Origin of the sequence: Ewingella sp. AOP9-I1-14 (assembly GCF_052375995.1) — a bacterium.
Taxonomy (GTDB): Bacteria; Pseudomonadota; Gammaproteobacteria; order Enterobacterales; family Enterobacteriaceae; genus Ewingella; species Ewingella allii.
The window spans coordinates 1-57,671 of record NZ_JBQSVA010000006.1; the positions used below are offsets into that span (position 1 = coordinate 1).

A 57,671-nucleotide genomic window follows, 5' to 3' on the forward strand; every position below is an offset into this window, starting at 1 on the left:
GGATAAGAAAGTAGGACAAGAGGCTTTTTCTTTTGAGTTCCCCCCAATAACGGCAAGTCTCCCTGTCCTCTCATCCCAATAGAACAAAATTAGCTAAACATATTACTTAAAGCTGAAGATTTCTCACCTTGAACATACCTCACTCGACTTTAATAGTGAAAACCGCTATTGTCGGGCATCTAGAAGTCTAAACGTATATACGGATGCAGTGAGGAAGTTGCTATGCCAATTCGGGTTCCTGATGAGTTACCAGCAGTGAATTTTTTACGAAATGAGAACGTCTTTGTTATGACCTCATCTCGTGCAAAAACTCAGGAGATTCGACCGCTTAAGGTTTTGATCTTGAACCTAATGCCGAAGAAAATTGAGACTGAAAATCAATTTTTGCGCCTCCTTTCTAACTCACCCCTACAAATTGACGTTCAGCTTCTGCGCATTGATAGCCGCGAGTCCAAAAACACGCCTGCTGAGCATCTGAATAATTTCTACTGCGATTTTGAGGATATTCAGCACGAGAATTACGATGGTTTGATTGTCACTGGAGCACCACTTGGATTGGTGGATTTTTGCGATGTTGCCTATTGGCCACAGATTGAACGAGTGGTTCACTGGGCGAAAGAACATGTGACCTCCACGCTGTTCGTGTGCTGGGCGGTGCAGGCCGCTTTGAATGTGCTCTATGGCACGCCGAAAATGACGCGTGAAACCAAATTATCTGGCGTTTATCATCATCAAACCTTACAGCCGCTGGCTTTACTCACGCGCGGGTTTGATGAGAGCTTTTTAGCGCCGCATTCTCGCTATGCGGACTTCCCAACGCACGAGCTGCGCCAATACACCGATCTCGATATCCTAGCCGAATCCGAAGAGGCCGGTGCTTATCTCTTTGCGACCAAAGATAAGCGTATGGCTTTTGTGACTGGCCACCCTGAATACGATGCGGGCACGTTAGCCGGTGAATACCTGCGAGACAGAGATGCAGGTTTGTCTCCTGATATGCCATTTAACTACTTCCCGCAGGATAATCCTGCTTTATCGCCAAAGGCGACCTGGCGCAGCCATGGACATCTGTTATTCACCAACTGGCTAAATTATTACGTTTACCAGATCACTCCGTTTGATCTTCGCCAGATGAATCCTACCCTCGAATAGTCATAGGCTTTCATAGGCGAGCGTCTTGCTCGCCTCAATTATTAGTCTTCACTCCTCTTCCAGCTATCTCCATATTAAATTCCAATCCTCCTTTTTTGTGAAAGTTAATTCCTTTTTAGAGAAAATATTTTCTCTCGTAACCTAATGATTAAAAGAAATAAAAAATAAAAACAAAAATAAAATGGAAATCGTTTTTGATTTTATGGATTTCGTGATTACGCTTAGATCTTACTGAGGCTGCGTTTCGGTTGAGATTGTTGAGGTCAAATGATCCTGATGTCCGAGCCCTAGATCCTCTGAAATTAACCGGCCGGACCTTACTATTCCTGGCTGAAAGAGAAGAGATAAGTCAGGAGAATGCCAATGAATCAGCAGATAACTCATGCCCCTTTGCAATTTACCCGTAATTTAAGCAGTAACGACGCATTAATCCTGACAGACGAAGCGATCGATTTTCTGACAGAGCTGGTGACGCGCTTTAGCGCCTCCCGTCACCATCTTTTGCAGAGTCGGATTGAGCAGCAGCGCAAAATCGATCAGGGCCAGCTTCCGGATTTCATTTCGGAAACAAATTCCATTCGTGAAGGTATTTGGCAGATTAAAGGTATTCCCGTTGATTTGCAGGATAGAAGAGTGGAGATCACCGGGCCAGTTGAACGGAAAATGGTCATTAACGCCCTGAATGCTAATGTAAAAGTCTTCATGGCAGACTTTGAGGATTCGTTAGCTCCTGACTGGAATAAAGTGATCGAAGGTCAGATCAATTTGCGCGATGCCGTCAACGGGACCATCAGCTACACCAATGAAGCAGGAAAGATTTATCAGTTAAAACCCGATCCGGCGGTATTAGTATGCCGCGTACGCGGGTTGCATCTGCCAGAAAAACACATTCATTGGGAAGGAGAGCCAATCCCCGGTGGCTTGTTTGATTTCGCCATGTACTTTTTCCATAACTATCGCGCATTGCAGGCTAAAGGCAGCGGCCCGTACTTTTACCTGCCTAAAACCCAGTCTTATCAAGAAGCTGCTTGGTGGAGCGACATCTTTAGTTTTGCGGAAGATTACGTCGACTTGCCGCGCGGAACCATTAAGGCGACCGTGCTGATTGAGACACTGCCCGCGGTCTTCCAAATGGATGAAATCCTCTACCACTTGCGCAGTCATATTGTGGGGCTTAACTGCGGGCGCTGGGACTATATCTTTAGCTATATCAAAACATTGAAAAATTATCCGGATCGCGTTTTGCCCGATCGTCAGGCTGTCACCATGACTCAGCCATTCCTCAGCGCCTATTCACGGCTGTTGATCAAAACTTGTCATCGTCGCGGTGCCTTTGCTATGGGGGGCATGGCCGCCTTCATTCCAAGCAAAGATACCCAACGCAACGAGTGGGTGCTGAATAAAGTGAAGAGTGACAAAGAGTTAGAAGCCAAAAATGGTCATGACGGCACCTGGATTGCTCATCCGGGCCTGGCCGACACGGTCATGGCTATTTTTGACCGGGCACTGGGCGAACGCAAAAACCAGCTGGATATTTCCCGTGACCAAGATGCCCCGATCTCCGCCAGCGAGCTGTTAGAGCCTTGCGCGGGGGAGCGAACCGAAGAGGGGATGCGCGCCAATATTCGCGTTGCCGTGCAATACATTGAAGCTTGGATCTCGGGCAACGGCTGCGTGCCGATTTACGGGCTGATGGAAGATGCCGCGACTGCCGAGATCTCCCGCACCTCCATTTGGCAGTGGATACACCATGGCAAAACCTTGAGTGACGGGCAGCCAGTGACCAAGGCGCTGTTCCGCAAAATGCTTTGCGAAGAAATGCAGGTCATCCAGCAAGAGTTAGGTGAGCAGCGTTTCAGCGCCGGTCGATTTAGCGAGGCGGCGGCGCTGATGGAGCGCATCACCACTCAAGAAGAGCTGGTCGACTTCCTCACCTTGCCGGGCTATGCCCTGCTGGCTTAACGCACTTATCCCCTACAAACCCATAAAACAAAGAACAGGAAACTTGCCATGAAAAACTCACGTACTCAGCAAATTCAGCAGCTTGAAGAAAATTGGTCACAACCGCGTTGGGAGGGGATCACCCGCCCGTACAGTACTGCTGAAGTGATAAGCCTGCGTGGTTCGGTGAATCCAGAGTGCACGCTGGCGCAAAATGGCGCGAAACGCCTGTGGGGTTTATTGCACGGCGAGTCTCGTAAAGGCTATGTCAATTGCCTTGGGGCATTGACCGGCGGGCAGGCATTGCAACAAGCGAAAGCCGGTCTGGAAGCGATTTATCTTTCCGGTTGGCAGGTCGCGGCTGACGCCAATACCGCGTCGAGCATGTACCCGGACCAGTCGCTCTATCCGGTGAACTCTGTCCCTGAAGTGGTGAATCGCATTAACAATACTTTCCGCCGGGCTGATCAAATCCAGTGGGCGAATAATATTGAGCCAGGGCAGGCGGGCTACACCGATTACTTCTTACCTATTGTTGCCGATGCTGAGGCCGGTTTTGGCGGCGTGCTCAACGCGTTTGAGCTGATGAAAGCGATGATTGAGGCGGGTGCGGCGGCCGTTCACTTTGAAGACCAACTTGCTGCGGTGAAGAAATGCGGCCACATGGGCGGAAAAGTCTTGGTGCCGACTCAAGAAGCCGTGCAGAAACTGGTTTCCGCCCGTTTAGCGGCCGATGTCCTCGGCGTACCTACGCTGCTGGTTGCGCGAACCGACGCGGACGCGGCTGACTTATTAACCTCAGATTGCGACCCTTACGACAGCGAATTTATCACTGGTGAACGCACGCCTGAAGGCTTCTACCGCACCCACGCGGGGATTGAGCAGGCCATCAGCCGTGGTTTGGCCTATGCGCCTTATGCCGACATTGTTTGGTGTGAGACTTCCACCCCAGATTTGGAGCTGGCCCAGCGTTTTGCCGATGCTATCCACGCTCGTTTCCCCGGCAAGTTATTGGCCTACAACTGCTCGCCTTCTTTCAACTGGAAGAAGAATCTGGATGACAAAACCATCGCCAGCTTCCAGCAGCGGCTTGCTGATATGGGCTACCAGTACCAGTTCATCACGCTGGCGGGCATCCACAGCATGTGGTTCAACATGTTCGATTTAGCCCATGCCTACGCGCAGGGAGAGGGCATGAAACACTATGTGGAAAAAGTTCAGGAGCCAGAATTTGCTGCTGTGAATCGCGGTTACACCTTTGCCTCCCACCAGCAAGAGGTTGGCACCGGCTATTTCGACAAGGTGACCACCATCATTCAGGGCGGCCGCTCGTCAGTCACGGCGCTCACCGGCTCGACCGAAGAACAACAGTTCGGTACCTGATTTTATCGGCCCGGCTTGTCCGGGCCTGCTGACGTATGGCGGCAGGGGAGCAGATTATGCGGATAGAGTTGCTGATAGCACAGACGATATTGCAGGGTTTTGATGCTCAATATGGCCGATTTCTTGAGGTGACTGCTGGCGCCCAGCAGCGATTTGAACAGGCTGATTGGAAAGCCGTACAGGCGGCAATGAAGCAGCGTATTCATCTCTATGACCATCACGTTGGGCTGGTGGTGGCTCAGCTTAAATGCATCACCGGCGCTCATTTCTACGATGCCTCTTTCCTGAAAACCGTAAAGCAGTTTTATAGCCAGCTCTTACCGGAATACCCCCGCGCTGAGATCGCGGAGAGCTTCTTTAATTCAGTTTATTGCCGGATTTTCAAACACCGCGATTTAACCGAAGAAAGGCTGTTTGTGTTCACTGAGCAGCCTGATGCTCACCTGCGTAATGGTACTCGCCCGCTGTTTCGCCGCTATGAGTCGCAAAGCCATGTTCGCCAGATGCTGCTGTCGATACTGGCTGACTTACCCTTGCGTTTGGAATGGGAAGAGAGAGAGCGGGATGTCGATTATATCTTGGCAAGTTTGCAGAAAACCTATTCTCAACAGACATTCTCTACGGTTGTTATCGATGTCGCCACTGAGCTGTTCTATCGCAATAAAGCCGCATGGCTGATTGGCAAAATGCACATAGCCGGCCAGACTCTACCTTTTCTACTGCCGATTCACCGAAGTCTGAATGGCCAACTCTTTGTTGATACCTGCCTGACCAAAAATGACGATGCCAGTATAGTCTTTGGGTTCGCCCGCTCCTATTTCATGGTGTATGCCCCTCAGCCCGCTGCGCTGGTGGAATGGCTGCGTGAAATTTTACCCGGCAAAACCACCGCCGAGCTGTATAGCGCCATCGGCTGTCAGAAGCATGCCAAAACCGAATGCTATCGCGAACATTTGCGCTTCATGGCAAATACTCAGCAGCCGTTTATTATCGCGCCGGGCGTCAAAGGCATGGTGATGCTGGTCTTCACTTTGGCGGACAGTGACCGCGTTTTCAAAGTGATTAAAGATAATTTTGCTCCGCAAAAAGAGGTGACCGAGGCGCAGGTGAAAGCCTGTTATCAATTGGTCAAAGAGCATGATCGCGTCGGGCGTATGGCGGATACGCAGGAGTTTGAGCATTTCGCCTTAGCCAAGAAAGATATCAGTCCTGAACTGATGGATGAGCTATTGCGCGAGGTGCCGAGCAAAATCGAGGATCTTGGCGACAGCATTCTGATACGCCATTTGTATATTGAACGGCGCATGACGCCGCTGAATATCTACCTCGAAACTGCCACTGACCCGCAATTGCACGATGTAATTGAAGAGTATGGCAACGCCATTAAGCAGCTGGCCGCGGCGAATATCTTCCCTGGCGATATGCTGTTTAAAAACTTCGGCGTCACCCGGCACGGTCGGGTAGTGTTTTATGATTACGATGAAATCTGTTACATGACGGACGTTAATTTCCGCGCCATTCCCGCCGCGCGCTACCCCGAAGATGAGCTAGCCAGTGAACCTTGGTACAGCACCTCGCCGCAAGACGTGTTTCCCGAAGAATTCCGCCATTTCCTGTGCAGCGACAAAAGAATAAAGCCGCTGTTTGAGATGTTACATGGCGACCTTTTTGACGTGGAGTATTGGCAGAAAGTGCAGCAACGCATCCTTGCTGGCGAAGTTGACGACGTCTACGCCTATCGCCGCCAACAACGCTTTAGTCAACGCCGAGATGAAAAAGCCTTGGCTGAGATGCCGGCTATCACTTCCCTGCCATAGCCCGATAAGAATTAATGCTTCCCGCCGCCATAAGCCTGAGTGATCTCTTTGGCTGCGTGAATCACCAGCGCGCCCAGCTCCGTCACGCGGTCATCAGTAATACGCGATACCGGCCCTGAAATCGAAATAGCCGCATAGGCGTCGTTATGCTCGTCGTAAATGCAGGTCGCCACACAACGCAGCCCCAGCGCATGTTCTTCATCATCAAAGGCATAGCCTCGTTTACGGGTGTCCGCCAACTCCTGTTTTAAGTTGGCAGGAGAGGTGCGAGTCAGCGGCGTATAGCTGTGCAGTCCGATTTTATGCAGCAGCTTCACCAGCCTGTCTTCAGGCAAGGTGGAGAGGAAAGCTTTCCCCGCTCCCGAGGCGTGCATCGGCAGTTTGCCACCGATAGGCGCCGACATTCTCATCAGCGCGTTGCACTGCACCTGATCGATAATAATCGCCTGATAGTCGCTGTGATCCAGCACGGCCAGATTGACCGTCTCGCCCGATTCCTCCATTAATCGACGCAGCATTGGATGCACCATTGCCAGCAAATTACGGCTTTGCAGGAAGCTGCTGCCGACCACAAACGCGTGGGAGCCGATAGTCCACAGCCCTAAATCACCCACCTGACGAACAAAGCCCTGTTGTTGCATGGTGGTTAGCAACCGGTGGGTGGTGGAGTTCGGCAGACCGGCCTGCTGGGCTAAATCTGTGAGCGCCACGCTGCCCTGAGCTTCCGCGATATATTCTAATAATTTTAGGCCACGGGTTAATGACTGCACTTGTCCGGTGGCGGCGCTGCCCGAGGCGGCAGCGGCTTTGGTTTTTTTCACTCGTTTGGCCGAGGTGGTCACTGGCGTTGCCATGGGCCTTTTCCTTGTAAGATGCGCTAATTAGCGAGGAATAAAAGTTATTTTGGAATTCATTTTCGTTTTTACAGTATGGATCGCAACCTGCATTTCCGCTCATCCGATGTGTTGCATTCGCCCTGCGAGATGCATTCCTAAATTGAAAAAGTCTCACCAAGTCCTGAGCTTTGGCCCTTGGAAGGTATGCTAGGATGCTTTTCATGGTTTCCGGCGATTGCTAAGGGTTTGGCCGGTGGTGAACGACAGGTGATTGAGGTGAAAGTGACAAATCAAGTTGAGGCACTACGCAACCAGTTAGCGCAGCGCATTATGGTATTGGACGGCGGCATGGGGACGATGATCCAAAGTTATCGTCTGGAAGAAGCGGATTATCGCGGCGAGCGTTTTGCCAATTGGGAAAGCGATCTCAAAGGGAATAACGATCTTCTGGTGCTGACCAAACCAGAGGTGATCACCGCTATTCATTATGCCTATCTTGAGGCTGGCGCTGACATTCTCGAAACCAACACCTTCAACTCAACCACCATCGCCATGGCTGACTACCATATGGAGTCACTTTCAGCCGAAATTAACTACGAGGCCGCCCGCCTGGCGAGGATTTGTGCCGATGAATGGACGGCACGCACTCCTGAAAAGCCGCGTTACGTCGCGGGCGTGCTTGGCCCGACTAACCGCACTGCGTCAATTTCACCTGATGTTAACGATCCGGCATTCCGCAATGTCACCTTTGATCAGCTGGTGGCTGCCTACCGAGAGTCGACTCGCGCCCTGATCGAAGGCGGTGCGGATCTGATCATGATTGAAACCGTGTTCGATACCTTGAATGCCAAAGCCGCTACCTTCGCCGTGGAAACGGAGTTCGAAGCGATGGGCGTCATTCTTCCAGTTATGATCTCAGGCACCATCACCGATGCCTCGGGGCGCACGCTCTCCGGGCAAACCACCGAAGCTTTCTATAACTCTCTGCGCCACGTTAAACCGCTAACCTTTGGCCTGAACTGCGCCCTTGGCCCTGACGAGTTGCGCCAATACGTGGCCGAGCTGTCCCGGATTTCAGAATGTTATGTCACAGCTCACCCCAACGCCGGTTTGCCAAATGCTTTTGGTGAATACGATCTTGGCGCAAAAGAGATGGCGGAGCATATTGGCGAATGGGCGCGCTCTGGCTTCTTGAATATCGTCGGCGGTTGCTGTGGCACCACCCCTGAGCACATTGCGGCGATAGCTAAAGTGGTTGAAGGCGTGCCGCCACGCCAACTGCCGGAGATCCCGGTGGCTTGCCGTCTGGCTGGGCTGGAGCCGTTAACCATTGATGCTCAAACCCTGTTTGTGAACGTCGGGGAGAGGACTAACGTTACCGGCTCGGCGCGTTTTAAACGTCTTATTAAAGAAGAAAAATATAATGAAGCCCTGGAAGTGGCTCTCCAGCAGGTGGAAAGCGGCGCGCAGATCATTGATATCAATATGGACGAAGGCATGTTGGATGCCGAAGCCGCCATGGTGCGTTTTCTGAATCTGATTGCCGGTGAGCCTGACATTGCCCGCGTGCCTATCATGATTGACTCATCCAAGTGGGACGTCATCGAAAAGGGGCTGAAGTGTATTCAGGGCAAAGGCATCGTGAACTCCATTTCGATGAAAGAGGGCGAAGAAGCCTTCCTGAATCATGCGCGTAAAGTGCGCCGCTATGGTGCCGCGATGGTGGTGATGGCATTTGACGAAGTGGGGCAGGCTGATACTCGCGCGCGCAAAATCGAGATCTGTCGCCGCGCCTATAAACTGTTGACCGAAGAGGTGGGTTTCCCGCCGGAAGACATTATTTTCGACCCGAATATCTTCGCTGTGGCGACGGGTATTGAAGAGCATAACAACTACGCCGTGGACTTCATTGAGGCCTGCGCGGACATCAAAGAACAGCTGCCTCACGCGATGATCTCCGGCGGCGTGTCTAACGTCTCCTTCTCATTTCGTGGCAATGAGCCTGTGCGTGAAGCGATCCACGCCGTATTCCTGTATCACGCCATCCGCAACGGCATGGACATGGGGATCGTCAACGCCGGCCAGCTGGCGATCTACGATGATCTCTCCACCGAATTACGCGATGCCGTCGAAGATGTGATCCTTAACCGTCGTGATGACGGCACTGAACGCTTGTTGGATCTGGCAGAAAAATATCGTGGCAATAAAGACGATGGCGAAGCCAATAAACAGCAGGCTGAGTGGCGCAGCTGGGAAGTGCGTAAACGTCTGGAATATTCGCTGGTTAAAGGAATTACAGAATTTATCGAAGTCGATACCGAAGAGGCGCGACAGCTGTCGGCTCGCCCAATAGAGGTGATTGAAGGGCCGCTGATGGACGGCATGAACGTGGTCGGGGACCTGTTTGGCGAAGGCAAAATGTTCCTGCCACAAGTGGTGAAATCTGCCCGTGTCATGAAACAGGCGGTGGCCTATCTCGAGCCTTATATTGAGGCCAGCAAAGAGAAGGGCCAGACCAACGGAAAAATCCTGCTGGCGACGGTGAAGGGCGATGTCCATGACATTGGTAAAAATATCGTCGGCGTGGTTTTACAGTGTAATAACTATGAAATCATCGACTTGGGCGTGATGGTGCCGACCGATAAAATCCTCAAAACGGCGATTGAAGAGAATGTCGATATCATCGGGCTGTCAGGGCTAATCACCCCATCGCTGGATGAAATGGTTAACGTTGCCAAAGAGATGGAGCGCCGTGGCTTCACCATTCCTCTGCTGATTGGCGGTGCAACGACCTCGAAAGCCCATACCGCCGTGAAAATTGAGCAGAACTACAGCGGCCCGACGACTTATGTACAGAATGCCTCGCGCACGGTGGGGGTAGTCTCAGCGCTGCTTTCAAGCACCCAGCGCGATGATTTTGTTGCCCGTACTCGTAAAGAATACGAAACCGTGCGTATTCAGCACGGCCGCAAAAAGCCGCGTACGCCGCCAGTCAGTCTTGAAACCGCGCGCGACAACGCCACTGTGATCGATTGGGAAAGTTATACCCCACCGGTGGCCCATCGCCTTGGCGTGCAGAAGGTGGAAGCCAGCATAGAGACATTGAGAAACTACATCGACTGGACGCCTTTCTTTATGACCTGGGCGCTGGCGGGTAAATATCCGCGCATTCTGGAAGATGAAGTGGTGGGCGAAGAAGCCAAACGCTTATTCAAAGACGCCAATGACCTGCTCGATAAGCTCTCGAACGAGAAGTTACTGAATCCGCGTGGCGTGGTGGGGCTGTTCCCGGCTAACCGCGTAGGCGATGATATTGAAATTTATAGCGATGAGCGCCGCCAAGAGGTGCTGGTGGTCAGCCACCATCTGCGTCAGCAAACGGAGAAAACCGATTTTGCTAACTACTGTTTAGCCGACTTTGTGGCACCGAAATCCAGTGGCAAAAAAGACTATATGGGCGCCTTTGCGGTGACCGGCGGGCTGGAAGAAGATGCCTTGGCCGAGGCCTATGACAACCAGCACGACGACTACAACAAAATTATGGTCAAAGCTCTGGCAGACCGTCTGGCGGAGGCCTTTGCCGAATATCTGCATGAGCGCGTACGTACAGTCTATTGGGGGTTCGCGCCGAGCGAGAGCCTGAGCAACGAAGAGCTGATCCGTGAAAACTACCAAGGTATTCGCCCTGCGCCGGGCTATCCGGCTTGCCCTGAGCACACCGAGAAAGGTGAGATCTGGAAACTGCTGGACGTGGAAACTAACACCGGCATGCGGCTGACCGAATCCTTCGCCATGTGGCCTGGAGCGGCGGTATCAGGCTGGTACTTCAGCCACCCTGAAAGTAAGTATTTCGCCGTGGCCCAGATACAGCGCGATCAGGTGGAAGACTACGCGGCACGCAAAAATATGCCGATTGCCGAAGTCGAGCGTTGGCTGGCACCAAACCTTGGCTACGACGCCGACTAGTTAACCTTTACCCGTTATCCTTCGAACTGACTCTGCGTTAGCTGCCGAAATCCGTCCTGGTCACTTACTGGTGTAAGCCACTGGGGCGGATTTCGTTGCCACATCAATTCACTTCCACATCAATATGTAATGCGTCATACCGCCAATACTCCAAGTCACAGTCAATCACCCGGTCGTGCTGATCGCGGTTGGTTCGGGTGATAAACAGCGCTGGGCTACCGGGGGCGACTTTTAAGGCCGAAGAAGCATCTTCTGGCAGGCGAGTGGGGAGCATATCGAATCGCACTCGCCCATAGCTCATCCCATACTTTGATGCATAAAGGTCAGTCAGCGACTGGGTTAAGTCGACATTTAAAATCTGCGGGAAATACTTCGGATTGAGGTAGTGCTCGACATACAGCACCGGGCGACCATCAATGTAGCGCAGGCGGCGAATGCAATACACCGGGCTTTTCGTCGGTAACGACAGCTTTGAACATACCGCGTCACTGGCAATTAACTCTTTAGCATCAATCACTTCTGTTTTTGCACTGCGCCCTTGTTCTCTTGCCATGGCGTGGAAGTGGCTGCGCTGTAGCGGGTTATAAACAATCCGCGGCGGAGAAACAAACCAACCCCGCCGTACCTGACGGTAGATCAAACCCTGACCTTCAAGCTGGCTCAATGCTTCACGCAGGGTGATGCGGGTCGTTGCAAATTGTTCACTAAGCTGGCGTTCCGAAGGCAGGCGCCCCTCCGCCGCAAATAGGCCAGATGCGATGTTTTCACTCAGTCTCAGACAGATCGCAGCCACGGTGGTAAGCGATTCACTCATTGCAACAGGCCTCATTTAAGTGCGTTTTTGCACCAGCACGGCGAATTCGTGCTGAATTAATGTGCGCTCGATAACAGCCTGCGCCCTAAAAATGCTGGTTTTTCGCACTGTAATATAATTATCACAATTGATCGTTAGATTGGCTTGGTTCTTGCTGGACTAGACCAGCACTCACACACTACCATCCGGAGCATCCGTTATGAAACAGTTGTTCGCTTCAGTGTTAACCAGCGCCTTGGTTCTTTCCACTTCATCGGCCTTTGCCGCTGAGCCTCCAGCAGAACTGCTTAAAGCCGCGCAGGCCGAAGGGACTGTCAACAGCGTCGGGATGCCTGACTCTTGGGCAAACTGGAAAGACACGTGGGCCGCGTTGAGCAGCCAATATGGGTTGAAGCATAGCGATACCGATATGAGCTCGGCACAAGAAATCGCGAAATTCGCTGCTGAAAAAGATAACGCCAGCGCGGACATCGGCGACGTGGGTGCCGCATTCGGCCCGATTGCAGTGCAAAAGGGCGTGACTCAGCCATACAAACCGACAACCTGGAATGATGTTCCGGCGTGGGCGAAAGACAAAGATGGTATGTGGGCACTCGCTTACACTGGCACCATCGCTTTTATTATCGATAAGTCGCAGGTGAAAGATGAGCCGCACAGCTGGGCTGACCTGCTGAAAGGCAACTACAAAGTGACTATCGGTGACGTCGGTACCGCCGCTCAGGCAGCCAACGGCGTCCTGGCAGCGACTTACGCCATGGGCGGCAACGAGAAAAACCTCAAACCGGGTCTGGAATTCTTCGGCAAATTGGCCAAAGCGGGCCGTCTGGGCCTGAGCGACCCGAGCATCGCGTCATTGGAAAAAGGCGAAGTGCAGGTTGGCATTGTGTGGGACTTCAACGGCCTGAACTACCGCGACCAGATCGACAAAACGCGCTTCGACGTGCTGATCCCCTCTGACGGCACCATCACTTCCGGCTACACCACCATCATCAACAAATTCGCTAAACACCCGAACGCCGCAAAATTGGCGCGCGAATACATCTTCTCTGATGCTGGCCAAATCAACCTGGCTCGCGGTTATGCGCGTCCAATCCGTGCAGACAAAATTACTCTGCCAGACGACGTGAAGGCCAAACTGTTACCTGCCAGCGAATACAAAAATGCTCACCCAATTGCTGATCCAGAAGCTTGGGATAAGAGCGCGAAAACTCTGCCGCGCCTGTGGCAAGAGAACGTGATGATCAACATGCAGCAATAATAAAAACTCATCACTTCAAACGGTTAACTTTTTAAAACATCAGCAACAAGGCAACGATTCAATGAAAAGCATTCTGGTGGTACTTGACGGTCTGAATTATCAGGTCGCTCGCGATGCAATGGGATATTTACAGGCACAGTGCGCTGCTGGACGCGGCCGCTTGTATCAACTGGAATGCGAATTACCTTCATTGTCACGGCCTTTGTACGAGTGCATTCTCACCGGCATGACGCCGGTTGAGAGCGGCATCGTGCACAATCATGTTGATAGACTTTCGACACAGCGCAGTATTTTCCATTATGCCCGTGACGCCGGTTTAACCACCGCGGCGGCGGCCTACCACTGGGTGAGCGAGCTGTATAACCAGACGCCGTTTGACCCACCGCGTGACCGCCACACCAGTGACGAAAAACTGACTATCCAGCACGGGCATTTTTATTATGACGATGCTTATCCAGACTCCCATCTTTTCGACGATGCAGAAAGCCTGCGCCGCCGCTATGATCCTGATTTCCTGCTAATTCACCCGATGAATATCGACGACGCGGGCCACAAGTTTGGCCTCTCCACGCCGCAGTATCGCAACAAGGCGCGCAACGCTGACGGCATTCTCTCCCGCTTCTTGGGGGACTGGTTGGCCGCCGGGTATCAGGTGATTGTCACCGCCGACCACGGCATGAATGACGACCGCAGCCACGGCGGTATCTTGCCGGAAGAGCGTCAGGTGCCGCTGTTTGTCTTCGGCTCAGCCTTTAGTTTGCAGGATGCCGCGCCGCTGCAAACTGAACTCTGTGGAACGGTGTGCCAGCTATTGAATATTGCCCACGACAAACCGCATTGCGCGGACTTGTTGGCTTAAACCCGTCACTGCTTGAGGAGTGCCGATGAAAGCCAAGTGGATAGCTGCGTTATTCATGTTGCCGTTTGCCGTGTTTTTTATCGCGTTTCAGCTGGCCCCGCTGGTTTGGGTGGCGGTCAGCAGTTTTTACAGCGACACCTACGAGGCGTGGGGGTTTGGCAACTACTCCGATATCCTGACCTCGCCTTTCTACTTGCAGGCCATGCGCTTCTCGCTGGATATCTCAATCTGGTCCAGCGTGTTCGGTTTGTTGATTGCGTTGGTGAGCAGTTACTCACTTCGCCAGCTAGGCCGCACCAAGCTGCATGACTTTGTCATGTCGTTTACCAATATGACCAGCAACTTTGCCGGCGTGCCGCTAGCCTTTGCCTTTGTCATTTTGCTGGGTCTGAACGGCTGCCTGACTTTGCTGCTGAAGAAATACGGTCTGATGGAGAGCTTCAATCTCTATTCGCGCGACGGCCTGATTGTTCTTTATACCTATTTCCAAATCCCGCTCGGCGTTCTGCTGCTCTACCCGGCCTTTGACGCGCTGCGTGAAGATTGGCGCGAGTCCGCCGCGCTGCTCGGCGCGGGCCGCTGGCGCTACTGGCGACATATCGGCTTGCAGGTGATGTTCCCGGCGCTGATGGGCACTTTCGTCATTCTGCTGGCCAACGCGCTGGGAGCCTATGCGACGGTGTACGCGCTGACCAACGGTAACTTTAACGTGGTGCCGGTGCGAATTGCCGCGCTGGTGTCAGGTGATATCTCTCTCGACCCGAATATGGGCAGTGCTCTGGCGATGTTGCTGGTGGTGCTGATGGTGTTTATCACGCTGATTCATCAATGGTTATTGCGCAGGAGCTATCTGAATGTGCGCTAAAAATAGGGTTGATTGCCGGGAGGGGTGCCATGTCTCGCATTGAAGGGGCTTACCACCGCCTGATTGTTTGGATTTTGATGGTGCTCCTGCTGTTGCCGCTGGCCGCGACGCTGATTTATGCCTTAGTCAGCGAGTGGGGCGCGACCATCTTACCGAGCGGTTTCACCTTGAAATGGATGGTGGCGCTGTGGAGCGATCCGCGTTTCCTGATAGCGCTAGGGCATTCGCTGCTGATCTGTTTTGGCACGCTGCTGCTATCGCTGGTGCTCATCTTGCCGCTGATGTTTGTAATTGCTTACTATTTCCCTAAGCTCGACACGCTAATGAACATCTTGATTCTGCTGCCGTTTGCGGTGCCGCCGGTAGTCTCCTCGGTTGGGCTAATGTCGCTCTATTCGTCCGGGCCTTTTGCCATGACCGGCACGCCGTGGATCCTGATTGGCTGCTACTTCACCATCGCCTTGCCGTTCATCTATCGGGCGATATCTAACAATATGCAGGCGATAAACCTGCGTGACCTGATGGACGCCGCGCACCTGCTGGGCGCCAGCACCTGGAAAGCCGCGCTGCTGGTTATTCTGCCCAACCTGCGCAAAGGCGGCATGATCGCCGTGCTGCTGTCGTTCTCCTTCTTAATCGGCGAGTTCGTCTTCGCCAACCTGTTGGCCGGAAGCCGCTACGAAACGCTACAGGTTTATCTTTTCAACATGCGCAATGGCAGCGGCCACTTCACCAGCGCATTGGTTATCTCCTATTTCGTGGTAGTCCTGATTTTCACCTGGATTGCTAACGTGCTGAACAAGGAAAAGAGCTGAAAATGTCATATTTACAGGTCACTAAACTCAATAAGCATTACGGCCAGACGCAGATTTTCAACGACATTGATTTCAGTGCGAAAGAGGGCGAATTCGTCACCTTACTGGGGCCGAGCGGCTGCGGGAAATCCACGCTGCTGCGCTGCCTCGCGGGGCTGACCTCGGTAGACAGCGGGCAGATTATTTTGCAGGGACAGGACATTGTGCCCCTCAGCCCGCAAGAGCGCGGCATCGGCATGGTTTTCCAGAGCTACGCGCTGTTCCCAAATATGACTGTCGAAGGCAACGTGGCTTTTGGCCTCAAGATGCAGAAATTGTCTGCCAATGAAATTCATCGCCGGGTGGGTGACGTGCTGGCACTGGTGGAAATGAACGATTACGCCAAGCGTTACCCGCACCAGCTGTCGGGCGGCCAGTGCCAGCGCGTGGCGTTGGCGCGCTCTTTGGTGACGCAGCCGCGCCTGCTGCTGCTCGACGAACCTCTCTCCGCGCTGGATGCCCGTATTCGCAAACACCTGCGCGAGCAGATCCGCCGCATTCAGCGCGAATTGAACCTGACGGCCATTTTCGTCACCCACGATCAGGAAGAAGCCCTGACCATGTCCGACCGAATCGTGCTGATGAACAAAGGTCAGATTGTGCAAAACGCCGATGCTGAAACCCTATATACCGAGCCGGTGAATGCCTTTGCCGCCGGGTTTATCGGCAGTTATAACTTACTGACTGCGCAACAGGCGCAGGCGCTGACCGGCCAGCAGTATGGCGGTCAGGTGGCAATTCGCCCTGAATCGATTGTATTATGTGCACCTGAACAGGGCATTTCAGCCCGAATTTTGAATCATAGCCTATTGGGAAGCGTGGTGCGTTATCGCGTTTTGGCGAACAATGTCGAGCTTTCCGTGGATGTGTTGAACCGTTCTGTGGCCTCTCTCCTCGCCGATGGCATTGAAATTGGTCTACAGTTAGATCTTGTTACGTTACGGGAAGTTGCATGAGTCTGGCGCTGTTTGATCTCGATGAAACCCTGATTAGCGGCGACTGTTCCAGCCTGTGGTCAGCCTTTATGGTGCAGCAGGGATGGGTGGAAAATGAGCAGGCATTCCTGCAACGCGACGCCTACCTGATGCAGCAATACGCCGTGGGTCAGATGGATATGCAGGAGTACATGAATTGTACCCTTGAGCCACTGCAAGGTCGCACCCAGCAAGATGTTGCGCAGATGGTACAACGTTATATTCATGAAGTGATTGCTCCACGCGTATACAATGATGCTCGCGAATGTTTGGCCCGTCACCGTGCGAACGGTGATCGCACGGTGGTGATTTCCGCCTCGGGCGAACATTTAGTTGCGCCAATAGCCCGCTTCCTTGGCGTTGACGAAACATTGGCGATTGGTGTCGGCATCGAAAATGGGATTTTCACCGGCACGACGCAAGGCGTGATGACCTACCGCGAAGGTAAGGTGACGCGGCTGATGGCGCTGATTAATCAGGATGCTGCCCAGCTGCAACATGCCAGTTTTTACTCGGACTCACATAATGACTTGCCGCTGCTTACCAGGGTGGGTCATCCGAATGTGGTGAATCCGGACGCTATCCTGCACCAACACGCCCGGCAGGCAGGATGGCCTGTTTTTGCCTGGCGTTAACGGAGCTGTTCTTTAGTGTTAACTCTTCTGCATTTGTTGTCTGCTGTTTCACTTTTAGTTTGGGGTACGCACATTGTGCGTACTGGCATCATGCGCGTTTTTGGTGCCAATCTGCGGCGAGTTCTCAGCAATAGCGTGGAGAAAAAACCTCTGGCCTTTGTGGCGGGGATTGGTGTTACCGCGCTGGTACAGAGCAGTAATGCCACGGCATTGCTGGTGACCTCCTTCGTTTCACAGGGGCTGGTGGCCCTTTCCCCTGCGCTGGTGATTATACTCGGCGCGGACGTCGGCACTGCGCTGATGGCGCGCGTACTGACCTTTGACCTGTCGTGGCTCTCGCCGCTGCTGATTTTTGTCGGCGTCTCCTTCTTCCTCAGCCGTAAACAGACCCGCGCCGGGCAGATGGGCCGCGTGGGGATTGGCCTTGGGCTGATCCTGCTGGCGCTGGAGCTGATTGTCTCGGCCGCGACGCCGATCACCCAGGCGTCGGGCGTCAAAGTGCTGTTCTCGTCGTTGACCGGCGATGTGATCCTTGATGCCCTGACCGGCGCAGTTTTTGCCATTGTCAGTTACTCCAGTTTGGCGGCGGTGCTGCTGACAGCCACGCTGGCGGCGACCGGGGTGATTTCGCTGAAAGTCGCGCTCTGTCTGGTGATTGGTGCCAACCTCGGCAGTGGCTTGCTGGCGATGATCAACGCCAGCAAACAGAATGCCGCTGGCCGCCGCGTGGCGCTCGGCAGCGTGCTGTTCAAGCTGATTGGCTGCGTCATTGTGCTGCCTTTTATCGGCCCGCTCTCGGGGCAACTGGCGCGTTTAGGCATTCCGGACGAAGAGTTGGTTATCTATTTCCACATGTTCTACAACCTGATCCGCTGCCTGGCGATGGTGCCGCTTTCTGGCCCAATGGCTCGGGTGTGCGAACTGATGATAGCCGACGCGCCGGAAGAAGATCCGCGCCTGCGCCCGCGTCACTTGGATGTCAGCGCGCTGGATACTCCGGCACTGGCGCTGGCCAATGCCGCCCGCGAGACGCTGCGCATGGGCGACGTGGTGGAGCATATGCTGATCCTCAACCATGAAGTGATGCACGGCAAACTGGCGCAAGACCGCGAAGTGCGCCGTTTGGATGATGACGTGGATGTGCTTTACACCGCCATCAAGCTCTATCTGGCGCAGATCCACAAAGAGGATTTGGGCGAAGATGACTCGCGCCGCTGGGCGGAAATCATCGAAATGGCGATGAACCTCGAACAGGCTGGCGACATCATTGAGCGCATGACGGCGGACATTGCGGCGAAATCCCATGCGGCGCGCCGGGCCTTCTCGCCGGAAGGGCTGACCGAACTGGATTCCCTGCACGAGAAGCTAGTGGATAACCTGCGGCTGAGCCTGTCGGTGTTCCTGTCGAATGATTTGACCAGCGCCCGCCGCCTGCGCCGTTCCAAGCATCGCTTCCGCCTGCTGGACCGCCGCTACGCCCACGCGCACGTTGACCGTCTGCATCAGCATAATGTGCAGAGCATCGAAACCAGCTCGCTCCACTTGGGCCTGTTAGGCGACATGAAGCGTCTTAACTCGCTGTTCTGCGCCGTGGCCTATAACGTGCTGGACAAAGACGCGCAGGAAGACGATGAGCGCGACTCCGATGACGCCGTAACCCTAATGAAATAAGCCTCTTCAAGCCGCGCGAAGCTTAGCTTTCGCGTGGCTTTCTTCCCGCTTCCCCCTGCATTTCCTCTCAAACCTTAAGCTGCTTTTTATCCTATTGCGCAATAAATGTGCGAATGATCGCTGTTATGGAAAATATTTCCAATAATATGTTTAAGCACACTCACGCGCGGTGAAGCGCAGGTTTTGGCCCGTGGAAAGTCCCGATGGATGGACCCCCTCTCGCAAAAGGAAATGTATGGAACTAAAAGTCAGCAGGCTCACAAGCGAAGCGTTTTCGCCCTACGGTGAGGTTATCAAAGTGGAGGGAAATGATTTCTTCCACATCAATGATGGCCAGACCGAGCGATATCACGACCTGATTGATATTGAAATTATTGACGGCAAGCCGGTACTGATGAGTATTAATCGCTCTCAGCCCGCGCCGCTGCCGATCCAGATTTCCGTGCTGGAGAAGCACCCGCTGGGCAGTCAGGCCTTTATGCCGCTGAAGGGGGAACCTTTTGTGGTGATTGTTGCGGAGGCGGGGGAACATGTGCGGCTCGAAACGCTGAAAGCCTTTATTACCAATGGCTCGGAGGGGGTGAACTATCGCCGGGGGGTTTGGCATCACCCGCTGTTTGCTTATCAAACCGTGACTGACTTCCTGACCATAGATCGCGGCGGTACGGACAATTGTTTAGTGGAGGAGTTACCGGAGCTTTGTACGTTAGTTTTTGAATAGCTTTTCATACTGACCAGCAGCCCGCCTGACTATTAGCGGCGGGCTGCTCGCTCTTACTTGCTCACTTTGTGAGTGCGCTTCGCGTCATCCACCGGTTTTCCGGACCAGTAGCCCGCCAGCAGGGAACCCGACAGATTGTGCCAAACCGAGAACAGTGCGCCCGGCAAGGCGGCCAGCGGGGTGAAGTAGATTTTACCCAGCGTGGCGGCCAGGCCTGAGTTCTGCATGCCGACTTCCATCGCCAGCGTGCGGCAGGTGGTTTCGTCAAAGCCAAACAGCTTGCCGCCCCAGTAGCCGCTCAACAGGCCGATGGCGTTATGCAGGATAACCGCCACGATAACCACCAGACCGACCGAGCCGATAAAGCCCTGACTGCCCGCCACCACGGCGCTGATGATGGCGACGATGCACACCATCGAGAAGACCGGCAGCAGCGGTTCGATGCGTTTGACGGTTTTGGTAAACAGGTGATGAATAACTAAACCGGCGAAAATAGGGATAACTACAATCTGCAAGATGCTCAGCAACATGCCGACCACGTCCACTTTGATATGGGTATCGACATACAGGCGGGTGAGCAGCGGGGTGGCAAACACGCCAATCAGCGTCGAGACGGCGGAAATGGTCACTGACAGCGCGACATCACCTTTCGCCAGATAAATCATCACGTTGGACGCGGTGCCCGAGGCCACGCTTCCCACCAAAATCATTCCTGCCGACAGGTCTGCGGGCATATGGAACAGCTTCGCCAGAACCCACGCCGCCAGAGGCATGATCAGATAGTGCAGGAAAGTCGCGGCGGCCACCGGCGCCGGGCGAGACAGCACGCGCTTAAAGTCGCCGAATTCCAGCGTTACGCCCATAGCAAACATAATCAGCATCAGGAGGGTGGTGACGTGCGGCCCGATGGGCGTAAAAGTGCTGGGAGAGTAGTAGGCAGCGACGGACAGCAGCACTGCCCACAGCGGGAACAGGCGAGTTATTTTGGCTAACATGTGGAGGATCCTTGTTTTCTAGTTATGTGATGTTGTGGGTCAAAATTTGCCATAGCGTTTTGGTTGTAGCACAGAACGATGTGCATAAAAAAGCCGGGCGCAGGGCCCGGCTGATCAGCACACCGCGCCGAAGATTATTCGAATAGGTTGCGGTGTAGAGTAGTAATGACTTGGTCGGCGTCGTTGCCCGGCACCAGGAAGCACAGGTTGTAGCTGCTTGCGCCGTAGCAAATCATGCGGATGTTGAACGGATCGAGCACCCCAAACACCTCTTTGCCAACGCCGCTTGCCTGAGACAATTTATTGCCAATCAGGGCAATCAGCGCCAGGTTTTCTTCCACTTCCACGCGACACAGTGAAGACAACTCGGTCAGTAGCGAGGTGGTCAGCAGGCTGGCACCGGAAGAGGTTGAACCCGTGGTGTCCAGCGTTAAGGCCACGCTGACTTCGGAGGTGGTGATCAGGTCGACCGACACATTGTGGCGCGCCAGAATGCCAAACACTTCGGCGAGGAAACCGTGTGAATGCAGCATGCTCAGGCTGTGCAGAGTGACCAGCGTCTGTTTGCGGCGCAGGGCCAGCGCGCGGAACAGCGGCGGATTCACCGTGGTGTTACACACCAATGTGCCGCCCGCAGCCGGGTCTTTGCTCGAACCAACAAATACCGGAATACCGCGACGCACCGCTGGAAGCAGCGTTGCCGGGTGTAAGACTTTCGCGCCGAAGGTCGCCATTTCAGCGGCTTCTTCGAAAGTAATGCGATCAATGCGTTTAGCCGCCGGAACCACGCGGGGGTCAGTGGTGTAGATGCCCGGCACGTCTGTCCAGATATCCACGCGAGCTACGCTCAGAGCCTCACCCAACAGGGCTGCCGTGTAGTCGCTGCCGCCGCGGCCCAGCGTGGTGGTGCGGCCTTTGGCTTCCGCACCGATAAAGCCCTGAGTTACCACTAAGGCTTCCTGAATGCGCGGTTGCAGTTGTTGCAACGCCAGCTCAGACAGGGCGTCGGTATCCGGCTCGGCTTTGCCGAAATGCTCATTGGTACGCATGACTTTACGCACGTCGAACCATTCTGCGGCGACATTGCGCTCACGCAGAATTTCCACAAACAGCAGGGTGGACATCAGTTCGCCGTGGCTAACCAGTTCATCGGTCAGTGCCGTCGAGGTCGCAAGGCTTGTCGCTTCTGACAGCATGCTAATGTTTTCCAGCATGCGGCCAATCTCTTCGCGGATCACGTCAGGTTTATTCAGGCGATCGATGATGGCGGACTGAATCCGGCGAATTTCATCCAGCAGAAATACCCGGCGTTCGGCGTCTTTACCCTGCGCGAGTTCAACCAACAGGTTAGTGATCCCCGCCGAGGCTGATAGTACGACCAGACGGACATTTGGGTTGGAGAGAACCACATCGGCGCTGCGATTCATGGCGTCGTAATCCGCTACGCTGGTGCCGCCGAATTTGGCGACAACGGTGTTGCCCAAGGGCTGGGGATTCGCGTTGCGGGATACTGCGTAATTCATGGTAAACCTCGTGTCACGGACGTTGGACCTTCAACATCCACTTAATTCCATAAGAATTGGCACAAGAGGGAGAGCGGGAGAGGGGGCAGACGTAGAAATGCTACGATACACCCAGAAGCGCCCCACCTTGCCAATACCCTTGTTACGGGTATATCTCGGTGACAACCCAGAGGATTCAGCCCCTGTGGTCGATCCGCAGCTTGCCGTAAGCTTTAGACCTCGGCGTCGCACCCCCTGATGTACCCTCGTTGGATTTCGGCTCCTCCGATACACTTCCTGGGCGACGCGCCTCTTCTGGCTCAAATGGCGCATTTAACGCGCACATAGGAGTTAGGCGCTTAGGAATAACGGGTTATTGCCTCCCTGTCAACGGTAAGCAGCCTTACATCGGTACATTTTGAGCAATTGCCATCTAATATTGTTTTCTGTCATGGTTAAACGACAGTTATGACCTATCGCAAGAAAAGGCATCTCATCTCAGGTATAACGGGATACAATCATGTTAGTTACGTCACATTTATTCTCAGCCTAAGAGCATTGCTATGAAAAATATCAATCCAACTCAAACCGCTGCCTGGCAAGCGCTGCAGCAGCATTTCGATACGATGAAAGATGTGCAGATTAGTCATCTGTTTGCTGAAGATGGCGACCGTTTCACCAAGTTCTCTGCGACCTTCGAAGACCAAATGCTGGTCGACTTCTCTAAAAACCGCATTACCGCCGAGACGTTGGACAAGCTGCAAGCCCTGGCCAAAGAGACCCAGCTGCAAGATGCAATCAAATCGATGTTCTCCGGTGAGAAGATCAACCGTACTGAAGACCGCGCCGTGCTGCACGTCGCTCTGCGTAACCGCAGCAATACCCCAATCGTGGTGGATGGCAAAGACGTCATGCCTGAAGTCAACGCGGTGCTGGCGAAAATCAAAGGCTTCACCGAGCGCGTGATTGGCGGCGAGTGGAAGGGTTACACCGGTAAAGCCATTACTGACGTGGTCAACATCGGTATCGGTGGTTCTGACCTCGGCCCGTTCATGGTGACCGAAGCGCTGCGCCCGTACAAAAACCATCTGAATATGCATTTCGTCTCCAACGTTGACGGCACCCACATCGCCGAAGCGCTGAAAGACCTCTCCCCAGAAACCACCCTGTTCCTGGTCGCTTCAAAAACCTTCACCACGCAAGAAACCATGACCAACGCCCATAGCGCGCGTGACTGGTTCTTGAAAACTGCCGGTGATGACAAGCACGTAGCGAAACACTTCGCCGCCCTGTCTACCAATGGCAAAGCGGTGAGCGAGTTTGGTATCGACACTGACAACATGTTCGAGTTCTGGGACTGGGTTGGCGGTCGTTACTCACTGTGGTCTGCTATCGGCCTGTCGATTGCCCTGTCCGTTGGTTTCGAAAACTTCGAACAACTGCTCAGCGGCGCACACGCTATGGACAAACACTTTGCAGAAACCCCAGCAGAGAAAAACCTGCCGATTTTGCTGGCGCTGATTGGTATTTGGTACAACGATTTCTATGGCACCGAAACCGAAGCAATCCTGCCATACGACCAGTACATGCATCGCTTTGCGGCTTACTTCCAGCAGGGCAACATGGAGTCCAACGGTAAGTACGTTGACCGTAATGGCAACCCAGTGGATTACCAGACTGGCCCAATCATCTGGGGTGAGCCGGGCACCAACGGCCAGCACGCCTTCTACCAGCTGATTCATCAGGGGACCAAAATTGTTCCTTGTGACTTCATCGCGCCCGCTATCAGCCATAACCCGCTGAGCGACCACCATGCCAAGCTGCTGTCTAACTTCTTCGCACAAACAGAAGCGCTGGCGTTTGGTAAATCACTGGACGTGGTAGAGCAAGAGTTCGCAGAACAAGGCAAAAAGCCGGAAGACGTGAAACACGTTGCGCCATTCAAAGTGTTTGAAGGTAACCGCCCAACTAACTCCATCCTGTTACGTGAAATCACGCCATACAGCTTGGGTGCGTTGATCGCGATGTACGAGCACAAAATCTTCACTCAGGGCGCAATCCTCAATATCTACACCTTCGACCAATGGGGCGTGGAATTGGGCAAACAGCTGGCAAACCGTATCCTGCCAGAACTGAGCGGCAATGAAGAAGTTAAGGGCCACGATAGCTCCACCAATGGTCTGATTAATCGCTTCAAAAACTGGCGTTAATATTTAGCCATCTTTCGCATTTTCTTGGCGGAAGTTGCATTAAATTGAAAGGGTCGGCCATGAGTGGCTGGCCCTTTTTTTATCGCGCTTTGCTATGGCTGGCGCTGTGGTATTCTGCTCGGACAATTAACAAAAGTGGGACATAGATCACATGGCTGGCTCAAAACGCGCGATGATGATATCCGTCATTATGCAACGAATTATGAACGTCTTTTTATTGGGGCTGGCAGCGATTTTGACGCTGTTCCTTGGCCGTGAAACCTATCATTTGGCGCTGGTGTTGTTCGTCAATAATGACGAATCCTCCTCCTATTTGCTGATTGAAGGTATCGTCATTTACTTCCTGTACTTCGAGTTTATCGCTTTGATTGTGAAGTACTTCTCCTCGGGATATCACTTCCCGCTGCGCTATTTTATCTACATCGGCATCACGGCCATTATTCGTCTGATTATTGTGGATCACAAAAGTCCGTACGATACGCTGGTCTACGCCTGTGCCATCCTGGTGCTGGTGGTTACGCTGTTCCTGGCTAACAGCGAGCGGCTGCGTCGCGAGTAGTCGAGAGCAAAGGATTCGTCCGCAAGTCGATTACTGCCGGAACATTCTGCGTTAGAATGCGAGGCTGATGATTAATAGGGGCGCGTAATGCGTCCCTGCTACGGAGTCCATTCATGTCTGAGTCCCATTCCCCTGCACAACCCCCAATTCACTGGTTTGACGACACGCAAGATGTCCCTGCCGACGTTGCCGACTGGCTGATGGAAATGGGCTCGATGACCCGTCGCTTTGAGCAGCAGGGCGTTACCGTGACGGTACAGCCAAAGCGCGAATGCTTTGTCACGCGTGAAGAGCTGGGGGAAAGCGAAGCCGACCAACTGCCGGTGAGCGCGCGATATTGGATCCGCGAGGTCGTACTGTTTGGTGATGACGAGGCGTGGCTGCTCGGGCGCACCGTGATCCCTGAAGAAACCCTGACCGGCCCTGATTTAGCGCTGGTGGACTTAGGCACCGTGCCGCTGGGCCGCTATCTGTTCGGCGGCAACAATATGACGCGCGATTATATTCATCTCGGCCAATTGCCGCTGGAAGAGGGTGACCTGTGGGCTCGGCGTTCTCGCCTGCGCCTCTCGGATAAGCCGCTGTTGCTGACCGAAGTTTTCCTGCCGAACTCTCCTGTTCACCGTCCTGAAAACAAGGTGCAGGGCTAATGGCTCAGTTAAATCAACAAGAGGGAACCAAGGTGTCTGCTAGCCTGCCACAGGGCACTTGGCGCGATTATTGCCGCCTGATGCGAATTGATAAACCTATTGGCTCGCTGCTGCTGCTCTGGCCAACGCTGTGGGCGTTATGGCTGGCCGGCGGCGGCATGCCGTCGATGAAGATCTTGCTGGTCTTCGTGCTGGGCGTATTCTTCATGCGCGCTGCGGGTTGCGTGGTAAATGACTACGCCGACCGTAAGTTCGACGGCCACGTGAAACGCACGGCTAACCGCCCGCTGCCAAGTGGCGTCATTAGCGGCAAACAGGCCAAGATGCTGTTTGTTGGGCTGGTGCTGGCGTCCTTCCTGCTGGTGCTTACCCTTAATCGCATGACGATTTTGCTGTCCTTGGCCGGGCTGGCGCTGGCGTGGATCTACCCCTTTGTTAAGCGCGTCAGCAATTTGCCGCAGGTGGTATTGGGCGCAGCGTTCGGCTGGTCCATCCCGATGGCCTATGCCGCAGTGAGTGAAGCCGTTCCGCTGAGCTGCTGGCTGCTGTTCGCCGCCAATATTTGTTGGACGGTGGCTTACGACACCCAATACGCGATGGTCGATAGAGACGATGATTTGAAGATTGGCGTGAAGTCCACGGCGATACTTTTTGGCCGTTTCGACAACCTGATCAACGGCATTTTGCAGCTCGTCATGCTGGCACTGCTGGCGGTAGTCGGGCATTTAACCCAGCTGGGCGCGCCTTTCTATTGGTCTTTGTTGCTGGCCGCCGCGCTGTTCGCCCATCAGCACAAACTGACCGCGAAACGCGACCGCGATGCCTGCTTCCTGGCTTTCCGCCAAAATAACTATGTCGGGCTGGTGCTGTTCCTCGGCATTCTAATGAGCTTATCCCAGTTTAGCTTCTAAGCCGTCTCGCTGGCTAAGCGCCATAAAAAACGCCCGGTTCTTGTTAAGAGAACCGGGCGTTTTGTTTGTGATTCGCTGAACTTAGCGAGCCTTAGTGGTCGGTGTCACGCACGTCGACTTTAGGTTCCGCCAGCGGTTCGGAAGGCTGCGGCAGCTCGGACGGCATGCCCGCACTTTCGATAGTCAGCTTGATTTCCGGCGTCATTAAATCACTCAGAATGGTGTAAATCTCACGCGTATGTTCCGGGATCGCATCGCCGATATCATTGATGAAACCCTCGGCACGCAGAGTGCCAACCAGCGTGGTAAAGACGGCTTTATCGAAGAACTCCGGCGCATTGATACCGTGCAGAACCGACAGGCGCTGAGCCATAATCCGACTCTCTTTTTCCAAGGCTCCACGGCTGATGCTCGGGTTATTGGTCAACAGAGAGAGGGTGATGGCGTAGCGTTGCAGCGTTTCACGCACACCGGCGGCCAGCAGTTGCAGCGGGCGAATGCGCGCCGGGTTCAGCGATAGCGTTTCGCCATCGAGCTTAATCAAGCCCTGACGGGCCAGTTCGGCGCTGAGCACTTCCAGCAGTGCTGGCAACTGTTCTTTGCTGTAGTGCATGAACAGTTCGGCTTTCATCATTGGGAAAATCAATTCAACCTGACGCAGCAGTTCCTGGCTGCTCACCGAACGATGATGCATGACAATGCTGGCAATCAGCGACGGCAATACCAGCATGTGGTGAATGTTGTTGCGGTAGTAAGTCATCAGCACGGCCTGCTCGCGCGGCAGTACAATGATGTCACCAATGTTGTCTTTCTCGACTTCGAACTTGTTCATGTTCAAGGCGTGATCGAGCAGCTGGGCAGCCGTCAAATCTGGCACGGTAGAATCTTCAGCGTAAGGCACGTTGCGCAGCAATTGCAGGTAGCAATCGAGTTGCTCGGTTAACTGCTCACGGGTGAGTGAACGTTGACGCGACGCCAGCAGCGCGGTACAGCACAAGTTCATCGCGTTAGCTGCCGCGGAATTGTTGATGCGTACCATGATTTTGTCAGCCAGATCCTGCACCGTCGGGGTCAGCCAGCTTGGGCGCTGCGCTTCGATTGGGTCGATAGCATCACGCCAGGTTGGGACATTCTGGTTCAGGTAAGTGGTGAGATGCAGCGGCTCGCCGAAGTTAACGTAGCCCTGACCCAAGTTACGCAGTTTGCGTAACCCGTTGATCATCTGCATAAAACTTTCTTTCTCTTTGGTCGCGCCGCGCAGCTCTTTGGCGTAAGTCCCCACTTCCATCACGTGCTCATAACCGATGTAAATCGGCACCAGCGTGATAGGGCGAGATCCGCCGCGCAGCATGGCCTGAATGGTCATCGCCAGCGTGCCGGTCTTTGGCTCAAGCAGGCGCCCGGTGCGCGAACGGCCACCTTCGACGAAGTATTCAACCGAATAGCCACGGGTAAACAGCTCGCCGAGATATTCGCGGAATACCGTGGAGTAGAGCTTGTTACCTTTGAAGGTACGGCGAATAAAGAAGGCACCCAAACGGCGGAAAATCGGGCCAGCGGGCCAGAAATTCAGGTTGATCCCGGCAGCGATGTGCGGCGGCACCAGACCTTGATGGTAAAGCACGTAAGAGAGCAGCAGGTAGTCCATGTGACTGCGGTGGCAGGGAACATAAACAATCTCCTGACCATCTTGCGCCAGCTGGCGAACGCGCTCGGCGTTATGCACGTTGATGCCTTTATAGAGGCGGTTCCACGTCCAGCTCAGCACGCGGTCGGACAGACGCACGGCTTCATAAGAGAAGTTCGCCGCAATCTCTTCCATCAGTTCGATGGCGTTCTGCTGGGCTTTCTCGTGAGAAATCTTCTTGCTACGCGCTTCGTCTTCCACCGCTTTTTCGATGGCTTTCGAAGCTAACAGCTTGTTGAACAACTCCTGACGCACTGGCAGACGCGGACCGACGGCGGCCAGACGTTGGCGTGAGAAGTGCATACGCGCCACGCGAGCCAGCTTCTGTGCGATGGTTTTGTCCGTGCCGTGTTCAGTGGCCATGTAGCGCAGAGAAACGGTATTGGAGAAACGCACAAAGCTATCGCGGCCCAGCCACAGCACGGCGAAGAACTTCTGTATGCCGTTCAACACGCGCAGGTGCGGAGTCTGCTGTCCTTCACGCCCCGGCGCACGGCCAAACATCACCGATACTGGCAACATTTGGATGTCGAGATCGGGATTGTTGCGATGCAAATCGAGATAGTCGTGGAACAGTTTTATCGACTCAATTTTCGGCGTGTAATAAGTGAAAACGCGAGGGCCTTCAGCGATAAAAACGTGGCTCGGCAGTTGAACGCCGTCGATTTCCAAAGGAATAAGGGGATCAGGCAGATTCTGCGCCAGGCACTGGGTGCGTAACGTCAGTAAATCCGCTTTCGAATGGTAAGGTAAAACATACAAGATCGGGCGCGTCGGATCTAAGCGCAACTCGGTAACCGGATCTGTAGGGATAACCTTGCTCTTTACCAGCAATTTTAGTGGTAAATTCAATAAGGTATAATAAAGTCTACGCCAACCTGACATAAAAAACGTGAAGCCTCTTGTTAGCAAATCGCCGCAAGGATACCAGAAACCAGAATCGAGTTCTGTTTGTTGCGTTAACGGCGATATTTGTCACCCTGAATGGTTTTGAGTATAAAATGCTGCCAATACTCTGTCCGCCAAAACTCTGTTAAGACGCATAACACATGAAAAATGAATCAACGGGCCTAATTCGTATCGTTAAGGCCGCCGGCTATTCCCTCAAGGGATTGAGTACTGCCTGGAAAAACGAGGCGGCCTTCCGTCAGGAAGTGATAGCCGTTCTGCCCTTCATCATACTGTCATTTTTCCTCGATGTGACTAGCGTCGAGCGTATTTTATTAGTGGGCGTCTTGGTACTGGTGGTGATTGTCGAATTATTAAATAGCGCCGTCGAAAGCGCGATTGACCGCATCGGCCCTGAATTCCATGTCCTGTCCGGGCGCGCCAAAGATTTTGGATCGGCCGCGGTACTTTTGAGCATCATACTGGCGATTTTCACCTGGGTCAGCGTCTTTTGGCCGAGTTGGTTCTAAAGCGGAATACAGATTCCAGATTTCACTTTAGCACTGGTTTTTATGCACTCTTAGGTTTTCATTCCCTAGTTACCTGTATATACTCACAGCAATACTGTATAAACAATCAGGGGGCGGAATGAAAGCTTTAACAGCCAGACAACAAGAGGTTTACGACCTCATTCGCGAACATATATCCACCACGGGTATGCCGCCGACTCGTGCAGAAATTGCCACTCGTCTGGGGTTCCGCTCGCCAAATGCCGCGGAAGAACACCTCAAAGCCCTGCAGCGCAAAGGCGTGATTGAAATCGTCTCTGGCGCATCACGCGGCATTCGCTTGCTAATGGAAGAAGAGGAAGGTTTACCACTGATTGGCCGCGTCGCCGCCGGTGAGCCTCTTTTAGCTCAGCAACATATCGAAGGCCACTATCAGGTTGATCCTGCCATGTTCAAGCCTAGCGCCGACTTCTTGCTGCGCGTTAGCGGGATGTCTATGCGGGATATCGGTATTCTCGACGGCGATCTGTTGGCGGTTCACAAAACTCAGGATGTACGTAATGGGCAAGTTGTCGTTGCGCGCATTGATGATGAAGTGACGGTTAAACGCTTGAAAAAGCAGGGTAGCGTCGTGCAACTGCTGCCAGAGAACAGCGACTTCGAGCCGATCGTGGTTGACCTGCGCGAGCAGAGTTTCAGCATTGAAGGCTTGGCTGTTGGCGTTATCCGTAACGGCGACTGGATCTAATCCTTTCTGCTGGCAAGGCTCGGTACTCGCCCTTCCTGAACGTACTGCCGGGCTTTTGCTATAGACATTTGCCACAAAGCTAGCTGTCGCCTTACGGTGGTCTCACGCCGTGACACTGCGCCCCTTGATTGGGGCGTTGTTGTTTAAGCAGATCGCTGTTTTTTATAAAAAGCGTTGATGCCGAAACGCCGAATTACGCCAGGTTGACCTCTTGTTCTACATCCTCAGCATGGGACCTCTATGCCTCAGCATCCCTTTCGACAAGCATTAAGCCGCACCTTCCTCAGCCGTGAGGACAAAGCCTTATGGAAACTGGCTTTACCAATGATTTTCTCCAACATTACCGTCCCGCTATTAGGTTTGGTGGATACCGCCGTTATCGGCCATCTCGACAGCGCGGATTATCTCGGCGGCGTAGCGGTCGGCGCTATGGTGACGACCTTCCTCTTCATGATGCTGCTGTTCTTGCGCATGAGCACCACCGGCCTGACTGCTCAGGCCTTGGGTGCCAAAGATAACCTGCTGCTAGCCCGTGCTTTTGTACAACCTTTCCTGTTAGCGCTGCTGGCGGGCATTTTAATCATGTTGCTGCGCACGCCGCTGATGGATCTGGCCTTTCAGGTGGTCGGCGGCAGTCAGGCCGTGCTGGAGCAGGCGCGGCTGTTTATTGAAATACGCTGGTTAAGCGCCCCGGCTTCTCTGGCAAATTTGGTGATCCTCGGCTGGCTGCTGGGCATCCAGTATGTGCGTGGCCCTGTTCTGCTGCTGATTGTCGGCAACGTGCTGAATATTGTTCTGGATATCTGGCTGGTGATGGGGCTGGGCTTGAACGTGCGCGGTGCGGCCATTGCCACGGCCTGCTCGGAGTACGTCACATTGGCGCTAGGGTTGTGGCTGGTATGGCGGATGATGGCGCAAAAAGGCATTGATTTTGCCCTGCTACAGCAGGCGTGGCGGGGCAACCTGCGGCGCTTACTCAGCCTCAATCGTGACATCATGCTGCGCTCGCTGCTGCTGCAAGTCTGCTTTGCCTCCCTGACGGTAATTGGTGCGCGACTGGGCGGGCATATCGTGGCGGTGAACGCCGTGTTGATGAATTTGCTGACCTTCACCGCCTTCGCCCTCGATGGCTTTGCCTATGCTGTGGAAGCCCACTCGGGGGAAGCCTTTGGCGAGCGCAACCGTGAGAAGTTGTTACGCGTTTGGCACGCGGCGTGTCGTCAGGCAGGGGCTGTGGCGCTTGGCTTTGCGCTGTTCTATGGCCTGGCCGGGCAGCAGATTGTCAGCATGCTGACCTCTTTACCTGACATCCGCCAGCTGGCTGATCAATACCTGGGCTGGCAGGTGGTTCTGCCGCTCATCGGCGTCTGGTGTTATCTGCTAGATGGCATGTTCGTCGGCGCAACGCGGGGCCGCGAGATGCGCAATAGCATGGCCGTGGCAGCTCTGGGTTATGGCCTGACGCTGTTCACTCTGCCATGGCTCGGCAACCATGCTTTGTGGTTGGCGTTGGCCGTGTTTCTCGCGTTAAGAGGTTTGTCGTTAGGCTGGGTGTGGCGTAGATATTGGCAAGGCGATCGCTGGTTTACTAAGGCGGAGTAAAATAAATCGCCGATAAATTTATTAGTGTTTATCGCTATTTAACACTTTGGATTATTCCTAATATTGTGATTTAACGCTGTCGCTTGACCCAAATGCCAAATTCTCTACTACTCTTAATTATGTGATAAGCACTTAGTGTGTTGAACAAAACACAGAAACCTAAACCACGGTAGTAGGAGAATTGATTATGAATAAGGACCAAACCGAAGGTAACTGGAAGCAGTTCAAAGGCAAAGTGAAAGAGAAATGGGGCAAGCTGACGGACGATGATCTTACTGTTGTAGAAGGTAAGCGCGATCAGCTGGTCGGTAAGATCCAAGAGCGCTACGGTTACAAGAAAGAAGAAGCTGAGAAAGAGCTGAAAGCGTGGGAAACGGATAACAAGTATCACTGGTAAATCGCAACTTCCCCGTGCGTAACGGTGATAATGCATCCTGAAAAAATGCTGCTCCTACCCGGATAGCTTTCAGGATGCAGGGTACAAGGACGTACCGCCTTTATTATTTATTTACTGATCTAAATTTACTTATCTAAACTCATTTATCTAAAGCGGTATTAGCGCTTTTTAGTCACAATACTGTGGTCATGCTCGCAATGTTCATGGCTGTCGCAAAGCTCTACCACTTTACAATCCCCGCACAAACCATGCGCTTCCACCACGGAATGCCGCAATTCAAACCCTGATTCTACTGCCAATTTTGCCAATCTCTCTTCGATGCCGTCCGTGGTCTTCTCTGTGACCAATCCGCAGCGATCGCAGATAAACAGCGCAGAGGTGTGGCTCGGCTCTTCGAAATGATGGCACAGCACGTAGCTGTTGGCCGATTCAACGCGGTGAATAAACCCTTGTTCCAGCAGGAAATCCAGCGCGCGGTAAACGGTGGGTGGCTTGGCCTGTGGCTCGCTAATTCTCAGTAAATCCAGCAGATCGTAAGCACTAATGGCACCGGGTTGCTGCGTCATCAGGCGCAACACTTCCAGACGCTGTGGCGTTAAACGCACATTACGCTTCTGGCAAAGTTTTTCGGCCTGTGAAAGAAGTTGATCCGGATTGTTCAGGGTCATAAGAAGTTTCTCTGAGTACGATGCTGGGTTGAACGCTTACGAGCAAGCGAACGATGATTTTACCATGCTTCGCGTAAATCGCCGAATTATGCGCCATTGCAGTAAACATCCTGCAGTTATTCAGACGCGATTTTCTAGCGCTTGTTCCACATACAAATAACCAATTCCCATGATTTGCTGCTCGCGGCTGAGCGTCCCCAGGCCAATATGCGTGGCCTGAGTCTTCACGCTGTCGGTTTTATCGAAGGGGTTTAAGCCACTCTGTTCCAATACCGTGCTCAGCCAGGCCTCGCCAAAACCGCAGCTGCGGCCATAGAGATGGATTTGGTTGATATTGAGAATATTCAGGAAGTTATACAAGCTCAGCCCCAAGGCGCGCGCCGCCGCAAACACCATGACGCGCAGGTTTTCATCCCCCTGATGGTAGCCTTCGATAATTTCCTGAGTGGTCGGGGTGCGCAGGGCGGATTTATCAGCCGCCGCCGCGCCATTTTTCAGCAGCATCCGCGCTTTTTTCTTCATGGCGGAGAGCGAGGCGATAGTCTCCAGACAGCCATATCGCCCGCAAGAGCAGAGGCTGCCGTCGGGGTCGATAATGGTGTGCCCGATTTGGCCGCTGCCAAATAGATTGCCACGATAAATCTGCTGGTTGATAACAAATGAGGAGCCAATGCCGTAATCTACATTGATAACGCAAAAATCACGCTGAATTTCAGTGTGTTGCCATTTTTCTGCTAAAGCCAGCATAATGCAGTCGTTATCCATCAAAATTTCAGTATGGAGCTTCTCCTCCAGTAAATATTTAATCTCTATTGCACTGTCCCACGGGGCCTGCGGCATGTTCTGCGAGACGCCGGTGGTGGGATTAACCTGCCCGTGAATCGACAGCGCAAGGCTGAGGTTTCTTCCCCGATATTGTTTGCGATAGTCATGAAACAGGCGTTCTATCTCATTAAGCAGCTCACTGGGTGTTTTCACTGCGATTTCACTCAGGCGAAATTCGCTTTTTGCCGTGATAAGCCGATCAACCAGAATACTTTCAATGCGATAGGGTGAGACATTCATGCACAGAATATCGCTGTCTTCCACCGCCACTTGATAGCTGCCACCGCCTAATCCTCGCGAATGCAGATTCACGTCGCTATGAACCACTCGCCCCTCTTCCTGCAACTCATTAAGGATCTTGCCGACGGCCGGAATCGACAGGTTAGACAACCGCGCCAGCGTCGATTTGCTCGCCGTTTTCTCGCGATAGAGCAGGGTCATCAGCACCTTTTTATTGAATTCCCTGACCCGAAGATTGTTCAAACCCTTAAGTTGCATTCACTAAACTCCGCTTACTGAATTGCGTGACGGTAGCGCATTAATTAGCCGCTTTCGCTGCGTAGACTCACGAAATTGAACTTTTCAGTATTCATTGGTGAGAGGAACGCATGAGCGGAAATGTAAAAGTCTGGCAGGAACAGGTCGAATTACCGACGTATCTCACGGGAAAACAGGATACCCATCCGATGTTTTTAGCCCATCGGGTCTACCAAGGTTCTTCGGGCAATGTCTATCCGTACGGCGTGACTGACCAACTGACGGGCGAGAAGCAGATGCAGCCCTATCAGGCGCTCTATCTGGAAAATGATTATTTGAAAATCATGCTGTTACCCGAGCTTGGCGGGCGCGTTCACCGCGCCTGGGACAAGATCAAACAGCGTGATTTTGTCTATCACAACGAAGTGATTAAACCGGCCTTGGTGGGCCTGCTTGGGCCGTGGATCTCCGGCGGAATTGAATTCAACTGGCCGCAGCACCATCGCCCAACCACCTTTATGCCGGTGGATTTCACCTTGCAGCAGCATGAAAACGGCGCGCAAACCGTTTGGATGGGGGAAGTGGAGCCGATGCGCGGCTTGCAGGTGATGACCGGCTTTACGCTCTATCCAGACAAGGCGCTGCTGGAAATCAGCGCCAAAATCTATAACGCCAACCCAACCCCGCGCCACTTCCTGTGGTGGGCTAACCCGGCGGTGAGGGGCGGGGATGATCATCAGAGCGTTTTCCCGCCGGATGTCACCGCCGTGTTCGACCACGGCAAACGGGATGTGTCCTCTTTTCCCATCGCCACCGGCACCTATTACAAAGTCAATTACTCACGCGGCGTGGATATCTCGCGCTACAAGAATATTCCGGTACCGACTTCCTACATGGCGGATAAATCGGCCTATGATTTTGTCGGTGCTTACAGCCACGACGATCGCGGCGGCTTGCTGCACGTGGCGGATCACCATGTCTCGCCGGGCAAAAAGCAGTGGACCTGGGGCAACTGCGCCTTCGGCCTGGCCTGGGACCGCAATCTTACCGACCGCAACGGCCCGTACATCGAGCTGATGACCGGCGTCTTCACCGACAACCAGCCGGACTTTACGTGGCTCGACGCCTATGAAGAGAAGTGCTTCGTGCAGAATTTCATGCCCTACAGCGAGCTGGGCATGGTGCAAAACGCCAATACCGACGCCGTGCTCAAATTGCAGCGCGACGGGCAAAAGGTGGAGTGGGGCATCTACGCCGTGGCGCCGCTGCACCAAGCGCGGGTGCTGATCGCCGAGGCCGATGGTGAACAAGTCTTGGTGGATAAAGTCATTAGTCTGCAACCGGGCGAAGTGCTGCATGCCAGCCTGCAAGGGGAGTTCGGCGGGCGGCTTAAAATCAGCCTGCTGGCGGAAAACGGTCGCGAAATTCTGCATTATCTCGAGCATCAGCCGAAGGAAACGCCGCTGCCCGAAGCCGCCAAAGCGCCACTTCCCGCTGACCAAATCCAAACTGCCGAGGAAGCCTGGTTTATCGGCCAGCACCTTGAACAGTACAACCACGCCAGCCATGGCGCGCCAACCTACTATCAGCGCGGGCTGGAACTCGATCCATTGGACTACCGCTGTAACCTGGCGCTGGCGACTCGCGACTATAACCGCAGCAACTTCGCCAGCAGCATTGCCTTTGCCGATAATGCCCTGAGCCGCGCCCATCGCTGGAATAAGAACCCGCAGTGCGGCCTTGCCAGTCTGATCCGCGCCTGTGCTTATGAGCAAACCGACAATCTTGATGCCGCCTATGAAGACTTCTTCCGCGCCATCTGGAGCGGCAACGCCAAGTCTGGCGGCTACTTTGGTTTGGCTCGAATCGCCACCCGCCGTGAGAAATTTGCCGATGCGCTGCAATTTTGCGAGCAGGGTCTGGAAAGCCACGCCAGCCATTACGGCCTGATTGGTCTGAAAGCATTGCTGCTACAACGGGTGGGCGACGCGACCTCTGCCGGGCGCTATCGCCAGCAGCAGTTGCAGCGCTATCCGTTGCACTATCTGCTGCATTTCCTGAACTACCAGCAGCAGCCGAACAGCGAATCTCTGCACGCGCTGCGTAAAGTCACCGGGCAGCGTGGGGAAAGCGCGCTGAATATCGCCACCCAGCTGCTCTCTTTCGGCTTTAACACGCTGGCGCTGGAGGCGCTGGAGTCCGTCGACAGCCGCGAAACTCTGCCGCTCTATTTGCAGGCAAGCCTTGACCCGTACAACCGCCCGTCGCTGATAAGTCAGGCTCGTCAGGCCTTCCCGAACCATGTCCGCTTCCCTAATAGCATTGCCGAAGTGCAGATGCTCAACACCTTCACCGACGATGCCTTTGCCCATCATTTGCTGGCCTGCTTCCACTACAGCAAGGGCAATTTGCAGCCAGCGGTTGCCCATTGGCAGCGCTGCCTTGAGCTTGAACCTGACTTCACCGACGCGTGGCGCGGCTTGGGGATTTATGCGTGGAATATCGACCATGACGCCGAGGCGGCGGCTCGCTGCTTTGACCAAGCTTATGCGCTGGCTCCGCACGATGCCCGCCTGCTGTTTGAGCAGGATCTGTTGAAGAAACTCACTGCGACCCCTACACAAACCCGACTCGCGCTGCTCGAAAAGCATCTTGATGTGGCGACCCGGCGCGATGACCTGACGGCCGAGCTGCTGGGGCTTTATCACCAAAATGGCAAGTTGCAGCAAGCGGCAACGCTGCTGTCTGAGCGCCAGTTCCACCCGTGGGAAGGGGGCGAAGGGCGCATCACCGGGCAGTTCTTGCTGAATGCGCAACTGCGGGCGCTTGAATTGCTCAAAAACGACAAACCGGCAGAGGCGCAGGAGATTTTACTGGCAGCTCAAACTTACCCGCTGAATCTTGCCGAGGGGCGGCTGGTCGGCCAAACCGACAACGATCTTTACTACTGGCTCGGCGTCACGGCCAAACGGTTGGGCCAGCACGCCCAGGCTAAGCAGTGGTTCGAGCGCGCCGCGCAGGGGGATAAAGGCATCAGCGAGCGTCGTTATTACAACGACCAGCCGGTGGATTATCTGTTCTATCAGGGCATGGCGCTGCGCCAGTTAGACCAGCAAGCCGAGGCGAATCAGCTATTTAGCCAGATGCTCGACTGGGCAGAACAGGCCAGCGGCGATGCCGTGACCGCCGACTTCTTTGCCGTCTCCCTGCCGGACCTGCTGGTGCTCAATAGCGACCGCCAGCTTCAGCATCGCGAACATCTGTTATTGGTCAAAGGCTTAGCCCTGCTGGGAGCCGGGGAAAACAGCGCGGCGGCGAGCACGCTACAACAGGCGCTGGCGCTTAATCCTGCTAACAACAAGGCGCAGCTTTTCCTGAGCCTCGCCGGGCAGGCGGAGGGTTTACTAAACGCTGTTTAGTTTAATCCGTGATCGTGATGAATAACTGCACGGCGGGGATGATTTACTTTATCCCCTCTGTGTTAACGCAGTGAAAACATTTACTTCACAACTACAACAATAAATCAGGCATCACCCTTAACAGAACATCACGCCAACCCAGGAATACCGGAGGAATCATGCCGTTCAACTGTAAAAGAATTGCTCTGACTACCGCCCTACTGACCGGTTTATTCACCCTCACTCATGCGCAGGCCGAATCGGCAAAAGCGCTGACCGTCGGGGCCATCTATCTCGACACCCAAGGCTATTACGCCGGCGTGAAAGCCGGGGTTCAGCAAAGCGCCAACGCCTCGGGCGACAAGGTCAATTTGATTGAAACCAACGCGCAGGGCGATATCTCGAAAGAGAGCACCTTCATCGACACGCTGATTGCCCGCAAGGTGGACGCCATCGTGCTGTCTGCTGTGTCTGAGCAGGGCAGTCGCCGGGCGATCCAGCGAGCCAGCGAGGCCGGAATTCCGGTGGTTTGCTACAACACCTGCATCAGCGAAAAAGGCGTGCAGAAATATGTCGCTGCCTATCTGGTGGGCGATCCGGCGGAGTTCGGCCGCAAAGCGGGGAATGCCGCCGCCGACTACTTTATCGCCAACAACATTACTGCTCCAAAAATTGCGGTGATTAACTGCGAAGCCTTCGAGGTGTGCGTTCAGCGCCGTAAGGGGTTTGAGGCTGCCCTGAAACAGCGCGTGCCGGGCATGAGTATCGTGGCAAATCAGGAAGGGACCGCCATCGACAAAGCCATTTCCGTGGGCGAAAAGCTGCTGATTTCCCAGCCCGATCTGGACGCCATTTTTGGTGAGTCGGGCGGGGCTAGCCTTGGCGCCGTGAAAGCCGTGCGCAATCAGAATCGGGTAGGGAAAACCGTGGTGTTTGGCTCTGACATGACCACAGAAATCGCCCAAGAGTTAAATAAAAATCAGGTGCTTAAGGCCGTGGTAGATATTTCAGGTAAGAAAATGGGCGAGCAGGTATTTGCTAAAACGCTGCAGGCCATCAACAAAACCCTGCCAGCGGACAAAGTCATTCAGGTACCGATTGACCTCTACACCACCTCAGCGCAGGGACAGGGCTGGCTGGACACCCATCAGGATGGCCTACCTTAATCTGAGGTTCGACTATGTCAGCACTTGCAACGGCAGCAGACACCACGGCCACCCCTGAGGATGACAAGGATTGTGTTGCCTCGGTGCGTGGCGGCTACAAAGAGTATCCGGGCGTGATTGCTCTGGAGAATGTGGATTTCACACTAAAGCGCGGCGAGATCCGCGCCCTGCTGGGTAAAAACGGTGCCGGGAAATCGACACTGATTCGCCTGCTCACAGGCAGTGAAAAGCCGGATCGGGGAACCGTCACCTTAGGGGGGCAAACCCTCTCAGGCAGTGACGCCCAGCTCACTCGCCGCGCGGCGGAGTTAGGCGTTCGCGCGGTGTATCAGGAGCTGAGTCTGGTGGATGGCCTCAGCGTGGCGGAAAACCTCTATCTCGGCGAATGGCCGCGCAGCGGCGGCATGCTCGACACGCGGAAAATGTTGGAACAGGCGCGGCACTGCCTTGGGCACCTCGGTGTGGATATCGATCCGCTCCAGCGCGTTGAAAACCTCAGCCCGGCGCAGAAGCAGCTGGTAGAGATCGCCCGCGTCATGAAGGGCCATCCGCAGGTGGTTATCCTCGACGAACCCACCAGTTCTCTGGCTTCCAACGAAGTCGAACTGGTGATTGCCGCCGTTCAGGCAATGGCGGAAGTCGGCATCGCGGTTATTTACGTCAGCCACCGAATGAATGAAATCCGCCGTCTGGCCTCCAGCGCCACCATCATGCGTGACGGCAAAGTGGCGGGAAATGTGCGTTTGGCCGATGCCACCACCGAAGAGATTGTCGCCCTGATGCTGGGGCACAGCGGGCATCGCGATAACCAAGTCACCCAGCCACAAGGGGGCAAACCGGTGCTTTCTGTTCGCGGTCTGAATCTGCCACCCAAGCTTCACGACATTAATTTCGACCTGCTGCAAGGCGAGGTGTTGGGCATTGCCGGGCTGCTGGGATCGGGCAGAACAGAGCTGCTCAAAGCCTTGGCGGGTCTGGAGAGTTACAGCGACGGCGAGGTGGAAATCGACGGGGCGCGGATACACAAACCAACCTATGCCCGCATGCTGGCCCACGGATTGGGCTATACGCCGGAGAACCGCAAAGACGCTGGCATCATGCCGCTGCTCGGGGTGGATGAAAATACCGTGATGACCAACCGCCACCGCGTCAGCCGGTTCGGGGTGTTGCAGTGGGCCGACATTCGCCAATACACCCAGGACATTATCGCCAGGATGCGGGTGAAGGCCCCCAGCACCACGACGCCAATTGGCACGCTTTCCGGCGGCAATCAGCAGAAGGTGGTGATTGGCCGCTGGGTCTACGCCGAAAGCCGCGTACTGCTGCTCGACGAACCGACGCGCGGAGTGGACGTTGAGGCGAAAAACCAGATTTATCAAATCGTTCGCCAACTGGCCGCCGAAGGGAAAAGCATCATCTTTGTCTCCAGCGAGGTGGAGGAATTGCCGCTGGTGTGCGACCGAATTTTACTGCTGCAACAGGGCACGCTAACCCGAACCCTGAGGTCGCCAGTGAGTACAGAAGAATTAATGGCGGAAATATTAGCGTCACATTAAATAGCCGCAGTGAATAAAACCTGCGGTGAAAAATATCAATCAGGGCAGCGCTGAGTGGCTCAACAACATACTGCAATGTAAGAGCCTCTAGGTTGCCGGTAAATGATGATTTTATTTCCCAGCTTGTTATTTCGACGCTGGGGAATAGTGTGGAGTGATGAAATGACCATGACGACATTATCTTATCAACAGGAAAAGGGTGAGTCCCGCCGCGCCTTTATTTCGGCGAATATTAATGCCATTGGCCTATTAGTGGTTATCGCGCTGCTCTATCTAGTGTTTTCATTTTACGCGCCCGGCTTTATTTCCCTTAGTAACCAAATGAACGTGCTGCGCGATGCAGCGACTATCGGCATCGCGGCGTGGGCCATGACGCTGGTGATCATCGCCGGTGAAATCGATGTCAGCGTCGGGCCGACGGTGGCTTTTGTCTCAGTCTGTCTGGCTTATCTGATGCAGGCGCAGGTGCCGCTGGCGGCGTCGCTGGTGCTGGTGCTGATCCTTGGCGCGGCCTTTGGCACTCTGGCGGGCTTCTTGCGCGGTTGGTTTAACGTGCCGAGCTTTGTGGCCACGCTCGGCCTATGGAGTGCGCTGCGCGGGCTTGGCCTGTTTATGACCGACGCCCTGCCCGTGCCGATTGACGAAAACGACGTGCTCGACTGGCTGGGCGGACAGGTGGCGGGCATTCCGGTTTCCGCCCTTATCATGCTGATTTTATTTGCCGTATTCCTGTTTGTCAGCCGCAAAACGGCCTTCGGTCGCTCAGTATATGCCGTGGGCGGCAACGCCTCGGCGGCGCAGCTTTGCGGCATTAATGTCAAACGCGTGCGGGTGCTGATCTTCACGCTCTCCGGCCTGCTGGCCGCCGTCACCGGGATTCTTCTCGCGGCGCGTCTGGGTTCAGGTAACGCCGGGGCGGCAAACGGCCTGGAGTTTGATGTTATCGCGGCGGTGGTGGTGGGCGGCACGGCGCTGTCCGGCGGCCGAGGCTCGCTGCTCGGCACCCTGCTTGGGGTTCTGGTTATCACGCTAATTGGCAATGGACTGGTGCTGCTGGGGATTAACTCCTTCTTCCAGCAAGTGGTGCGCGGCGTAATTATCGTCGTCGCCGTGCTAGCAAATATTCTCCTGACTCAGCGAAATAGTCGAGTTCGCTCGAAAAAATAATCTGCACCCTTGCGCCTTGCAAAAATATTCGCGAGGCGTGATGGCAAAAAGAAAATGAACAATGTTCAAATTTATGGAGAGGAATAATATGAAAACCATGTTGGCGGCTTATTTACCGGGAAATTCCACTGCCGAATTAAGAGAGGTTGCTATTCCACAGCCGGGTATCGGGCAGGTATTAATTAAAATGAAATCGTCGGGAATTTGCGGTAGCGACGTTCATTATATTTACCACCAACATCGGGCGACCGCCGCGGCGCCGGATAAACCTCTTTATCAGGGCTTTATTAATGGCCACGAACCCTGTGGCCAAATTGTCAGCCTGGGGGCCGGGTGTCGCCACTTCAAAGAAGCTGACCGCGTGCTGGTGTACCACATTTCCGGCTGCGGATTCTGCCCCAACTGCCGCAAAGGGTTTCCTATCTCCTGCACCGGCGTGGGTAAAGCGGCCTACGGCTGGCAGCGCGATGGCGGGCATGCTGAATATTTGCTGGCGGAAGAAAAGGATCTGATTCATCTGCCGGAGTCTCTGAGCTATGAAGACGGCGCGTTTATCTCCTGCGGCGTGGGGACGGCCTATGAAGGCATCCTGCGCGGCAATGTCTCAGGCAGCGACAACGTGCTCGTTGTCGGGCTTGGCCCGGTGGGCATGATGGCGATGATGCTGGCGAAGGGGCGAGGTGCCAAGCGCGTTATTGGCGTTGATGTTCAGCCTGAGCGTCTGGCGACCGCCAAAAAGCTCGGCTTGATGGATCACGGCTTTTTAGCCAGCGGGGACAGCCTGATCCCTTCTATTGTCGAGCTGACGAGGGGCGGGGCTGATGTCGCGCTGGACTGCTCCGGCAATGCCCAAGGCCGCTTGCTGGCCTTGCAAGCGACCGCCGACTGGGGGCGTGTGGTCTATATCGGCGAAACCGGCAAAGTCGAATTTGAAGTCAGCGCCGACCTAATGCACCACCAGCGGCAGATCATCGGCTCGTGGGTCACCAGCCTCTACAACATGGAGAAATGCTGTGGCGATTTACACGACTGGAAGATGCGGCCGCAAAGCGCCATTACCCACCGTTTCACGCTGGAACAGGCGGGCGAGGCCTATGCGCTAATGGCCAGTGGCAAATGCGGCAAAGTTGTCATCAACTTCGCCGATTAACCCTTCGAGGAGCGCGCTATGTCTCTGTTTACGCTAACCAATCCACAGCTTTCCCTTAAGGTGTCTACTCATGGCGGCAGCATCATCCAGCTGGTGGCACATCGCAACGGAGCCGACCTGCCATTGTTGCGACCAGCAAAAGTCTCCCCCGATACGCCGCCGCTGCAATCCGGCTGTTTTCCGCTGGTGCCTTTTGGTAATCGGGTTAACGGCAACCAGTTTGACTTTAACGGCACGCGCTATCCGTTAAAACCCAACACCGACTGGGATGCCCACTATTTGCACGGTGATGGTTGGTTACAGGAGTGGCGCTGCGCCGAACATGATGATTGGCACCTGCTGTTGGAGTTTAGCCATCATCACGGAGCTTATCAGTATCGCGCTTTGCAGCGATTTGAGCTGGTGGATAATCAGCTTGAGGTGACGCTCAGTGTCACGAATCTGGGCAAAGTGGCGATGCCCTTTGGCCTTGGCTGGCACCCCTATTTCCCTCTTGATGAGGACACCCTGCTTCAGGCCAATGCTGCAGGATATTGGCTGGAAGAGGCTCAGTGGCTGGCGGGTGAACATCAGGCCGACTTACCCGAGGATGTGCAGTTCTCGACGGCAAAAACCTTGCCGCGCCGCTGGGTGAACAACGGGTTTTCGGGGTGGGATGGGCAGGCGAACATTATCTGGCCGAGTCATCAACAGCAGCTAAGTCTGTCTACGGAGCCAGCCTGTCCGGTCTATTTCGTTTTCGTCTCAGACCCTAAGTTCGATCGCGGCTATGACTTTGATTTCTTCTGTTTCGAGCCGATGAGTCACGCCGCCAATGGCCACAACATGGCTGATTTAGGGGGCCTCAAGGTGCTGGAACCCCATGAAACGCTTACTCAAACCATGACGCTTACTTCGGAAAGCACCCTAACTCCTACGACGACGGGCGAGGAGCAGCAATGATGAAAAATCCTACAACACTGAACATGCCCTATGTCTGGATGATCTGTCTGGTTGCCGCCTGTGGCGGGCTGCTGTTTGGTTACGACTGGGTGGTGATTGGTGGCGCGAAGCCGTTCTACGAGGCCTATTTCCATATTACCGACCCCGCCACCTCCGGCTGGGCCATGAGCTCGGCGCTGGTGGGCTGTATCCTTGGGGCCATGGTATCGGGCTGGCTGTCAGACCGTTTTGGCCGCCGCCTGCCGCTGATTATCGCGGCGATTGCCTTTACGCTCTCGGCCGTGGGAACTGCACTGGCTAACGACTTCGACTGGTTTGTGTTTTGGCGCATTGTCGGCGGGGTCGGTATTGGTCTGGCTTCGGCCCTCGCGCCGGTTTATATCGCCGAGATCAGCCCAGCCGAGAAGCGCGGGCGCTTTGTGGCCGTCAATCAGTTGACCATTGTTATCGGTGTGCTTGCCGCGCAGCTGGTCAACCTGATGATTGCTGAACCCGTGGCTTCGGCGGCGACACAGGCTGAAATCCTGCAAACCTGGAATGCGCAGGTTGGCTGGCGCTACATGTTCGGCGCGGAAGGCATTCCGGCAGTGTTGTTCCTGCTACTGATGTTCGTGGTGCCGGAATCACCGCGCTGGCTGGCGAAAGCAAACCGCTATCCGCAGGCTGAAAAAGTGCTGCGCCGCATTGGCTCGGTGGAGTACGCGCAGCAGACGCTGTCTGACATTCGCCACTCGCTGGGGTCGGAAAACCAGCAAGTGCCGCTCTCCGCCCTATGGCAGCCGAAAGTTAGACCTATCGTGGTGATGGGCGTGGTGCTGGCGGTATTTCAGCAGTGGTGCGGGATTAACGTCATCTTCAACTACGCGCAGGAGATTTTCGCCTCGGCGGGCTTCGACATCAACGACACGCTGAAATCCATTGTGGCCACCGGCCTGATCAACCTGATCTTTACACTTCTGGCGCTGCCGCTGGTGGACCGCATTGGGCGTCGCCGCCTGATGCAGTACGGCGCGGCGGGCCTGACCATCATCTACGTGCTGATTGGTATGGCCTATTCCTTTGGCATTATGGGGCTGCCGGTTCTGCTCCTGGTGCTGGTCGCCATTGCGATTTACGCGGTAACGCTGGCTCCGGTGACGTGGGTTTTGCTGTCAGAAATCTTCCCCAATCGGGTGCGAGGCACGGCAATGGCGACCTGTACGCTGGCGCTGTGGGTCGCCTGTTTTGTCCTAACTTACACCTTCCCGCTGCTTAACGTGGCGCTGGGCGCGGCGGGGAGTTTCTTCATGTATGGCGCGATTTGCCTTGCGGGATGGGCCTTCGTGCAACTCAAGGTGCCTGAAACCAAAGGTGTTTCACTGGAAGTGTTGGAGCAACAGCTGGGGCAGAGCAAGGCCGAGCGGGCTTCAACCAAGGCGATCGTCTAAACCGCGTTGCTGTAAGAGTGATTATTGAAATGGCTCACGGGGGTTTTGCCTTTAGCGGCAGAGCACCCCGTGAGATGCCGAATCGCCGTTCTGTGATATAATCTGCGATTCCATTCCTTCGGCCAATGATGCTCGAGGGAGCGCCCGAACACCTTCAGCGAATCTCAGGTCGATGTCAGAAACTCAAAACGCCACATCTCAAGCCAGCACCAAACCCTATTCGGCCCAACGTTTTTCCGTCGCGCCGATGCTCGACTGGACCGATCGTCATTGCCGCCATTTCCATCGTTTAATGACCGGCCAAACGCTGCTGTACACCGAAATGGTTACCACCGGCGCGATCATTCACGGTAAAGGCGACTACCTTGGATTTGGTGACGCGGAGCACCCTGTGGCGCTGCAACTGGGTGGCAGCAATCCTGCTGATTTGGCGACCTGCGCCAAGCTTGCGGAACAGCGCGGCTATGATGAAATCAACCTGAACGTCGGCTGCCCGTCTGACCGCGTGCAAAACGGCATGTTCGGTGCCTGCCTGATGGCGCAAGCCTCGCTGGTGGCAGACTGCATCAAGGCCATGCGCGACGTGGTGTCCATTCCCGTGACGGTAAAAACGCGTATTGGCATCGACGAACAAGACAGCTACGAGTTCCTTTGCGACTTCGTTCAGCAAGTCTCTGAGAAGGGCGGCTGCGACACCTTTATCATCCATGCCCGCAAAGCCTGGTTGTCTGGCCTCAGCCCGAAAGAGAACCGTGAGATCCCACCGCTGGATTACCCGCGCGTATATCAGCTGAAAAAAGACTTCCCGCACCTGACGATGGCGATTAACGGCGGCATCAAAACGCTGGAAGAAGCCAAGGCGCATTTGCAACATATGGATGGCGTGATGGTGGGGCGCGAAGCCTATCAAAACCCTGGCATGTTGCTGAACGTGGACCGCGAGCTGTTTGGCTCAGATGCCCCGCTGCGCACGGCGCCGGAGGTTATTCGTAGCATGTATCCGTACATTGAGGCGGAGTTGGCGAAGGGCACTTATCTGGGGCACATGACGCGGCACATTCTGGGAATTTTCCAGAGCGTGCCCGGCGCGCGCCAATGGCGTCGTCACCTGAGCGAAAACGCCCATAAGCCGGGTTCAGGTATTGAAGTGGTCGAGCAGGCGCTGCAGCTGGTCACTCAGCCGCACGCGGCGCTCAGCCAAGCTTAAATCTGTTAGTTAAATCCGCTAAAAATTAGCCTTTCTTACTATCACGCCATCAGCTCTAATAACTGATGGCGTAAATTCTTCTTAAAAATCAAATCAATAAATTATCCGCCGTTCTGGCATGTTTCTTGTATTAGCTAGGAGAGTCAGATGACATTCGTCAGGCTGTTCCGTGTTTTCGCTGTTTATTAAGGAGCATGCGATGTTGGAAATTCTCTTTGTGCTTGGCTTTTTCTTTATGTTGATGCTGACCGGTATTTCGCTGCTGGGCATGATTGCTGCGCTGGTGGTGGCCTTTGCGGTGATGATGCTGGGAGGCTTTGTGGCTATTGTTATAAAAATGTTGCCGTGGCTGCTGCTGGCCGTTGCCGTGGTGTGGGTCTATCGCGCCTTTAAGAAGCCCGACACGCCGCGCTACCGTTCGCGCCGCCTGCCATAACCTGTAGAAGATGATGAATTATTCGAATTATCAGCTATCTGAGCTTTAACCTGCTCGGATTGACTGCAACATTTGTCGAGATAACTTTTACTTATGTGGCATCGATCACAGCTTACACTTTTAAGTCCGCAGATTTTTTATTAACCATACTTTTTAACATTAAGGGCTGCTAGGATGCATTTCTCGCGCTGCGAATGTCAGCTCGAACGAAATTCATCAAATCCGTGAGATATAAAATAGAGGCTTAAGCCTCATCGTCCGCGGATTTACCTTGCAGTACCCCTACAAGCAGTACCCGTCTTTATCAGCAGTCGTCTGAGCAAGACAGTAAAAGGGCTTCCACACGGAAGCCCTTTTGCATTTCAGTAATAGCAGATCATTTGCCGGGGATCAGCAGGCTAGAGCCTTGCGTCGCGCGGCTTTCCAGCGTTTCATGGGCACGCTTCGCTTCGGACAGCGGGAATTTTTGCGCCTCGCTGACATCCACTTTGATAGCGCCGCTGGCAATCAGCGAGAACAGCTCGTCGCTGGCGGTTTTCAGCTCTTCGCGGTTGGTGATGTAACTGCCGAGGCTCGGACGAGTGACGAACAGCGAGCCTTTCTGCGACAGAATCCCTAAATTGACCCCTGACACCGGGCCGGAAGCATTACCGAAGCTGACCAGCAGGCCGCGCGGTTTCAGGCTATCGAGGGAGCGCTCAAAGGTATCTTTACCCACCGAGTCATAAACCACGCCGACTTTTTCGTTATTGGTCAGCGCTTTAACACGGGCAACAATGTCTTCCGTCTGGTAGTTAATCGTCGCCCATGCCCCGGCTTCTTTCGCCCGTTGGGCTTTCTCTTCTGAGCCGACGGTACCAATCAGGTTCGCACCCAGCGCTTTCGCCCACTGGCAGGCGATCAGGCCCACACCACCGGCGGCAGCGTGGAACAGGAAGGTTTCACCGGCCTGAATTTTATGGGTTTGGCGCAGCAAATAGTGGACGGTCAAACCTTTGAGGAACGACGCGGCGGCCACTTCAAAACTAATAGCATCGGGCAGCAGGGCGATTTTTTCTTGCGAAACGTTATGCACTTCGCTGTAGGCACCCAAAGGAGCCTGCGCGTACACCACACGGTCACCGACCTTAATGCCCGTCACATTGCTGCCAACTTTGCTCACCACGCCAGCGGCTTCCGTGCCCAGCCCGGAAGGCAAGGGGGCAGGGTACAAGCCACCGCGAATATAGGTATCAATGTAGTTGATGCCTATCGCTTTATTCTCGACCTGTACTTCGCCCGCGGCCGGGTCTTGTGGTTGGAAATCGACATATTGCAGAACATCGGGGCCGCCTGTTGCGGCAAATTGAATGCGCTTAGCCATGTTTTAATCTCGTGTTAGGGTCTGTTTTCAACCCTAGGCTAAATGTTTGCGACAATCCAGATTTTAGGCACAGCGGGTTAATACCCTTTTGAAATGAGACAGCACAACCTATACTAAGCAGCGAAAAAACTTCCTAAATTACTGGGAAGTCGATGCTCACAAAACAGGCGCTTACCGCAGGAATTTCCCACACATGGCAGCAAAAAAACCGACCAATCAACAGAACGAAAACCGCGATCGTCAGATGGAAGGATTGAAGCTTCCTCCGCACTCGCTGGAAGCTGAACAATCCGTTCTGGGCGGGCTAATGCTGGATAACGAGCGCTGGGACAACGTGGCGGAACGCGTGGTCAGCAATGACTTCTTCAGCCGCCCGCATCGCCTGATTTTTACCGAAATGCAGCGCTTGCTGGAAATGAGCAAGCCTATCGACTTAATAACCCTGTCTGAATCGCTGGAGCAAAAAGGCGATTTAGACTCAGTGGGCGGCTTTGCCTATTTAGCCGAGCTGTCGAAAAACACCCCAAGTGCGGCCAACATCGGCGCTTATGCCGATATTGTGCGCGAACGTGCAGTTGTTCGCGAAATGATTTCGGTCGCCAATGAAATTGCCGACGCCGGTTATGACCCGCAGGGCCGCAGTAGTGAAGACCTGCTGGATCTGGCGGAATCTCGCGTATTCCAAATTGCCGAAAGCCGCGCCAACAAAGACGAAGGCCCGAAAAGCATTGACCGCATTTTGGAAAGCACGGTGTCGCGCATCGAAGAACTCTTCCAGCGCCCGCACGACGGCGTCACTGGGGTGTCCACCGGCTATGCCGATTTGGATAAGAAAACTGCCGGTTTGCAGAAATCAGATTTGATTATCGTGGCGGCGCGTCCTTCGATGGGTAAAACCACCTTTGCGATGAACCTCGCCGAAAACGCCGCAATGATGCAGGAAAAACCGGTGCTTATCTTCAGTCTGGAGATGCCCGGCGACCAGATTATGATGCGTATGCTGGCGTCGCTTTCTCGCGTCGACCAAACCAAAATCCGTACCGGCCAGCTTGACGACGAGGATTGGGCACGCATCTCCAGCACCATGGGTATCCTGCTGGAAAAACGCAATATGTACATAGATGACTCCTCTGGCCTGACGCCAACCGAAGTGCGCTCCCGCGCGCGGCGTATTTTCCGCGAACACGGCGGCCTGAGCCTGATCATGATCGACTACTTACAGCTGATGCGCGTTCCTTCGCTGTCCGACAACCGTACCTTGGAAATCGCCGAAATCTCCCGGTCGCTCAAAGCCTTAGCTAAAGAGCTGCAAGTGCCAGTAGTGGCGCTGTCGCAGCTGAACCGCAGTCTGGAGCAGCGCGCGGATAAACGCCCGGTTAACTCCGACTTGCGTGAATCCGGCTCCATCGAGCAGGATGCCGACTTGATCATGTTCATCTATCGTGACGAGGTTTATCACGATAATAGTGAAGAGAAAGGCATCGCCCAGATCATCCTCGGTAAGCAGCGTAACGGCCCAATCGGTACGGTTCGATTGACCTTTAATGGGCAGTTTTCGCGGTTTGATAACTATGGTGGTCCTCAATACGACGAGGACTAGTGTGCGGGGCTATTTTGCTTGCCATTTTGCGTCCGGGCAGTGCTCAAAATCCTCGTGTACTACGTGTACACTCCGGTTTTTCCGCGCTGGCCGAACGCAAACTGACTGCGCCAATAACGCCCCTTAGCTTTCGTGTTAATTCCCTATGAAGCTAGGGGTGTCATTTTTAAATTAAGAATTTATAAAGGAATCAAGATGAAAGCGGCTACGGCTGTCATTGATTGCCGCGCTCTGCGACATAATCTGCAACGGGTGCGGCATATGGCGCCGCAAAGTCGTGTGGTGGCGGTGGTGAAGGCTAACGCCTACGGACACGGTTTGCTGGAAGCCGCGCAGGCTTTGCAGGATGCAGATTGCTACGGCGTGGCTCGCCTGAGCGAAGCATTAACTCTGCGGGCTGGCGGTATTATTAAGCCTATTTTGCTGCTAGAAGGGTTTTTTAGCGCCGAAGAGCTGCCTTTGGTGGCGGCGCGGGGGTTGGAAACCGCGGTTCACAGCCGTGAACAGTTACAGGCTCTGGAGCAGGCTACGCTCGACAAGCCGCTCACGGTGTGGATGAAACTCGACACCGGTATGCATCGTTTGGGGGTTCACCCCGCCGAAGCCGAGGCGTTTTATCAGCGCCTCAGCGCCTGTCCGAATGTTCGCCAGCCGGTTAGTATTATGAGCCACTTCGCCCGTGCAGACGAACCCGATGTTGAAGCCACGCCTGACCAGATTCGCTGCTTCCAGCAGTTCACTCAGGACAAGCCGGGGCTGAAATCTCTCGCCGCCTCGAGCGGAATTCTCCACTGGCCCGAAGCCCATCACGACTTAGTGCGCGCTGGCCTGATCCTCTACGGCGTTTCGCCGATGAGCTTCGCCGATGCCGCCCATTTTGGCTTAAAACCCGCGATGACCCTGACCTCCAGCCTGATCGCCGTGCGCGATCACGCGGCGGGTGAACCTGTGGGCTATGGCGGCGTTTGGCGCAGCACGCGAGATACGCGCCTTGGCGTGGTGGCGATGGGCTATGGCGACGGTTATCCAAGAAGCGCGCCGAGCGGCACGCCGGTGCTGGTCAATGGCCGCATTGTGCCAATCGTCGGACGCGTTTCGATGGATATGATTTCCGTCGATCTCGGCCCGGATGCCACCGACCGGGTGGGGGATGAAGTGATTTTCTGGGGAGAAGGGCTGCCGGTCGAACGGATCGCCGCCGCGACCGGCATCAGCCAGTACGAGCTGGTCACTCAGTTGACCGCCCGCACTGCCCGCGTTTATGTCGGTAATGACGCCTGAGTGCTATTAGGCGCCAAAACCACCGTCGATAGTCAGGCTGGCTCCGCTGATATAACCCGCCTCGGGGCCAGAGAGGAAAGCCACAAAGGCAGCAATTTCGCTGTCTTTGCCATAACGGTTTACCGCAATCAGCTTCGTTAACTCTTCTGCCATCGCGCCTTGTGCCGGATTCATATCGGTATCAACCGGGCCGGGCTGAACGTTATTCACCGTGATCCCCCGTGGCCCTAAATCTCGCGCCAATCCTTTGGTAAGGCCAACTATGGCTGATTTACTCATGGCGTACACCGCGCCACCGGCGAAGGGCATGCGATCAGCGTTGGTGCTGCCGATATTGATAATGCGCCCACCTTCCGGCATGTGGCGCGCCGCTTCCTGACTGGCAACAAACACGCTGCGTACATTGATGGCAAGCGTGCGATCGAAGTCTTCCATGCTGAATTCGTCGAGCGGCGCGACGGCCAAAACCCCGGCGTTGTTGACCAGAATATCGACATGGCCGAAATGCTTGGCGGCCTGCGTGATGGCCAGACGAACGGCCTGCTCATTTGCGCTGTCGGCCTGAATGGCTAAGGCTTTAACGCCGATTTTTTCAATCTCTGCCGCCAGCGCGTTGGCTTTCTCCGCCGAAGAAACGTAGGTAAAGGCCACGCTTGCGCCTTCCTGAGCTAAGCGACGAACGATAGCCGCGCCGATACCCCGCGCGCCGCCTTGGACGAAAGCGACTTTGCCAGCCAGTGAAGAAGAAGGTGTTGTGGTAGTCATGGTATGTCTCCAAATCATTAGGAAGAGGTGTTGATGGAGACAAGTATTGACCCGAAATTAGGATAGGAATAGCCAGTAATCGCTATAATCATTTCAAACCAAAAGTTTGAAATGGGCCTAAGAGTATGATTAATCATCTGGAATGCTTTGTAGAGAGTGCCGATACGGGCAGTTTTTCGGCTGCCGGGCGGCGTCTGGCATTGACCTCGGCGGCGGTAGGCAAAAACGTCACTACGCTGGAAGCCCAGCTTGGGGTGCGGCTCTTCCAGCGCAGCACGCGCAAACTTACGCTAACCGAAGCGGGCGAGCGCTTTTTACTCGAGGTTCGCGGTGGTTTGGCGTCGATTCAGATGGCGATGAACAGTCTGGACAGCAGCGCGCAGCATCCGTCAGGGCCGCTCAAGGTGAGCGTCGGCACCCACTTTGGTATTCACTATTTGCTGCCTTTGCTGGACGAGTTTTTGGGCCGCTATCCTCTTATTCGCCCCGATTGGGAATTTGATAATCGCAAAATCGACCTGATTGGCGAGCGATTCGACGCAGCTATCGGCGGCGGATTTGAGCTGCCGCAAGGGATTGTGGCCCGCGAACTTGCGCCAGCGCACACCGTTTTGGCGGCGTCGCCCGCCTATCTCGCCAGCAAGCCGCCTTTTGTCGAACCCGAAGATTTAGCCTTTGGCGAGGGGATCCGCATTCGCTCTCCACAGACCGGGCGTGTGCGTAATTTTATCCTGCGCGACAGCCAGGACCGGCAGGCGGCCATTTCGTTGCCCGAGCGTATGACCTTCAACGAGCCAGAAGCTTGCTGCCAGGCGGCAGTGATGGGATTGGGCATCGCGGTGGCGAGCCTTCCCAATTTATTGCCCTATCTGGAGAGTGGTCGGCTGGTTCGCGTATTGCCGAATTGGTATGCCGAAAACGGTACGCTTTCGCTCTATTTTCCCACGCATAAAATGCTGCCCGCAAAGACCCGAGTTTTTGTGGATTTCGTGATGGAAAAGTTCCGCGAACAGCAGCTTTCACGCAGATTTGACGCACGAATAATGTTCGTAAATTGACACCATATAGTAGTCATTTTTTTTAACGAACTTTGTTAGTCTGTGAAGCAAGCGAGTCCAATGATTGACCCCGGATCCCCCCGCCGACGCGACTGAGCGGCGTGGGCAAGAGATCCGAGCGACGCGATCATTTGAAAATAAACCACCGAGGAGATGTATACCGTGTTCCAACATGTCGATGCCTATGCGGGTGATCCGATCCTGTCGTTGATGGACAGTTTCAAAAATGATCCAAGAGAGAAGAAGGTTAACCTGAGCATCGGTTTGTATTACGACGAGCAAGGTATTATTCCTCAACTGCCTTCCGTCGCGGCGGCGGAAGAATGGCTGAACGCCCAGCCTCAGGCGGCGTCAGTTTACCTGCCGATGGACGGCTTGCCGGCCTACCGCAGCGCGATTCAGACGCTGTTATTTGGTGCTGAACACCCGGTGCTGAAAGAGGGGCGCATTGCGACCATTCAGACCGTTGGCGGCTCGGGCGCGCTGAAAGTCGGCGCAGATTTTCTGAAAACCTACTTCCCGAATTCAGAAGTCTGGGTGAGCGACCCAACCTGGGATAACCACGTGGCTATCTTTAGCGGCGCGGGTTTCAAGGTTCACACTTACCCGTACTTTGATCCAAAAAGCCTCGGCGTCGACTTCGCCGGTATGCTCGAGACGCTGAAAACCCTGCCTGCGCAGAGCATCGTTCTGCTGCACCCGTGCTGCCACAACCCAACGGGTTCTGATCTAACGCCAGCGCAGTGGGACCAAGTGATTGAAATTGCTAAACAGCGCGACCTGATCCCCTTCCTCGACATCGCTTATCAGGGCTACGGCGCGGGTATCGACGAGGACGTTTATGCCATTCGCGAAATGGCGGCGGCGGGCGTGACCTGCTTCGTCAGCAACTCCTTCTCCAAGATTTTCTCGCTGTACGGCGAGCGCGTCGGCGGCCTGTCCGTGGTGTGTGAAAATGCCGAATCAGCTGGTCGCGTCCTGGGCCAGTTGAAAGCCACCGTGCGCCGTAACTACTCCAGCCCGCCAAACTTTGGTGCGCAGGTGGTAGCCAAAGTCCTGAACGACAGCCAGCTCAAGGCCCAATGGCTGAGCGAAGTGGAAAACATGCGCGCGCGTATTCTGGAAATGCGCCAAACGCTGGTTAACAGTCTGAAAGTCTCGCTGCCTAATCGCAACTTTGATTACCTGCTGCAACAGCGCGGCATGTTCAGCTACACCGGCTTCAGCGTGGCGCAGGTTGATCGTCTGCGCGAAGAGTTCGGCGTCTACCTGATTGCCAGCGGCCGCGTTTGCATGGCGGGCCTGAACCACCACAACGTGAAGCAGGTTGCCGAGGCATTCGCCGCCGTTCAGTAACTCTCGCCATCCCTCCTGCAATCCGAATTATTTTGCAGGAAGCGTTTTTAAGGGCCGACAGCAATGTCGGCCCTTTTTATTGGCTGCTATCCTTAACGAGCAACCGTTTTGATAGGAGACACTATGTGGCATCAGCAGACCTTCACCCTTAGCGCGAAATCGCGAGGTTTTCATTTAGTGACCGACGAAGTGCTCAGTCATATTCAGCGTCTGCACGAAGTGCAAATCGGCCTGTTGCATCTGTTTATCCAGCACACCTCAGCCTCGCTGACCCTCAATGAAAACTGCGATCCCACCGTGCGAGTGGACATGGAGCAGCATTTCATGCGCAGCGTGCCGGAAAACGCGCCCTATGAGCACGATTACGAAGGGCGAGACGACATGCCGGGTCACATTAAATCGTCACTATTGGGTGCATCATTAATGCTGCCCGTTTCGAAGGGCAAACTGGTGTTGGGCACCTGGCAAGGCATTTGGCTGGGCGAACACCGGATCGACGGCGGACAGCGCCGGATCGTCGCTACCTTGCAAGGGGAATGAGAAAAATGACCAATGAGGAATTACTCGATTATTGTTTGGGGAAGCCGGGCGCGGAGGCCACGCAGAATACCCAGCGCGGTGCTAACCAAATTAAAGTGGCGGACGTGATGTTTGCCATGTTCTGCGAATGCAACGGGCGGCAGGCTATTTCGCTCAAAACCAGTGCCGAATTGGCCGACGACTTGCGGGCCAAGCACGACTGCGTGATCCCCGGCGATAAGCTGAATAAGGCGCACTGGAACACCATTTATATCGATGGCGACTTGCCGGACTCGCAGTTTTACTACCTGATCGACGGCTCCTATCAGCTGGTGGTAGCTTCTCTGCCTGAATCAGCGCGCCACGGTTTAGGCGCGTAGCGCATTACCACTGCCCGGTGCCGAGCGAGGCGGGTGAATACTCCACGTTACGCCCGCGCCAAGGCAGTGCCTGACGGAAACGCCACGCCCGCTGGACATCGACACACCAATAACGCTGGGCTCCTTCGGGGCCTTTAATCGTTTCTGGCTGCCAGACAATCTCCGTGGTGCCCTGCAAGTGCAGAATATCGCCATTGTCGAAGTCGGGAAACAGCAGGGCGGCGCGCGGTTTCGCCAGAAGATTACCCAGCGTATTCATAAACTTATTGCCAACGAAGTCGGGGATCCACAGGCGATTGCCGTCTATCTTCACAAAGCCCGGCTGCCCGCCGCGATGGGAGATATCCGCGCCGCCCTGCGCTTTTTCGCTGTAGGCGTGAGAAGCCACAAACAGAGTGTCGGCGCGGTGGATCAGCGCTCGCGCTTCATCATCTAACTGGGCTAAATCCTCTCTGGCGGCAGGCGGCGTTGCGCTGTCCATGGGGTAGATCTCGCGGATCTGAATGTATTTCGGGCAGTTGCCGAAGCTTTGATCGACGGCGATCTCAATACGGTTTTTATCCATCCGGCCGATCCGCCCGTTAGCCCGATTGCGGCGGCGGTTGGAGAAGTCGATGCCCAAAATACCGATCTCTTTACCAGAAAACATGGCATTCAGCGCCGGGTCATCCTGCCGACGCGGGGCGTTAATGCGCAGATGCGTGTCGTCCGGCGAGCTGACAAAGCCCGGTGGGCCGGTGAAGAGCGTCGCCAGCGGCCAGCCTTCATCATCAATGGTGGAAGCCAGCAGATAGGGCAAACCGGCGAAAAACGTCCGGTGCTGCTCTGGCATGGCGGCGCGGATTGGCGCGCTGGTGATATCAAACTGCGCCAAGGCCTGCGCCCGGCGTTCATCAGGGTGAAAAACATCATTCACGGCTAAGGATTCGCTCATTTTCCACCCCGACTTTTCTTCTTAATGTGGCCGTTACATCACTTCAGCAGGCAGCGCCAGCTCTGGCTGTGGCTGGTAGCCGGGCAGCTTTTCAATGCGGGCTAGCCAGCGACGAATCGACGGATAGTTGACGAGCGAAATGCCGCCCTCTGGCGCGGTTTTGACATAGCAGGAGCAGGCCAGATCCGCGATAGTCGCTTTATCGGTCGCCAGGAATTCATGCTGGCGCAGGTGCTCTTCCAACTGGGGCAAAAACTTGCGTGAAACGGCAATCGCCGCGTCGTAGTGCTCCGGCGCTTTGAACTGCGTCACCATGCGGGCAGACGCCACGCCGTAGCGGATCTCGCCAGCCGCTTTCGACAGCCACTGTTGCACCTGGGCGGCTTCGACCGCGTCTTCCGGCAGCCAGTGGCTGTTCGGCGCATAGCGTTTCACCAGATAGACCAGAATGGCGTTGCTGTCCGTCAGCACCACATCGCCATCGACCAGCACGGGAACTTGCGCCATCGGGCTGAGCTTTTTGAATTCGTCGGTTTGGCGCAACGCCGCCGGCGCATCGATGGATTCGAACGGCAGGCTGAGCATGTTGACCAGTAACACCACGCGGTGGCAGTGACCAGACAGCGGGGTTCCGTAAAGTTTAATGTGGGGCATGGTGATTCTCCTTGTTCGGGTTAACTCCAGATTACTCTTGCAACAAACAAAGTGAATCCGCCAATATTGAAATATACCCTTGCAGTTAGTGGAATAATCTATGGACCGTTTGGACGAGCTGGAAATTTTCGTGGCGGTGCTGCAACACGGCAGTCTGGCCGAGGCGGCGCGTAAAACGCGGCGCTCTGCTCCCGCCATCACTCGCGCCATCGCCTCACTTGAGCAGCGATTTGGTGCGCGATTGGTTGAACGCACCACGCGACGCCTCGCGCCGACCGAGGCCGGGGCGCGGCTGGCAGAAAAGGCCCAGTTGCTGATTGGGCACTACCAGGATGCCCTGCTCGACACCGCCGAAACCCAGCTCAGCGGCCTGCTGCGCATCACCGCGCCGGTGCAGTTTGGCCGTAAACACATTGCCCCGCTGGTGATGGAATTCCTCACGCTGCATCCCGATATGCAAATCGAAATGCTGCTCAATGACCGCAATGTGGACCTGATTGACGAAGGTCTGGATTTGGCGATTCGCATTGGGCATCTGGAGGATTCGGGCAAGGTGGCACGCAAGGTGGGGGAGGTGCCTCGCATGCTAGTGGCGAGCCGCGAATATGTGGCGAAGCACGGCCAGCCGCGTGAACCCGCCGAGTTAACCGAGCACCAAATCATCCTCAGCACTTTAAAATCCCCGCGCCGGGAGTGGCGTTTTGGCCCGAGGGAGGATGGCCTGCGCGTTAAGCTTTCGCCCCGTTTGATGTTTAACGAAGTGGAGTCCCAGCTGCTGGCGGTGCGCGCCGGGCACGGGATTGCGCGCCTGCTGAGTTATCAGGTGGCGGATGATTTGGCCGCAGGGACCATGATGAGATTGTTGCCCAACGACGAGCCGCTGCCGATGCCGGTGCAATTGGTGGCGCAAAAGGTGGAAAGGATGCCGCGCAAGGTGA

Annotated in this window: 48 protein-coding genes and 1 riboswitch (1 of these 49 running past the window's edge); of the genes, 37 read left to right on the forward strand and 11 right to left on the reverse strand. The window is 54.7% G+C overall.

The annotated features are described in order from the left end of the window. Nucleotides 1-222: 222 nt before the first annotated feature. The 4 genes from metA (at nucleotide 223) to aceK (ending at nucleotide 6,293) form a co-directional block, all read left to right on the forward strand. A complete protein-coding gene (gene metA, locus ACT3RT_RS16110) occupies nucleotides 223-1,152 on the forward strand; it encodes a homoserine O-acetyltransferase MetA (RefSeq protein WP_353503538.1) in 930 nt (309 codons plus the stop codon). 363 nt (nucleotides 1,153-1,515) lie between these two features. Continuing rightward, a complete protein-coding gene (gene aceB, locus ACT3RT_RS16115; RefSeq protein ID WP_496203325.1) occupies nucleotides 1,516-3,114 on the forward strand; it encodes a malate synthase A in 1,599 nt (532 codons plus the stop codon). Nucleotides 3,115-3,162: 48 nt separating this feature from the next. Further along, entirely contained in the window at nucleotides 3,163-4,476 is a 1,314-nt protein-coding gene (gene aceA / locus ACT3RT_RS16120) for an isocitrate lyase (RefSeq protein WP_353503536.1), read from the forward strand. A 56-nt stretch (nucleotides 4,477-4,532) separates the two neighbouring features. Next, nucleotides 4,533-6,293: a bifunctional isocitrate dehydrogenase kinase/phosphatase gene (gene aceK / locus ACT3RT_RS16125; protein WP_496203326.1), complete on the forward strand. Its 1,761-nt coding sequence runs from the start codon at nucleotides 4,533-4,535 to the stop codon at nucleotides 6,291-6,293. A gap of 11 nt (nucleotides 6,294-6,304) precedes the next feature. Here aceK and iclR read toward each other — a convergent pair whose 3' ends face one another. Next, nucleotides 6,305-7,147, reverse strand: a complete 843-nt coding sequence (gene iclR, locus ACT3RT_RS16130) for a glyoxylate bypass operon transcriptional repressor IclR (protein ID WP_496203327.1) — start codon at nucleotides 7,145-7,147, stop codon at nucleotides 6,305-6,307. 264 nt (nucleotides 7,148-7,411) lie between these two features. Here iclR and metH point away from each other — a divergent pair, with 264 nt between their 5' ends. After that, complete coding sequence (gene metH / locus ACT3RT_RS16135; protein WP_496203415.1) at nucleotides 7,412-11,095, forward strand: methionine synthase; 3,684 nt, start codon at nucleotides 7,412-7,414, stop codon at nucleotides 11,093-11,095. Between the two features lie 103 nt (nucleotides 11,096-11,198). On the opposite strand, the gene ACT3RT_RS16140 is transcribed toward metH, so the two are convergent. Then, nucleotides 11,199-11,909 (reverse strand): UTRA domain-containing protein, encoded by a 711-nt coding sequence (locus ACT3RT_RS16140; protein WP_486033578.1) that lies wholly within the window; start codon nucleotides 11,907-11,909, stop codon nucleotides 11,199-11,201. A gap of 199 nt (nucleotides 11,910-12,108) precedes the next feature. Here ACT3RT_RS16140 and ACT3RT_RS16145 point away from each other — a divergent pair, with 199 nt between their 5' ends. The 8 genes from ACT3RT_RS16145 to ACT3RT_RS16180 all read left to right on the forward strand — a co-directional run bounded on the left by ACT3RT_RS16145 (nucleotide 12,109) and on the right by ACT3RT_RS16180 (nucleotide 19,746). Further along, nucleotides 12,109-13,167 carry an ABC transporter substrate-binding protein gene (locus ACT3RT_RS16145; protein WP_396131239.1) on the forward strand — a complete coding sequence of 353 codons (1,059 nt, stop codon included), beginning with the start codon at nucleotides 12,109-12,111 and terminating at the stop codon, nucleotides 13,165-13,167. Between the two features lie 61 nt (nucleotides 13,168-13,228). After that, on the forward strand, nucleotides 13,229-14,026 hold the full coding sequence (locus ACT3RT_RS16150; RefSeq protein WP_353503531.1) for an alkaline phosphatase family protein: 798 nt from the start codon (nucleotides 13,229-13,231) through the stop codon (nucleotides 14,024-14,026). Between the two features lie 25 nt (nucleotides 14,027-14,051). Then, complete coding sequence (locus ACT3RT_RS16155; protein ID WP_496203328.1) at nucleotides 14,052-14,891, forward strand: ABC transporter permease; 840 nt, start codon at nucleotides 14,052-14,054, stop codon at nucleotides 14,889-14,891. Nucleotides 14,892-14,920: 29 nt separating this feature from the next. Beyond that, nucleotides 14,921-15,706: an ABC transporter permease gene (locus ACT3RT_RS16160; protein ID WP_353503530.1), complete on the forward strand. Its 786-nt coding sequence runs from the start codon at nucleotides 14,921-14,923 to the stop codon at nucleotides 15,704-15,706. Nucleotides 15,707-15,708: 2 nt separating this feature from the next. Beyond that, nucleotides 15,709-16,701 carry an ABC transporter ATP-binding protein gene (locus ACT3RT_RS16165; RefSeq protein WP_353503529.1) on the forward strand — a complete coding sequence of 331 codons (993 nt, stop codon included), beginning with the start codon at nucleotides 15,709-15,711 and terminating at the stop codon, nucleotides 16,699-16,701. After that, on the forward strand, nucleotides 16,698-17,354 hold the full coding sequence (locus ACT3RT_RS16170) for an HAD family hydrolase (RefSeq protein ID WP_353503528.1): 657 nt from the start codon (nucleotides 16,698-16,700) through the stop codon (nucleotides 17,352-17,354). Before ACT3RT_RS16165 ends, ACT3RT_RS16170 begins: the two co-directional genes overlap by 4 nt. Before the next feature lie 15 nt (nucleotides 17,355-17,369). After that, complete coding sequence (locus ACT3RT_RS16175) at nucleotides 17,370-19,025, forward strand: Na/Pi cotransporter family protein (protein ID WP_353503527.1); 1,656 nt, start codon at nucleotides 17,370-17,372, stop codon at nucleotides 19,023-19,025. Nucleotides 19,026-19,260: 235 nt separating this feature from the next. Next, nucleotides 19,261-19,746, forward strand: coding sequence for an ureidoglycolate lyase (locus ACT3RT_RS16180; protein ID WP_353503526.1), 486 nt, complete (start codon nucleotides 19,261-19,263; stop codon nucleotides 19,744-19,746). A gap of 53 nt (nucleotides 19,747-19,799) precedes the next feature. Here the strand turns inward: ACT3RT_RS16180 and panS are convergent, their stop codons facing one another. Then, nucleotides 19,800-20,741, reverse strand: coding sequence for a ketopantoate/pantoate/pantothenate transporter PanS (gene panS / locus ACT3RT_RS16185; RefSeq protein ID WP_353503525.1), 942 nt, complete (start codon nucleotides 20,739-20,741; stop codon nucleotides 19,800-19,802). Between the two features lie 134 nt (nucleotides 20,742-20,875). After that, entirely contained in the window at nucleotides 20,876-22,264 is a 1,389-nt protein-coding gene (gene lysC / locus ACT3RT_RS16190; protein WP_353503524.1) for a lysine-sensitive aspartokinase 3, read from the reverse strand. Nucleotides 22,265-22,371: 107 nt separating this feature from the next. Further along, a riboswitch (Lysine riboswitch) is annotated at nucleotides 22,372-22,566 on the reverse strand. A gap of 240 nt (nucleotides 22,567-22,806) precedes the next feature. On the opposite strand from lysC, the gene pgi reads away from it, so the two are divergent. The 4 genes from pgi (at nucleotide 22,807) to ubiA (ending at nucleotide 26,573) form a co-directional block, all read left to right on the forward strand. Further along, entirely contained in the window at nucleotides 22,807-24,453 is a 1,647-nt protein-coding gene (gene pgi, locus ACT3RT_RS16195) for a glucose-6-phosphate isomerase (protein WP_353503523.1), read from the forward strand. 151 nt (nucleotides 24,454-24,604) lie between these two features. After that, on the forward strand, nucleotides 24,605-25,012 hold the full coding sequence (gene psiE / locus ACT3RT_RS16200; protein WP_034793488.1) for a phosphate-starvation-inducible protein PsiE: 408 nt from the start codon (nucleotides 24,605-24,607) through the stop codon (nucleotides 25,010-25,012). Nucleotides 25,013-25,125: 113 nt separating this feature from the next. Further along, a complete protein-coding gene (gene ubiC / locus ACT3RT_RS16205) occupies nucleotides 25,126-25,662 on the forward strand; it encodes a chorismate lyase (protein WP_353503522.1) in 537 nt (178 codons plus the stop codon). After that, entirely contained in the window at nucleotides 25,662-26,573 is a 912-nt protein-coding gene (ubiA, locus tag ACT3RT_RS16210) for a 4-hydroxybenzoate octaprenyltransferase (RefSeq protein ID WP_353503521.1), read from the forward strand. The genes ubiC and ubiA overlap by 1 nt, the downstream gene beginning before the upstream one ends. Nucleotides 26,574-26,664: 91 nt before the next feature. Here ubiA and plsB read toward each other — a convergent pair whose 3' ends face one another. Beyond that, nucleotides 26,665-29,145 carry a glycerol-3-phosphate 1-O-acyltransferase PlsB gene (plsB, locus tag ACT3RT_RS16215; protein WP_353503520.1) on the reverse strand — a complete coding sequence of 827 codons (2,481 nt, stop codon included), beginning with the start codon at nucleotides 29,143-29,145 and terminating at the stop codon, nucleotides 26,665-26,667. A gap of 164 nt (nucleotides 29,146-29,309) precedes the next feature. Between plsB and ACT3RT_RS16220 the strand changes: the two genes are divergently transcribed. The 4 genes from ACT3RT_RS16220 to ACT3RT_RS16235 all read left to right on the forward strand — a co-directional run bounded on the left by ACT3RT_RS16220 (nucleotide 29,310) and on the right by ACT3RT_RS16235 (nucleotide 32,404). Continuing rightward, nucleotides 29,310-29,678, forward strand: coding sequence for a diacylglycerol kinase (locus ACT3RT_RS16220; RefSeq protein WP_485902278.1), 369 nt, complete (start codon nucleotides 29,310-29,312; stop codon nucleotides 29,676-29,678). Nucleotides 29,679-29,796: 118 nt separating this feature from the next. Further along, nucleotides 29,797-30,405: a transcriptional repressor LexA gene (gene lexA, locus ACT3RT_RS16225; RefSeq protein WP_034793478.1), complete on the forward strand. Its 609-nt coding sequence runs from the start codon at nucleotides 29,797-29,799 to the stop codon at nucleotides 30,403-30,405. A 240-nt stretch (nucleotides 30,406-30,645) separates the two neighbouring features. Beyond that, nucleotides 30,646-32,007 (forward strand): MATE family efflux transporter DinF, encoded by a 1,362-nt coding sequence (gene dinF / locus ACT3RT_RS16230; RefSeq protein ID WP_353503518.1) that lies wholly within the window; start codon nucleotides 30,646-30,648, stop codon nucleotides 32,005-32,007. A gap of 187 nt (nucleotides 32,008-32,194) precedes the next feature. Continuing rightward, entirely contained in the window at nucleotides 32,195-32,404 is a 210-nt protein-coding gene (locus ACT3RT_RS16235; RefSeq protein ID WP_034793474.1) for a CsbD family protein, read from the forward strand. Between the two features lie 158 nt (nucleotides 32,405-32,562). Here ACT3RT_RS16235 and zur read toward each other — a convergent pair whose 3' ends face one another. Continuing rightward, nucleotides 32,563-33,072: a zinc uptake transcriptional repressor Zur gene (gene zur, locus ACT3RT_RS16240; RefSeq protein ID WP_353503517.1), complete on the reverse strand. Its 510-nt coding sequence runs from the start codon at nucleotides 33,070-33,072 to the stop codon at nucleotides 32,563-32,565. A 120-nt stretch (nucleotides 33,073-33,192) separates the two neighbouring features. Next, entirely contained in the window at nucleotides 33,193-34,395 is a 1,203-nt protein-coding gene (locus tag ACT3RT_RS16245; protein WP_485902281.1) for an ROK family protein, read from the reverse strand. Nucleotides 34,396-34,505: 110 nt separating this feature from the next. On the opposite strand from ACT3RT_RS16245, the gene ACT3RT_RS16250 reads away from it, so the two are divergent. From ACT3RT_RS16250 to pspG, 9 genes are all read left to right on the forward strand, one after another. Beyond that, on the forward strand, nucleotides 34,506-37,793 hold the full coding sequence (locus tag ACT3RT_RS16250; protein ID WP_496203329.1) for a DUF5107 domain-containing protein: 3,288 nt from the start codon (nucleotides 34,506-34,508) through the stop codon (nucleotides 37,791-37,793). 158 nt (nucleotides 37,794-37,951) lie between these two features. Beyond that, nucleotides 37,952-38,938, forward strand: a complete 987-nt coding sequence (locus ACT3RT_RS16255; RefSeq protein ID WP_496203330.1) for a substrate-binding domain-containing protein — start codon at nucleotides 37,952-37,954, stop codon at nucleotides 38,936-38,938. 14 nt (nucleotides 38,939-38,952) lie between these two features. Further along, nucleotides 38,953-40,494 (forward strand): sugar ABC transporter ATP-binding protein, encoded by a 1,542-nt coding sequence (locus ACT3RT_RS16260; RefSeq protein ID WP_496203331.1) that lies wholly within the window; start codon nucleotides 38,953-38,955, stop codon nucleotides 40,492-40,494. 168 nt (nucleotides 40,495-40,662) lie between these two features. Next, a complete protein-coding gene (locus ACT3RT_RS16265) occupies nucleotides 40,663-41,661 on the forward strand; it encodes an ABC transporter permease (RefSeq protein WP_396131253.1) in 999 nt (332 codons plus the stop codon). An 88-nt stretch (nucleotides 41,662-41,749) separates the two neighbouring features. Beyond that, nucleotides 41,750-42,811, forward strand: a complete 1,062-nt coding sequence (locus ACT3RT_RS16270; RefSeq protein WP_496203332.1) for a zinc-dependent alcohol dehydrogenase family protein — start codon at nucleotides 41,750-41,752, stop codon at nucleotides 42,809-42,811. An 18-nt stretch (nucleotides 42,812-42,829) separates the two neighbouring features. Then, nucleotides 42,830-43,753, forward strand: coding sequence for an aldose 1-epimerase (locus ACT3RT_RS16275; RefSeq protein ID WP_496203333.1), 924 nt, complete (start codon nucleotides 42,830-42,832; stop codon nucleotides 43,751-43,753). Further along, nucleotides 43,753-45,180 (forward strand): sugar porter family MFS transporter, encoded by a 1,428-nt coding sequence (locus ACT3RT_RS16280; RefSeq protein ID WP_437342041.1) that lies wholly within the window; start codon nucleotides 43,753-43,755, stop codon nucleotides 45,178-45,180. Before ACT3RT_RS16275 ends, ACT3RT_RS16280 begins: the two co-directional genes overlap by 1 nt. Before the next feature lie 172 nt (nucleotides 45,181-45,352). Further along, a complete protein-coding gene (gene dusA / locus ACT3RT_RS16285; RefSeq protein ID WP_496203334.1) occupies nucleotides 45,353-46,387 on the forward strand; it encodes a tRNA dihydrouridine(20/20a) synthase DusA in 1,035 nt (344 codons plus the stop codon). 199 nt (nucleotides 46,388-46,586) lie between these two features. Further along, nucleotides 46,587-46,823 (forward strand): envelope stress response protein PspG, encoded by a 237-nt coding sequence (gene pspG, locus ACT3RT_RS16290; RefSeq protein ID WP_034793444.1) that lies wholly within the window; start codon nucleotides 46,587-46,589, stop codon nucleotides 46,821-46,823. Nucleotides 46,824-47,199: 376 nt separating this feature from the next. Here pspG and ACT3RT_RS16295 read toward each other — a convergent pair whose 3' ends face one another. Then, complete coding sequence (locus ACT3RT_RS16295) at nucleotides 47,200-48,186, reverse strand: quinone oxidoreductase (RefSeq protein WP_396131258.1); 987 nt, start codon at nucleotides 48,184-48,186, stop codon at nucleotides 47,200-47,202. A 193-nt stretch (nucleotides 48,187-48,379) separates the two neighbouring features. Between ACT3RT_RS16295 and dnaB the strand changes: the two genes are divergently transcribed. Then, complete coding sequence (dnaB, locus tag ACT3RT_RS16300) at nucleotides 48,380-49,786, forward strand: replicative DNA helicase (protein ID WP_353503509.1); 1,407 nt, start codon at nucleotides 48,380-48,382, stop codon at nucleotides 49,784-49,786. Nucleotides 49,787-49,981: 195 nt separating this feature from the next. Continuing rightward, complete coding sequence (gene alr, locus ACT3RT_RS16305; protein ID WP_496203335.1) at nucleotides 49,982-51,067, forward strand: alanine racemase; 1,086 nt, start codon at nucleotides 49,982-49,984, stop codon at nucleotides 51,065-51,067. 6 nt (nucleotides 51,068-51,073) lie between these two features. Here the strand turns inward: alr and ACT3RT_RS16310 are convergent, their stop codons facing one another. Beyond that, complete coding sequence (locus tag ACT3RT_RS16310) at nucleotides 51,074-51,832, reverse strand: 3-oxoacyl-ACP reductase family protein (RefSeq protein WP_485902298.1); 759 nt, start codon at nucleotides 51,830-51,832, stop codon at nucleotides 51,074-51,076. 125 nt (nucleotides 51,833-51,957) lie between these two features. On the opposite strand from ACT3RT_RS16310, the gene ACT3RT_RS16315 reads away from it, so the two are divergent. The 4 genes from ACT3RT_RS16315 (at nucleotide 51,958) to ACT3RT_RS16330 (ending at nucleotide 55,145) form a co-directional block, all read left to right on the forward strand. Next, entirely contained in the window at nucleotides 51,958-52,890 is a 933-nt protein-coding gene (locus ACT3RT_RS16315) for a LysR family transcriptional regulator (protein WP_485902300.1), read from the forward strand. Nucleotides 52,891-53,052: 162 nt separating this feature from the next. Continuing rightward, nucleotides 53,053-54,246 carry an amino acid aminotransferase gene (locus tag ACT3RT_RS16320; protein ID WP_496203336.1) on the forward strand — a complete coding sequence of 398 codons (1,194 nt, stop codon included), beginning with the start codon at nucleotides 53,053-53,055 and terminating at the stop codon, nucleotides 54,244-54,246. A gap of 123 nt (nucleotides 54,247-54,369) precedes the next feature. Next, entirely contained in the window at nucleotides 54,370-54,786 is a 417-nt protein-coding gene (locus ACT3RT_RS16325; RefSeq protein WP_353503504.1) for a secondary thiamine-phosphate synthase enzyme YjbQ, read from the forward strand. A 5-nt stretch (nucleotides 54,787-54,791) separates the two neighbouring features. After that, nucleotides 54,792-55,145 (forward strand): MmcQ/YjbR family DNA-binding protein, encoded by a 354-nt coding sequence (locus tag ACT3RT_RS16330; RefSeq protein WP_396131263.1) that lies wholly within the window; start codon nucleotides 54,792-54,794, stop codon nucleotides 55,143-55,145. 4 nt (nucleotides 55,146-55,149) lie between these two features. Here the strand turns inward: ACT3RT_RS16330 and ACT3RT_RS16335 are convergent, their stop codons facing one another. Next, complete coding sequence (locus ACT3RT_RS16335; RefSeq protein ID WP_496203337.1) at nucleotides 55,150-56,079, reverse strand: pyridoxamine 5'-phosphate oxidase family protein; 930 nt, start codon at nucleotides 56,077-56,079, stop codon at nucleotides 55,150-55,152. Between the two features lie 33 nt (nucleotides 56,080-56,112). Further along, nucleotides 56,113-56,733, reverse strand: coding sequence for a glutathione S-transferase family protein (locus ACT3RT_RS16340; protein WP_496203338.1), 621 nt, complete (start codon nucleotides 56,731-56,733; stop codon nucleotides 56,113-56,115). A gap of 100 nt (nucleotides 56,734-56,833) precedes the next feature. On the opposite strand from ACT3RT_RS16340, the gene ACT3RT_RS16345 reads away from it, so the two are divergent. Beyond that, nucleotides 56,834-57,671 carry the 5' portion of a LysR family transcriptional regulator gene (locus tag ACT3RT_RS16345; RefSeq protein WP_496203339.1) on the forward strand. Its footprint extends 59 nt past the window's final position, so only the first 838 of its 897 coding nucleotides appear in the window; its start codon is at nucleotides 56,834-56,836; the stop codon falls past the right edge of the window.

Excerpts from the sequence above, each read along its gene's own strand:
- ACT3RT_RS16255 (WP_496203330.1), top strand. The coding sequence starts at position 37,952 with ATGCCGTTCAACTGTAAAAGAATTGCTCTGACTACCGCCCTACTGACC.
- panS (WP_353503525.1), bottom strand. The coding sequence starts at position 20,741 with ATGTTAGCCAAAATAACTCGCCTGTTCCCGCTGTGGGCAGTGCTGCTG.
- alr (WP_496203335.1), top strand. The coding sequence starts at position 49,982 with ATGAAAGCGGCTACGGCTGTCATTGATTGCCGCGCTCTGCGACATAAT.
- ACT3RT_RS16235 (WP_034793474.1), top strand. The coding sequence starts at position 32,195 with ATGAATAAGGACCAAACCGAAGGTAACTGGAAGCAGTTCAAAGGCAAA.
- dinF (WP_353503518.1), top strand. The coding sequence starts at position 30,646 with ATGCCTCAGCATCCCTTTCGACAAGCATTAAGCCGCACCTTCCTCAGC.
- ACT3RT_RS16260 (WP_496203331.1), top strand. The coding sequence starts at position 38,953 with ATGTCAGCACTTGCAACGGCAGCAGACACCACGGCCACCCCTGAGGAT.
- plsB (WP_353503520.1), bottom strand. The coding sequence starts at position 29,145 with ATGTCAGGTTGGCGTAGACTTTATTATACCTTATTGAATTTACCACTA.
- aceK (WP_496203326.1), top strand. The coding sequence starts at position 4,533 with ATGCGGATAGAGTTGCTGATAGCACAGACGATATTGCAGGGTTTTGAT.
- ACT3RT_RS16330 (WP_396131263.1), top strand. The coding sequence starts at position 54,792 with ATGACCAATGAGGAATTACTCGATTATTGTTTGGGGAAGCCGGGCGCG.
- ACT3RT_RS16310 (WP_485902298.1), bottom strand. The coding sequence starts at position 51,832 with ATGACTACCACAACACCTTCTTCTTCACTGGCTGGCAAAGTCGCTTTC.
- ACT3RT_RS16150 (WP_353503531.1), top strand. The coding sequence starts at position 13,229 with ATGAAAAGCATTCTGGTGGTACTTGACGGTCTGAATTATCAGGTCGCT.
- ACT3RT_RS16180 (WP_353503526.1), top strand. The coding sequence starts at position 19,261 with ATGGAACTAAAAGTCAGCAGGCTCACAAGCGAAGCGTTTTCGCCCTAC.
- ACT3RT_RS16335 (WP_496203337.1), bottom strand. The coding sequence starts at position 56,079 with ATGAGCGAATCCTTAGCCGTGAATGATGTTTTTCACCCTGATGAACGC.
- ACT3RT_RS16315 (WP_485902300.1), top strand. The coding sequence starts at position 51,958 with ATGATTAATCATCTGGAATGCTTTGTAGAGAGTGCCGATACGGGCAGT.
- psiE (WP_034793488.1), top strand. The coding sequence starts at position 24,605 with ATGGCTGGCTCAAAACGCGCGATGATGATATCCGTCATTATGCAACGA.
- dnaB (WP_353503509.1), top strand. The coding sequence starts at position 48,380 with ATGGCAGCAAAAAAACCGACCAATCAACAGAACGAAAACCGCGATCGT.
- dusA (WP_496203334.1), top strand. The coding sequence starts at position 45,353 with ATGTCAGAAACTCAAAACGCCACATCTCAAGCCAGCACCAAACCCTAT.
- ACT3RT_RS16280 (WP_437342041.1), top strand. The coding sequence starts at position 43,753 with ATGAAAAATCCTACAACACTGAACATGCCCTATGTCTGGATGATCTGT.
- ACT3RT_RS16140 (WP_486033578.1), bottom strand. The coding sequence starts at position 11,909 with ATGAGTGAATCGCTTACCACCGTGGCTGCGATCTGTCTGAGACTGAGT.
- ACT3RT_RS16245 (WP_485902281.1), bottom strand. The coding sequence starts at position 34,395 with ATGCAACTTAAGGGTTTGAACAATCTTCGGGTCAGGGAATTCAATAAA.
- ubiC (WP_353503522.1), top strand. The coding sequence starts at position 25,126 with ATGTCTGAGTCCCATTCCCCTGCACAACCCCCAATTCACTGGTTTGAC.
- ACT3RT_RS16220 (WP_485902278.1), top strand. The coding sequence starts at position 29,310 with ATGAAAAATGAATCAACGGGCCTAATTCGTATCGTTAAGGCCGCCGGC.
- ACT3RT_RS16265 (WP_396131253.1), top strand. The coding sequence starts at position 40,663 with ATGACGACATTATCTTATCAACAGGAAAAGGGTGAGTCCCGCCGCGCC.
- pgi (WP_353503523.1), top strand. The coding sequence starts at position 22,807 with ATGAAAAATATCAATCCAACTCAAACCGCTGCCTGGCAAGCGCTGCAG.
- aceB (WP_496203325.1), top strand. The coding sequence starts at position 1,516 with ATGAATCAGCAGATAACTCATGCCCCTTTGCAATTTACCCGTAATTTA.
- aceA (WP_353503536.1), top strand. The coding sequence starts at position 3,163 with ATGAAAAACTCACGTACTCAGCAAATTCAGCAGCTTGAAGAAAATTGG.
- ubiA (WP_353503521.1), top strand. The coding sequence starts at position 25,662 with ATGGCTCAGTTAAATCAACAAGAGGGAACCAAGGTGTCTGCTAGCCTG.
- ACT3RT_RS16165 (WP_353503529.1), top strand. The coding sequence starts at position 15,709 with ATGTCATATTTACAGGTCACTAAACTCAATAAGCATTACGGCCAGACG.
- zur (WP_353503517.1), bottom strand. The coding sequence starts at position 33,072 with ATGACCCTGAACAATCCGGATCAACTTCTTTCACAGGCCGAAAAACTT.
- ACT3RT_RS16295 (WP_396131258.1), bottom strand. The coding sequence starts at position 48,186 with ATGGCTAAGCGCATTCAATTTGCCGCAACAGGCGGCCCCGATGTTCTG.
- ACT3RT_RS16170 (WP_353503528.1), top strand. The coding sequence starts at position 16,698 with ATGAGTCTGGCGCTGTTTGATCTCGATGAAACCCTGATTAGCGGCGAC.
- ACT3RT_RS16160 (WP_353503530.1), top strand. The coding sequence starts at position 14,921 with ATGTCTCGCATTGAAGGGGCTTACCACCGCCTGATTGTTTGGATTTTG.
- lysC (WP_353503524.1), bottom strand. The coding sequence starts at position 22,264 with ATGAATTACGCAGTATCCCGCAACGCGAATCCCCAGCCCTTGGGCAAC.
- metA (WP_353503538.1), top strand. The coding sequence starts at position 223 with ATGCCAATTCGGGTTCCTGATGAGTTACCAGCAGTGAATTTTTTACGA.
- ACT3RT_RS16155 (WP_496203328.1), top strand. The coding sequence starts at position 14,052 with ATGAAAGCCAAGTGGATAGCTGCGTTATTCATGTTGCCGTTTGCCGTG.
- pspG (WP_034793444.1), top strand. The coding sequence starts at position 46,587 with ATGTTGGAAATTCTCTTTGTGCTTGGCTTTTTCTTTATGTTGATGCTG.
- ACT3RT_RS16250 (WP_496203329.1), top strand. The coding sequence starts at position 34,506 with ATGAGCGGAAATGTAAAAGTCTGGCAGGAACAGGTCGAATTACCGACG.
- ACT3RT_RS16325 (WP_353503504.1), top strand. The coding sequence starts at position 54,370 with ATGTGGCATCAGCAGACCTTCACCCTTAGCGCGAAATCGCGAGGTTTT.
- ACT3RT_RS16340 (WP_496203338.1), bottom strand. The coding sequence starts at position 56,733 with ATGCCCCACATTAAACTTTACGGAACCCCGCTGTCTGGTCACTGCCAC.
- ACT3RT_RS16145 (WP_396131239.1), top strand. The coding sequence starts at position 12,109 with ATGAAACAGTTGTTCGCTTCAGTGTTAACCAGCGCCTTGGTTCTTTCC.
- iclR (WP_496203327.1), bottom strand. The coding sequence starts at position 7,147 with ATGGCAACGCCAGTGACCACCTCGGCCAAACGAGTGAAAAAAACCAAA.
- lexA (WP_034793478.1), top strand. The coding sequence starts at position 29,797 with ATGAAAGCTTTAACAGCCAGACAACAAGAGGTTTACGACCTCATTCGC.
- ACT3RT_RS16270 (WP_496203332.1), top strand. The coding sequence starts at position 41,750 with ATGAAAACCATGTTGGCGGCTTATTTACCGGGAAATTCCACTGCCGAA.
- ACT3RT_RS16275 (WP_496203333.1), top strand. The coding sequence starts at position 42,830 with ATGTCTCTGTTTACGCTAACCAATCCACAGCTTTCCCTTAAGGTGTCT.